This is a genomic window from Pseudomonas sp. MEJ108, assembly GCF_030208985.1.
GTDB lineage: Bacteria > Pseudomonadota > Gammaproteobacteria > Pseudomonadales > Pseudomonadaceae > Aquipseudomonas > Aquipseudomonas fragariae.
Map to the genome: position 1 here is coordinate 1 of NZ_JARVSW010000077.1, position 52,782 is coordinate 52,782.

The following is a 52,782-nucleotide window of genomic DNA, read 5'->3' on the forward strand; positions in this document are numbered from 1 at the left end:
CCCCCCCCATGGCCCCCCCCATCCAATTGGGGAGGCCGGTGACAAAGGGTACGATTGTATTTACGTACCACTCCAGGTTGAATGCACATGCGGTGATAAAAGCCATTTTTGCAATTTCTTTCGCCACGTCTTCGAAAGCGACGTTCATGCCACGGTACAACCATTGAATGTTTCGAAGCGTGAAGTTGATCAACCACATGGTTCCGAATAGCGCTCCAAGTCCCAGCATCACCTTTGCCATGCCGGTGACCAAAGCGCTTTGCAGAGCGGCATCAACGAAATCAAACAACGTCTGGGCTATTTTTGTTACGTCCATGCCGCCTCCGTTATTTTGATCGGCTATACGTTGTGCCGTCGAAGTGAATAACCTTACCTTCCAAGCGCATGGTTGCAAGACCACCGGCCATGCTTAGCACACTGTCTGACTCTGCTTTTGCTTCAAGTCGCTGCAGGTCTTTTTTCATTTTCCCATACCCCACAATATCAGCTGTGGTTTCAAGGTTAATGTGGAAGACTTCTCCATCCTTTGATATATCCATCACATAGGTTGGCTTGCCCATTCTGGTTTTGTTTTCACCGGTCCATCGCCCAACAAATTCTTGCCCTTTATCATCACCGCACCCGGACAGTGCAAATGCAAACAGCACTAAACAAAACAAAGAACTCATTTTTTTAAGCATAGGTCATATTCCCTTGTGAACTTAGTAATCAATCGTAGCTAGGCCGTACGCTAGTTTTACCTTTCATGTAATCACTAAACGCTTGGGCCCGCTGTTCATTTTCCATTTTCTCTTGCTGCTGCTGGAGCATCTGCATGTTGGCCAGCCGCATCTGCTGGTTTTGCTGCTCGATCAGCTCCTGTTGGTAACGCAGCTGTAGATCTTCCTTCTGTTGTGGGGTCTGTACCTCGTTTAACCGGGCCCTTAGCAGCTCGGCGTTCTTGACCCGTTCAGTGCTGGCGTTGTAATTGCGCTCCAGCGCATCGGCAGCCGACATCATCTGATCGAATTTCGCCTGCACGCTGGCATTATCCGAAGTTAAGCCGTAGCGGTCACGCAAACTGGCGATATCCCGTCCCGTGCTATACACATCGGCCCAGTCCCCCAGAGGCATTACCTTGTTCAAGGCTGGGTCGTTCAGGAACCCACCCAACATGTCGTTGCCGGTGATGATGCTTTTGTAGTGGTTGTATTGCTGCGCGGTCTGTGTGATCGCGTCTTTGGCCGTGCTCAGCGCGTCCATCGCCTGCTTGGCCTGGGCCAACGCATTCGCCTTCAGCGCGAGCAGGTTAGACGGATCCAGGACCGGAACGCCTGGTACTGCCGCATGCGCAGCAGGCAGGACTGTGGTCAACATGAGCGCGCTAAGCGCGTAAGCCATCACGTGATTTTTCATGACGAAACCTCGATTTCATTCTGTTCCTGAAGGGCTTTCCAGGCTTTTTGAAAGGCCGGCATCCAGCGCTGTGCATCCCGCGTCTTCATGGACTGGCGCAGGCCCTCGGCATAGTCGAACGCGGGCAGCCATACAGCGGGATCGTCGGTGTTCAACCATTGGCGCACAGCCTCGGCCACCAGGAACGCATCGACCCAGACCATGGGATCGGTCGTGCCCAGGTGTTGCCGAATACGTTCAGCCACTGCCAGGTTCTTTTGAGTGGCGGATAACAGCGGCAACCAATACTTGAGCGGGCCGTCCAGCTCCATTTTCAGCTTCACCGTCTGGTGCCCCTGTTGCACCACCATTTCCCGGCTCAGCGGTCCCATATCACGCACTGCCTCAAACAACTTGCCGGTGACGCCGAACTTGGCGTAGCTCTCGGCCTGGGCTTTCTTGTTTGGGAGCCAGATAGGCGTTGTCACTTGCTGAATGACGGCTGCTGCGTAAGGCGTCGCCAGTGCTTGCTCGGGGTACTGGGTGTCCATGATCAGGATTTCCCCGCGCATGCGTCCGCTCTGCAGGACCTCTTTGATTGCGTCCGCCGTGCTTTTGAACGACAGCGGTGCCCAATACTCGGCCACCACGTTCAACAGCAGATTGCCGGGGCGGGCTTCGTGCATTTCGCGTTTCATGTAGAACAACGTGTTCAGAAACGCTTCCATGACTTCGGGGTGCTTCTCGGCGTAGTCGTTTTTGAGCAACTGCGTGCAGTCAAAGGCCAGACGCCGGTAGGTCTGCGCATTGAACTGGTTGATCGGCGAGTCCAGAACCCAGGCGTACTGACCTTCGCGGCCTTCACCGGCCAAACGGCACCATTTCGACAGCCGGGTATGCAGGCAATTGCCACCCCGATGGGGGATGTTTTGCAGCAGCAGCGACATGCCCCGAAGTCGCACATTGGTATGCGCCATGACCGCTTCGACCGAATCCTTGATCGTGCGCTGGTCGGCTTCATCGGTCTTCGCTGGACCACCGGCGCAGCACAGCACCAGATCATTCAGCATTTGCCGCAACCCAGGACGGTCGTGAAACTGAAACGGGTTGACGCCGGTGAAGTGCCCAGGCTGCACGGTGTAATACTCGGCACCCAACCCACACAGCAGATGTCTCAAAGACTCGTTGTAGTCGATGCTGAAAATCAGCGGATCGAAGCGGCTGAGAAAGGTCAGCAGGATGGCCTCAGCGGTGGTTTTACCCACCCCCGTTTGGCCTGTGTAAACCGCATGACCTGGCAGCATTTCACCGAGGTTGTTCTGGCCGGGTGGGCTGTCATGCACGTTGAGCACATATAAGGCCTTGTTGACCGTCAGCACCGGCATCACGCCCGTTCCATCACCGATGGGGTTGCCCTTGACCTTGCCCGTGGGAGTGGAGTGCAGGGAAAAGCTGCACGCCAGGTTCTCGGTCGACTTCATCATGGGGTACATGGCCTCGGTCACACCGGGGAACTGCGTGTACCAGGTGTCGATGTTGCTCATGGTCGAACGCACAAAGGTCGCGTCACGCACCGTGAACACCGACGCCATTTTCGTGCCGTTCTCGATGGCCTGGTCCGGGGTGTTGCCGTAGACGATCAGCGAGGCGTGATAACGACCAAACGCCTTGTCGCCCAGGGTGATGGCATCGATGGCATTTTCAAGCTCCTCGGTTTGCTTTGAATCGCGCTCGACCGAACCCAGATCCGCCACGTGCTTTTTGAATTTGTCCTTGGCCTTATTGCGGTCTTCGAACAGAAACGTTTGCACCAGGGTGAACTCGAACTGCTGCTCGATGGCCTCGTCCCACATACCGGGGTAGGTCCCGCCACTGGGGTAGTCGCGCAGGTCAAAGGTAGTCGCGAAACGCTGGCCACCCCGATTGGGCCGGTTCTCGACAAAATCGTAGTTTTCGAAGTTGGTGACGCTATCAATGATCGCGTCACCCAAGCGGGTGTCGCTGACCAGCACGTCTTTTTCGTGCCCGTTAATCAACAGGCTGAAGTAGCGCCCGATCTGCGAGAACAATGCACCGTGTTCGCTTTCCTCAAGGCCCATGATGACCGGGTCATATTCGGCCAGCAACGTAGAGGAAAGTGACAACAGGTCGCTCATACGCTCGATCCCTTCATCAACCTCGCGGTACTTGAGGATCAGCGCAATGCTGTACCCGACCTGGAAGAAGGTGCCGTTGCGAAAGGGTGCCGTGTAAGCGTCCACGAAGTCCTGCAGCGCGGGCAGCGGCAAGGTGTATTGCGTGTCCAGCTCGATGCCTGTCTTGGTGATGTAGGTTTGCAGCATCAGGTGCTTGCCTTCCTTTTTGCCCAGGGCCAGGAAGTAGCGGTTGAGGTTGTGAAACAGTTGGATCAGTTCGTTATCACTGCGGGTTTCACTGGAAACCCCCTTTAACTGGATCAGGCTCACCAGGCGATTGCCGGGTAGGGTCACCATGTGTTCGTGGACCGGATAGCGCATCAATGGCACTTTCTTTTCCGGGGGCATAACGCTTGTGTGAAAATCGTGCGCCATAGAATTCGCTCCATTGCGGATTAAAAGGGGTCAGCAATAACGGTTTGCCGTACTTGAGATTCAGCCAGAGACGCCGCCGTGCAAAGCGGATACGGCGCAAATACTGAGGATCGATCAGGCCCACGACCCTCAAGGCAATGAGGGCAATCAGGAACGGGGAGGCAGCAACCAGGCCCCACACCCAGGACAGCAGGAACGTCGCGGCAACACCGAAGACCAAGCCGCCCATCAGCAACCCCACCATCGGCATGATGGGAATGTTCCAGAACATCGCAGGCCGACTCATGGCGTTGTAGCTTTCGAAGGTCAGTTTCTTGAGTACTTCGTTACTGGCCATAAGCGCTCCTGGTCAACCCGGCACGCCGGTGCCGAACACCTGCCAAGCCGCTGTGCCGAGGAGCACAGATCCACCAACGACCAGCAGCACACCTACCTGCTCCAGGTAGTCCATGAAGGTGTGCGAGCGGTCGCCCGTGGAGCGAGCAATCAGCCACTGGGCACCTGACCAGATCAGGCAAATCAGGCCCAGGGTGCCCGCCAGGGTGTAAAGGCCCAGGCGGATATTGCTGCCCCACTGGTTCAGCGTGGTGAGCCAGTCAGCGGAGGCGATACCGGGCAGATAGGCCAGAGCCACCAGCAGAATGCCCAGCTCGCCTTTGTTGGGCACAAGGGTACGTTTGATCATCATTGATCCTCTTTAGGGAGAGTTGAGGGTTCTTCAGGGGATACAGCTGGAGGAGCTGGCGCAGCCGGTGGAGCAGAAACAGACGGTGGTGCAGGTGGCAGATAGCGCGGGTACTGACGCAGCACGTCCCAGCTTTCATAGGTCGGCTCAACGGCGGATACCGGGGCCTGAGCGCGCTGGAGCTGGCTTGGCTCAGCGGAGCCGCCTTCCAGCGCAGGGACGGTCACGGTGGTACCGCCTGCGTTGGCCAGCACACGCTGCACATGGCTGCTGCCACCAAATTCGGCCTCGGCCTTAAAGCCACGTTTGGGGTTGCCGCTGTAGTAACAGGAAATGGCTTTGTGCAAAGCGCTTTGCACATCAGGATCGGCTTTACTGGCCTTTACATAGCAGGCCTGTAGCTCTCGCGCTGCCATGCGCAAGTTGGTGCAGGGTTCGAACACAGGTTCGGGTCGACTGACATCGAAATGCTGCCGGTTGATTTGGCCCAGGCCGATGCTGAAATTAGCGCCCTCCTCCACCAGCTGCTTCACCACTAATACAGCTTCATCCAGGCTTTGCGGTTGACGCGGCAAAACTTTGCCGACCACGCCAATGGCATAGGGATTGAAGGAAGATTCTGTCTTGACGATGGGGGTAAGCGTGGAAGGGTGTATCGAGGGAGCACATTGCATAGCCAGGGCCAGGAAGGCACTGGTGGTGAGCATTGCAAATTCCTTCTAGTCGGTAGTAGTGAGAGGCTTCCCAGAAGGCCGCCCTTGAGAATCTTCAATCAGCTTCTCGACGGCTTTTTCAAGAAAGTTATCGATCAGATACCGAGCGAGGTCAGAAGGCGAAATCTGCCTGGAGCTGTTGGTTTCATAACTCACCCGTATCGCGGCTTTATTCAGTGCTTCCACCCTGATCGGTCGGATATATACGCTTGATGTCTTGGTGGTTGCTTCATCTTCGGATGACGCCATGGGAACTCCTAAGGGCTGTGAGAACGCAAAAAAACACCGCCAAGCAAGACCTGGCGGTGAAATGGGAAATCGTGAAATCGTGAAATCGTGAAAATAGGTAATGCCTAGGCGGCGTTCACCGTCGAATAGAAAACGGTCCCAGAACGCCCGACAAGTCGCTCCAGCGCGGCGTTCTGCGATAGAAGCGCGAAGAAAGCCGCCCTGCGGGCAGCTTCAGATTTCATGTCTATGATCAGACGGAGCGTTTTTTCTAGCTCTGTCGGCACATTGCGAAACTCGATGCAATCGAGTGAACGGTTAGATCGAATCAGCGAAGCAGCCTTTAATTCCTCTACCGTAGAGTCCTGCAAAACACAGGTTCGACCGCCGAACTGAACGAACCCATGAGCACCATTCAACGCTGTGATGGTTGTGGTGTGTGTCACCTCGGGATCGAACCGTAGCAGCAGATAGCCAGGAAACAAACGAACCTCCTTTTCTATCGACGAAGGGCGATCCGTACGTTTGCGAGAGGTAATTCTGACGGGGGAATACACCTCAACGTCTAACCGTTCTATCAATGTCATAAGTGACTGATAAACGGCAGAATTATGCATCAAAACGTGCCAGTTTTTCATAATCAGAACCTTTTGATCAGGCGCTCTTTCGAATTCCGGAACCGCTGGGCCCAGGGGAGAATCATGAGCCATGGAGAGCCGGCTCTACCCGCTTCTGGATCGAAGGAGCTCAATCAGGAAACGGATTTCTAGGAAACAAAATAGATGGAACAGAAAAAAAAGTAAACACTTTTGTATCTAATAGACACATTTGTGACTTTGTGAAGGCGCAAGCAGATGAAATTATTGGTTTTTTTTGGAGACACTGTGGACACTCTCAGGAGCGTGGTAGGAGCAAAAATCAAAGCCCTTCGGAAGTCTTCTACGTTGAGCCAAGCGGACTTGGCAGAAAAGATTGGCTGCGACGCTCCGCTGATAGGACGTTACGAACGAGGCATAAACCTGCCTGGCATCGAGCAGTTGGTAAGAATCGCAACCGTTTTCAACGTCTCTCCAGGAGAGCTGCTACCTGGTGGCCAAGATGTTCTACGCACGCGATTGATATCGCTCCGACAAGAACTTTCAGAAAAAATCAACCAGGTCGATTCTCCTGAAAGTCTTGAGGAAATCATCCGTCTTACCGATAAATTCATCGCATACAATAACCCGTCCAAAAAGACACAGTCTGAATAGATGAAAACTCGTTAAATCAGGCCATATTTTTGAGATAACTCCTCTATACGGCTTTTTCTCTGGAAGTTATATATACTCGATTGCACATCTAGAGGTAAGAAACCGTCTGCAACCAACGCAGCATATTTCTCATCCATTCTAACGAGTTTCACCAGCTCTTTGATTTCATCCCGGTGTGGTTTTTCTAGTACAGCGACTGAGGTAGTCATAGCTGATTCCGTCCTCGAATCTATACCATCACTTGAGCGTTCTACTTAAACGAATCTACGCAAAACGCGCTCAATATTCACGGCAAAAATTTCCGGCTTAAATACCACTCTTCACTTTGACCCAAGCGCGTGTGCGAATTCGCTCTAGCTTCAACGGAAGGGGCTCTAAAGGGAAAAGCCTACTAATAGTATCTTTATCCAAATAAACCGAAGCGTTATTTCTAAGTTTTGGCTCTACAAACTGCTTTGCATCTTTATTAGCACTAGGGTAAAGGGTGTGATTTGAAGTTTTAGCAATAACTTCAGGGCGCAACATGTAGTTTATAAACGCCATGCCTTCTTGTGGATGAGGGGCATCCTTCAACAACACCATATTCTCTGACCATACCAAAGCGCCTTCGCGAGGGATGGAGTATGCTATCCGACGTCCAGTTTTGTTTTTCTCATTCAACTCTTGCGCTGCAAGCGCACCATTTGCCCATCCTACAACCATACAAATATTACCATCAGCCAGATCAGCATCAATTTTAGATGAGTCAAAATAGCGTACATAAGGACGAATCTTGAGCAATAAGGCTTGAGCTTTCTGATAGTCGTCTGGGTTTTTGCTGTTGTGAGGCAGACCAAGGTAGTGCAAGGCAATCGAAATAATTTCACTCGGAGAGTCGAGCATTGCTACACCGCACTGCTGGAGCTTACTAATATTTTCTTCCTTGAACACCAAATCCCAACTATCCACCGGAGCGTCATCACCTAGTGCGGACTTTATCTTATCGACATCATATCCGATTCCGGTAGTCCCCCAAAGGTAGGGCACTGCGTACTGGTTTCCAGGGTCATTAACAGAAACCTTAGCCAGTATTTCGGAATCAAGGTGCGACCAGTTGCCGAGCTGGCTACGATCCAGAGGTTGGAGCACTCCTGCAGTGATCAAGCTCGGCAACACGTTTGAGGTAGCTACTACTACGTCATACCCCGTGCGCCCAGCCATGACCTTGCTCTGCATGATCTCGGCGCTGTCAAAGGAGTCAATGAGCAGTTTGCTGCCGGTTTCGTGCTCGAATTCTTTAGGGGTATCTGGTGCAATGAAGGCATACCAGTTGTATAGATGCACGCTGGTTGGGCTCGCAATCGCAATATTTAGCCCAGCGCTGAACAAAGAGGCAGTAATGATGGTCAACATACGAACGCTTTTCATAGGCTTACTCCATGCCATTGGTCAGTCCCCATTGATAGGTACCGAATCCATGAGGGCGCAATATAAACGTATCAAGTCAGGTTTTAAATAACCCAATAGGGGTAGACGATGCCAAACCAGCTCCAGGGCCAAATTTGGCACAGATCGATAGCGAAACTAATCGAAAAGCTCAACCGGCCTGAGTTTTGGAATTCGCTAGTCAGATTGCTGAAGGAATATGCACCAGTCGACAACTGGGTTGTGCTGATGTTTGGCAGCGAAGGGGTACAGGCAATTTGCTATCCTGATACCGCTGACGAAGAAGAAATAGATGGGCTGCTCAACCGGTATGTCAAAGGGCTATACATGCTTGACCCCTTCTACATAGCTAATCGAGAAAATCAGCAAAGCGGTTTCTTTCATCTCTTGGATATTGCACCGACTCACTTTTTGGAAACAGAGTACTATCATCTTTATTTTGAACAATTCGTATCAGTAGATGAAGTTCAGTATAACGTTCAGCTTGACTCTGAAAGAACACTTTGTTTATCCATGGGTAGCAAAAGTCGGTTTACTCAGGAGCATATTGCTATATTTGACTTAATCAAACCTTGGGTATTGGCTTTGATGAAGCAACGTATAGCTTCTGATGTTGAAGAAAAAGAAAGCTCTCGACCCCAGCAATGGCAGGATAAGATTATAGAGCTTGCTCCACAACTCACGGGGCGTGAAATTGAAGTTTTAAAGCTGGCTTTGAGTGGTTTTTCAAATAGCGAAATTGCTGGAAAGCTATCAGTATCCCCAGAAACAGTGAAAGTACATCGAAGAAACTTTTACAGTAAGCTCAATATAAAATCTCAATCAGAACTTTTTGCTCACTTCTTCCAAAGCACTATAAGCTAACATAAAAAAGTCATCATAAAGGGAGTGCGACTTTCTCGCATTCCCTTTCATGATGTGACGCTGTCAGAGACTAGACTGGATGGGGTAGCACAAGCGTGTTTTGTCCATCCAGCCACTACATAGGCTGTAGCAGACAGTAGCGGATCAGTGCCTGTTCAACACTCTGTTTACTACCCAATACGAGCAATACGCTGATGTCGGTAATACCATCAGAATCCATCACCTCGTAAAAGATCCGGTATCCGTCAGTGTTCAACTCACGATAGTGCAGTACGCCCAGCTCACTCAATTGAGGACTGACCGGATAGCCCAACGGGGTGGACAGGAGCTTGTCCTGGATGGCATCGATAAGGGAATCTATGCGTTGAGCAGCTGATGAGAATCCCTGATAGACAGCCAGATGTTCAACCTGATCTTCGAGGCTTTGCTGGGCAACATCGGTAAAGCGTAGTGCAAACGTATTCATTTATGCTCCTATTTATTTTTGGGCAAACCTCCTGCTCAATCGGGCTTTGAGTTCGTCAGTGGAACAGTGCTTGCCTTGGGAGTACTCGCGCGAGCTGATTGCCAGGAGCTTCACCAAGGCAATTGACTCATCGCGGCGCTTACGATCAGCGTAAGACTCCACCACGTAGGCCGGGACACCGTTTTGCGTGACGACCAATGGCTCTTCAAGAGGCAGGTCGGCTGCGTTGCGTTTTAGATAACTTATTGTTTCAACTCGCATGAGTTGATATCTCCTTCATAGTGGCACCGAGAAACACATGCCTAACTTGGCTGCTTTGACTGCGCTTCTTGCCTAAGCTTCATACTACAGGTCTAAATATAGACCAAATACGATCCATTTGCAACCTTTATATTTTCATCAGTGTCAAGGCCCGTCATAGACTTGGCGCAATAAAATTCACCTCCTAACTTTTGACAGTGAAAGTGGTGATAAAATAGGTTATCACCAATTATTGCCGTTTATCGGCTTTAGGACCAGAGACGGCATTTGATGTTGTTTTTGTGACTATAGACGTGGCCAATGATCGCAGCCGAGTCAATCATGAGGACGACATGCAAGAACTGACGAAAGCCCAACATAATGATCAGCGTCGGCTCACTGCGGTCGAATTTCAGACGCTGGCCAAGGTTCCAGCCGCGGTCGAGTGGTTTGCCAACCTAGACAACCCTCGGACCCGACGTGCCTACCAAAATGACCTGGAAGACTTCTGCGGTTTTGTGGGATTGGCTTCGGCCGATGAATTTCGCGTGGTCACCCGATCACATGTTTTGGCCTGGCGCGCCCAGCTCGAGCATCGCGGTTTGGCAGGAGCGACGATCCGACGCAAATTGGCGGCGCTGGCCAGCCTCTTTGATCACCTCCTGGAGAACAATGCGATCGCCGGCGGCAATCCAGTGCATGGGGTAAAACGTCCCAGGATAGAAAGCAATGAAGGCAAGACGCCGGCGTTGGGTGACCACCAGGCGAAGGCGCTGCTCGAGGCGCCGGATGAAACAACACTTAAAGGGCAGCGCGACCGGGCGCTATTGGCTGTTCTTCTCTATCACGGACTGCGCCGTGAAGAAGCGGCGCTGCTGCAGGTGAGCGACATTCAGGAGCGCCGCGGTATTCAGCATCTGAAGGTTCACGGCAAGGGCGGCAAGGTGCGATACCTCCCGTTGCACCCGATCGCAGCCGGGCGTATTCATCAGTACCTGGAAAACTCAGAGCATCATCTGGCCGAACGGAAGGTGCCACTGTTCATGCCGCTGCGAGGTAAATTGACCGGCGCCGGTATCACGGCAAACGGCATCTATGCCGTCGTCACGGCCTACGCGAAAAAGGCCGGGATTGAGGTCGACGGCCTTGGGGTTCATGGACTCCGAGCAACGGCAGCCACCAACGCCTTGGAGCATGAAGCCGATATCGCCAAGGTCCAGGCCTGGCTGGGTCATGCCAACATCAGCACGACCAAGATCTACGATCGGCGGGAGAACCGGCCGGAGGATTCACCCACCTATAAAGTGAAGTATTAATTGAAGTGATCGAGGCCTAAGCGGCAGCTCACCCACGCGCACTGCCAAGGATGTGGTGCAACGCTGCCCATGGATGATGACCTTCCACATCGCTGGCTGGACAGGTGTCGGCATGTAGAAAGGGGCTTTCGCAGTCTTCCAGCGCTTGGCTTTCCATGCAGCCAGTGCATACAGCACGTCCGGCAACGATCGACCATCGACCGTTCCGTTCCTCAACACCTCGTTCAGTCTCCACTGTTTCGACTCCTCAGCGTACGTTTGTTAGATGCTGAAGGTAGCGCTGTGCGGGCCGATTTGATACGCCCAAAACCATACCCTTGTTTGAGTTGTAAGCCATGCGCACCAACCAACAAAGCGACGCCTGTTGGTCGGCTTATTAACGGCAGCTTTCGGCCATAAGCAGACCTTCGCCCGCATATTTACGATGCCCTACCGTTCTAATTGGCGTTGCCTCAGAATATCGGTCCACTAGCGGCTGGATGGAACCACCATGCGCATCGTCACAGACTCCCGGCCAAACGAAATCCTCAGGCTGGCGTTACGGGAATACGTCCAAGGTGTACCGTACCTCGGCCCCATTTTTCGTTGAAATGATCCATCAAAGATTTATGAGGCGCGGCGGCTGTATGTTGGCGAAAATATCAGGTGTGTATTCTTCTGGTTTGCGCCACTGACAAAGCCAGTGGCGTAAGCCAGCCTATTAATTATTTGACGTTACGGCTTGGCAACGTGCCAGACTTGGTTGACGCCGTCACCGGTTGTATCCCCTGGCTTGGTATCTTTGACCCAGCTGTAAAGTGGCATGCCTTTGTATGCCCATTGTTTTGTGCCATCGTCTCGAGTGATGACAGAGTAATCATGACCCGCTTTCGCGTCTGCGGATACCGGTAGAGGTGGCCAGTTTGAAGCGCATGGCCCATTGCAGACCGACTTGCCCGAGGTGTCCTTACCGAAGGTATAAAGAGTCATACCTTTTGCGTCTACGAGTACTTTTCCCTTGTCCGTTTCAGCAAGCTTGACTGGCGCATCGGCGAGCGCCAAACCCGACATGCAGCTGGCGGCAACAGCGACGGTGAGAATCATCTTTTTGAACATATGTATTTCCTTTGGTCATTTTTAATTTTTAGAAGACCCACCTGCCTCTGAAACGGCAAGCGATCAGACAATAGACGAGCCACAAACAGGTTAATTCGACTCCATAGAAAAAACGTCCCGATATCATTTTTTGCTGGAATGCTGGGCTCTCCCCCCCCCCCGGACCCTGTGCCTTCCTCAATTGAGCAAAGCGACGCTCACGGTCAAGCATCATTGGCTCATCTCAATGAGCGACGGCGATCCATCATCCAGGACTCATCATTTTCACTCATTATTATTCACTTGGTCGTGGAGTATCAGCAGGCCCCCATGAAGGCCTGCGCTGTTCAATCAGTCGGCCTTGAGCGTCGACACCACCTTGTTGCTGGCGAGATCGACTGTGGAGATACTCAAGTCCTCATTGAGGACATACGCCTTCGACTTGTCTTTGGTGAAGACAATGGCCTGGCGGGGTGCCTTCAAACCGGTCACAGTGGTGGTCACTTTCAGCGTTTTGGTGTCGATCACTGAAAGGCTGTTGTCACCGAGGTTACCCGAGTAGACGTGCAGCCCGTCTGGAGTGAGGGCTGCGCCGTAGGGGTCTTTGCCAACAATGACGGTGGTTGTGATGGCGCGTTTTTGAGTGTCGACAACTGCGATGCTGTTACTGCCGCTGTTAGCCGCGTACAGCGTATTGCCGTCCGCCGATATGGAGATGGCGCGCAACTTGTTGAAGCCAGTGATCTCACCTTCAATCGTATTGGTCTTGCTGTCGACCAAGGTAATTTTGTCCCCAAGAAAGTTGGTGACATAGACGGTTTTGCCGTCAGGACTTACTCGGATGCCCTGGCGCGGTTGGGAGAAGCCAGGTACCACAGCTACTGGCCGCTGGTGATCAAGGTCAATGACCGACAGCGTGCTGGCCGCTTCATTGTTGACGTAGAGCAGGCTTCCGTCCTTGCTGAGTGTGGTACCAAAAGCACCTGCGCCCAACGGAATATCTGCGATCACTTTTAAAGTCTTGGTGTCAATCTTGCGCACGACCCCCAAACTGCTGTCGGAGAGGTAGAACACATCGCCAGTTGGCGAAAACACAATATTTCGCGGCGTGACGTAGCCGGTGAGAACCTGGCGAACCTTACCGGTTTTCAAATCATAAACCACTACATCTGGACGCTGACTGTAAGAGACCACCGCCGTCGTTTCATCAGGGCTGACGGCCAGCGAGTTGTTGTGAATATCGCCGTCAAACGTCCAGCGATCTTGCGCGGCCCACGCGCTCATCGATGCGGCCAACGCAACACCCAACGTCAGGGCTGTGACGGTTTTCTTTATCACATTCATCAGAATTTCCTCATAGGGTAAGCAAGGCACCCAGTCGCGCCTTGGCATATACAACTCGTTCATCGCTGCAGGGCAATGAGTTGACTTTATGCGTCGTTGATAAATTCCGGAAACAACTTGTTTTGGTAGCTCTTACCTGTTTTATAAATAGGTCTAGCTACTCCTGGCTCACGAATTGACTGCATTTTTCCCAGAATCGCTCAAGCCCAGGCGAGATGTATTTGTCCCGGTGACGGATCAGAAAAAAACGTCGGGTCAGTGCAGGCAACGCGTGCGGCAGTTCAACCAAGACTTCAGAGGCCAGTAGATCCCGAACGACCCAGCGGGACAGGCAACTGATGCCGATGCCTTGTGCGAGGGTATGCTTGATGGCCTCTGAACTGCCGATCTGGCGCGTTTCGGCGAGATCGTGCAAATGACGCAGCAGCAATTGTTCGACTTCTTCACGGGTACCAGAACCTGGCTCGCGCAGTAGCCATTCAGCGGTACGAAGATCATCAAGTGTGACCTGCTGCTTTAGTGCCAAGGGGTGCCGTTGGCCTGCGGCAATAAGCAACTCATCAATTAGCCAAGGCTCGGCACTGAGTTCGGGCAGGTGGCAAGGCCCCTCGATCAGGCCCATATCAATCTCGAAATCAGCGACTCTTCTTGCGATAGCCATGCTGTTGGCCATGTCGACATCGACCCTCAAATGTGGTGTTGATTGACGTAGCTCACCGAGAATCAATGGCAGAACATAATTGCCTATCGTGGTACTGCATCCTACCCGCAAGCGTGTCTTCAGCCCGGCATGGCCGGGTAAGAAACTGGCCTCTATCAGTTGTGCATTCTCAAGCATCCTTCTGGCTTGAGGCAGTAAGGCATGGCCGTTATCGTTCAGCACTAAACGCTTGCCTACACGGTCGAACAGCCTGGTATCCAAGGCGCTTTCCAACTCGTTCAGTGCGGCGCTGGTTGCAGATTGGGACAGTGACACCGAAATGGCGGCGCTGGTGGTGCTACCGTGCTGCGCGACGGCGCAGAAAATTTGTAGCTGGCGTAGGCTTAGCTTCATGTAATCTACCTTCTTTATAGGTCATATAAACCTATACTATCCGTTTTTACCGCTATTCCCATCAAGCTATACTTCAACCATGTCATATCGAAGGCACACTGAAGCGGGAGCGCGAAAATGAGTGAGACACGACTCGCAGCTATAATGGGCGGCAGCCATCCACTGGCGGCTTTGTCCAATCCACGAGAAGCGATCCGGCAGTTCACACCCAACTGGTTCGCCGCCACGATGGGCACCGGGATTCTGGCGCTGGCTCTGGGCCAACTGCCCTTTGTTGCGCAGTGGCCCAAAGCGTTAGGGGAAGCCTTGTGGTTTTTTAATATCGTGCTGTTTTGCCTGTTTACGCTGATGTACGCGAGCCGTTGGGTATTGTTCTTCGATGAGGCCAAACAGATCTTCGGCCACTCCACTGTATCGATGTTTTTTGGAACTATCCCCATGGGATTGGCGACCATCATCAACGGTTTTCTCCTTTATGGTTTGCCACGCTGGGGGGGTGGGGTAGTCGCTTTAGCCGAAGTGTTGTGGTGGATCGATGTCACCATGGCATTGGCCTGCGGGGTGCTGATCCCGTATATGATGTTTACTCGCCAGCAGCACAGCATTGATCAGATGACAGCGGTATGGCTGCTGCCAGTAGTTGCGGCTGAGGTGGCTGCCGCCAGTGGCGGTCTATTGGCTCCGCACCTCGCTGATGCGAGCGCACAGTTCACCATGCTCATCACCAGCTACGTGCTGTGGGCCTACTCGGTGCCCGTCGCCTTGAGCATACTGGTGATCCTGTTACTGCGCATGGCTCTGCACAAACTACCTCATGAAAGCATGGCAGCATCGAGCTGGCTGTCTTTAGGGCCGATCGGTACCGGGGCTTTGGGGATGTTGCTGCTGGGCAACGATGCTCCAGCAATCTTTGCTGCCCATGGAATGGCAAGCATCGGCGGCGTAGCCGAGGGCATTGGCTTGATCGGTGGTGTGCTGTTCTGGGGGCTGGGATTGTGGTGGATGGTATTGGCGCTGCTAATTACCGGGCGCTACTTCAGGGAGGGCATTCCCTTCAACCTCGGCTGGTGGGGCTTCACCTTTCCGCTGGGAGTGTACGCCGTAACAACCCTCAAATTGGGCTCTATGCTGCACCTCACGTTCTTTAGCTTCTTTGGCGTGGTGCTGGTGTTGATGCTGACTGTCATGTGGATGATCGTCGCGGCTAAAACCCTGGCTGGTGCCTATCGCGGCAACTTGTTCGTCTCGCCGTGTATCCACTCGCTGAGCAAGGCGAGCAAAACCTGAGCCTTTGGCTACTTGATCGACTGTTTGGCGTGACGCAGTGTGGACAAAATGCGCTGCCTAACATTCGGGTGAGTGCAAACGGAAAGGGGGCTTGGGTGTGGCATTTCCAGCAATGAAAAATTAGGGAAGGCGAGCCGAACACGCGGTATGGCTTTCTGGGCAACACGTCCGGCAAACACGATAGTGACGAGATCAGGGAAAAGCGTCAGTAGCGTGATCAGCATCTCGATACCTTCCTCAATTTGCGCTCTGCGGAGCGGACCCTTGGGCTTATCGAGATCTGGTAACCAAGGGTACAAATTCCAAAGGACGGTTTTGTGACGTGCCAGTCCAACCTGCTCAATGAAACCTTTCAGGTTGCGTTGTGCAGGCCCCGGATTGTCTCTTGAGACATACCGTGGAAGACTGACCGTTCGAGCGGGCGATTCCAACAAGATCAATACCCTTGCGAAGACGCCGCCATCCAGTGGATCGAAATACGGTAATGTTCTTTCGCCCGTGGACTGGGCCATTACCCAGCGCGTCAATTCAGCAGTTTTCGGCAGCAGCAAAAAGTCTTCTCTTACCTTAAGAGAAATTTCCTGCTCTGCGCTTTTCTGATTGAGTAACACTACTTGGAAGCCTCCTTCTTCAGGTTATAGGCCGCTACCGATTTACGAATATCTTCCCGCGCTTCGTCTGCGCTCCCCCAGCGGCCCATTTTCACCCACTTACCCGGCTCTAACGCTTTGTAGTTTTCGAAGAAGTGCTGAATCTGTGCGAGGAGTAACGCAGGGAGGTCAGAGCATTCCTTTACATTGCTGTACATAGAGCTGAGTTTTTCATGAGGCACTGCGATTACCTTGGCATCCGCACCAGCTTCGTCCGTCATGTACATCACACCTACTGGGCGACTGCGGATGACAACGCCAGGTGATACCGGGTAAGGGCAAATCACGAGGACGTCCAAAGGATCGCCGTCATCGCTCAAGGTATTTGGAATGAACCCGTAGTTAGCCGGGTAGAACATCGGCGTGCTGAGGAAGCGATCAACGAAGATCTGTCCACTTGGCTTGTCCACCTCGTACTTGATCGGCGAGTGGTTTGCAGGAATCTCGATAACGGTGAAGAAGTCATCGGGGATCGCGTTACCAGCTGGAATATCCGTGTAGCTCATGCTCATATCTCCAAGCGTCTAGGAAAGGCCAATGCCACTGACGTTTTTGCCAACAGCTATACGTGGTTCGTTTTTTTACGGTAACCAGTCCAACAGGTTTACCGGCGATAGGCCGTCAGCGCACGAATGCATCATGTCCTGCATAAAACGCACGGCTGCCAAGATCCTCTTCTATTCGCAGAAACTGATTGTATTTCTCGACCCGCTCCCCCCGGCATGGAGCTCCTGTCTTGAGATGGCCAGTCCCCATCGCGACAGTCAGATCAGCGATGGAGCTGTCCACCGTCTCCCCGCTACGATGAGAAACCATCGCCCCCCAATTTGCCCCATAGGCCATTTCGATGGCGGCTTTGGTCTCAGTCAGCGTTCCGATTTGATTAGGTTTGATCAATACGGCATTGGCGACGTTTTCTGTGATGCCTCGCTGAATCCGTTCGACATTGGTGACAAATAGGTCATCTCCAACCAACTCGATCCGGTCACCCAGAGCTGCATTCAATAGCTTCCAGCCTGACCAATCGTCTTCCGCGAGTCCATCTTCCAGTACCGCAATCGGATACTTGTCGACCCAGGAGGAATAGAGATTAATCAGCTCTTGAGCATCGACCTTACGACCCTCAGAGCGCAGATGGTAAAGGCCGTTTTCATAGAAGCCGCTGGATGCTGGATCGATAGCGATCTCGATCTGAGATCCAGGGGTGTAACCAGCCCTCTCGATTGCCTTGATGATCAGCTCAATGGCGTCTGAGTTTTTCTTGAGTGCCGGCGCAAAGCCGCCCTCATCTCCGACCGCTGTTGAATAGCCGGCGTCCTTAAGCACCGCTTTCAGCTCGTGGTACACCTCGGAGCCCCATCGCAAGGCTTCCTTGAAACTGCCAGCCCCTGTAGGTGCAATCATGAATTCCTGAAAGTCAGGGCCTTGCCAGTTGGCGTGAACACCGCCATTGAGAATATTGAACATCGGGACGGGCATTCTTGCTGCTTGCTCGCCGCCCAGATATTGGAACAAGGGCAAGTTCAGCGCAGAAGCCGCCGCTCTGGCAACGGCGAGGCTCACGCCCAAGATCGCGTTTCCTCCAAGCCTGGATTTATCAGAGGTTCCATCCAGCTTAATCATCAAATGATCAATTTGTTCCTGGTCAATCGCATTCATGCCCCTCAGAGACTCAAGTATTTCGGTATTCACATTGCTAACGGCCTTTAACACTCCCTTGCCGGAGTACCGCTGTGTATCTTTGTCACGCAACTCAACTGCTTCGTGAGCGCCTGTAGAGGCACCGGACGGTACTGAAGCCCGGCCCATGGCGCCGCACTCCAAGGTGACGTCGACTTCAACGGTAGGGTTACCGCGTGAATCGAGAATTTCACGTGCATGAATGGCCTGGATTTGCGTTTTCATTGATCTTCTCCAAGTAACGATTCGGGAGCGTCATTAACCATTTGAATCCGTTGAGAGGCCTCTATGTCGGACGTCAGCTCTCCATGAGTATCCTGAACAGCTGCACTGCCGACACCGCAATTGCGGGAACCAAGAAGCCTCCAATAATTAGTTCAGGAATCTCTCCCACCAAGGGCATGAACTGCCCTCTTTTTGCCATCTGGAAAAGCTCCATCATTTGGTTTGAAGCAACCATTACAGAGCAGCAATACGCCGTCTGGGCTTGTAGCCTGACGCGCCTTTGATTTAGCAGATGAAAGGTCAGCAAGGACACTCCAACGCTTACGATGAAAAGCGCGGCGAACTCATAGACGGATCCTGTGAAAAACCTGCCCATCACAAGCCCGAATACGATGCTCAGCGTCACTGCGCTCATGTGGTCTCCCAATTCTCTAAAATGATTTTGATGAGCCGACGTCGGTGAGCTCCATTTCGCGATCTCATCTTTGGATTGCCAACCGCCATCGCGCTCAATGTTGCTGTGCTCTCAGCTCGTAGCCCGGTACGCAGGTCTGGGCTACGTCGGCCTTGCAGGACTTTTCACTGGGCATACGCATCGTGACTAATGCGCCTTCGAGCGGGGTGACGACGTACCACCCCTCGCTCGAAATCTTTTGATTGTCTGCGATGCCCGCCAGAAAAAGCGACCAAAAAACCAGTCCTACGAGGAGCTGCCTGTTGTCATGAGCCCAGTTAGCGGGGGCTGGCTGTGGACGTAGGTTATAAACTCGGTACATGGCGTTTATCCTTTTTATCGGTTGTCCAACAAGGTGCGTTTTTTAGTTTTTCGCCTGGCCCACTCGACCGTATTCGATGGGCAATTTGATATAGCTCAGTGAAAACGACTCCTTGGCCAATGCCTCCAGCAACCTGTCGCACCCAATTTCATCAGTGGATATAGTCACCGTGACGGGATGGTCGGCACCGCCGAGGAAATGCGCCGTATGCAAATGCCCCAAATGATCTAGCCCCTCTGTACCGCTCACCAACGTCGCACCCAACGCGCCTTCTCGCTTGGCGAACTCGACCAACCACTCTCCCAGTGGAAGGTGCTGGTAGTTGGTACTCTGTTCGGTGAAAAACGTCAGTTGAAAGCCGTTCATAGCTACATCCTCTAATGTCGCGAGTGACCGACGCTTCGGTCGGCCTTACCTCTTCATTTCCGAGCTGTTTTCAAACTGAATTACGACGCGTCAGTGAGCGGTAACTCACATAAGAGAAGAACTGCTCGCACCTTGCGTAACTCGTCAGCGTGGTCGCGCAGGTATGCGCGCAGCTTGTCCTCTGTATCTAGCAATTCCAGACACTGGGGATGACGCATATCGCCAAGCTCCGGGTGATGATGGGAGATGCGATGGCCTGGCAAATAACCTGCAGAAATCGTCTTGAGCATGACCTGCTCAATTCTTGCTTTTTGAGCAACTTTAAGGAGGTGCTGGGCTAGTGCAGGTGCGCTTAGGTGGTGCCAGAAGCTGGTCACGCGAGCCCGGCTAGCGCCAGGAAAATAGAGTTGCAAAGCTGTCAGGCGATCTTGGTGATGTTCAATCATTTCTCTTCCCCCGCAAGAGTCACTTTCCGCTCGCTGGCGGATTCACTTTGAGCATGAAATTGCTTGATATCAGAGAGCCGGATTTCCTCCGGAAGAGGACGGTGATGCTTGCTGTGGCCGACGCGCTGGGCGTGATAGATCCCGGTGTGTCCGGATACGAGGTAACTTGCGATACAGGCAATGGCTGCAAGCGGAGCAATTTCGGGCCCGAAGAGCTCCATGGCCATAACGATGGTTGCCAGTGGCGTATTAGCTGCACCGGCAAAGACGGCGACAAAGCCGATACCAGCCAGCATGCCGAAGGGAAGGTGCAAGAGGGGAGCCAGCGCATTCCCCAAGGTGGCACCGATGTAAAACAGCGGTGTGACTTCGCCGCCCTTGAATCCAGTCCCCAGGGAGACAACGGTGAACACCATCTTTCCAAGCCAGTCCCAAGGGGCCATTGGCATTTGAAAGGATTGGACGATGCTCGGAATGCCTAGCCCGATGTACTTATCAACGTCGATGTAATGGTTACTACCGAGCGCCCACACTGCGACTGCGATCAGCAGGCCGCCGGCGAAGGGTCTTAATGGTGAATAGGTGATAAGCCGCTTAACGAAGGCTCCGAGCTTGTGGGTCGCAGTCGCGAATAGCAGGCCGGTAAGGCCAAAGACAATCCCAGCTGCCACCACAGCCATGACGCTCCACAGCTGCACCGGAACCACTTCGCCAATGACGTAATGCGTGTGAACCACGCCCCAGGCTTGCCCCACCTGGTCAGCAACGATTGCCGCAACCACGCAAGGGAAAAGCGCGTCGTAACGCATACGTCCAATGGCCAATACTTCAAGTCCGAATAAAGCCCCGGCAAGAGGGGTGCCGAAGACGGACGCAAAGCCAGCACTGATACCGGCCATGAGAATCACCCGACGGTCTTCGCGGCGCAGACGGAAGACATGCGTCAGTTGATCGGCAAGGGCACCGCCCATTTGCACCGCCGTCCCCTCACGTCCCACAGATGCACCAAAAAGGTGGGAAACCACGGTTCCGATCAGCACCATCGGCACCATGCGCAAAGGCACGATCTTCTTAGGATCATGGATCTCATCGATGATCAGGTTGTTTCCGGCATCAACGGGTTTGCCTATCAAGTGATATGCAAGTCCCACAGCAAAGCCAGCCACTGGCAGGAGCCAGATCACCAAAGGATGGTTTTCTCGCCACTGGGTGGCATGATCCAAGGAAAGGAGGAATAACGCAGAAGCAGAGCCTGCCAAAAGAGCTACAAGACCTGCAAGCGCAAGCCATTTCGCTATATAGGGCAGTAAGTCGAGTTGTTCAGGTCGTCGAAATTTAGACATTTGGCCAGCCACAAAAAAGTAAGTGGGCCTGACCAAAAAGGGAATCTGAGCGCGAACGCCTACAGACCTGATTGATCAGGTTTCTGTAGGCATCATCAGCTGCTACGGGCGCAGCGGTTGGTTAATGGAGGAATGCCATCTCCAATGCGCCGATCTTAGCTAGGTCTGTCCAAAATGTAAAATCGTGTTTCGGAGTACGAGGCAAGCGAAGGCATCTTCGAGTCAACGCTTATGAAAGAGGGCCAAACTAGGTGACCTCTGTTCCGACGAAGCCCAGCTCAACTGGGGTTTTTATGTAAAACAACGAGATATCTTCAAGCTCCAATCGCTTGAATAACTGTTCAGATTCGTCCTCGGTAATGGCCATACGAATTTCGGTAGGCTGATCCGCTAGTTCAAAAAAATGCGAGGAATGCAGCCGGCCGGTATGCCCAAAGCCTTCGATACCTGTGGACAGGGTCGCACCCCGCAGTCCCATTTCTTTCGCCAAATCAACGACCCAGTCGCCGAGCATCTTTCCCTGATAGCGACGATTCTGTTGAGTAAAGAAAGTCACCAGAAAACCTTTCATATTCCTCTCCTCAGCGCGTGCTGATTATTTGATAGGACAGAAGCCCGGCAGCCGTCATTACCACCGAGCCCACGACGTGTAGTGAAACTGAGCCTAGCGCCCGGAGCAGCCTACCTTCCTGAATCAGGGCAATTGTTTCTGCGCAAAACGTAGAAAAGGCAGTTCGCCCTCCACAAAATCCCATGATGATCAGCAGGCGCCACTCAGGACTCATTGTGGGGGAAGCGGCCAAAAATGCGATAGCCAGGCCGATGATGTAGCCACCAACCATGTTCGCCACCACAGTGCTTGGGTGATGGCGCTGCCCAAGGCGTATGTATCGAAATTAGCGAGTCTATGCAGAAGACATAAGCTTGCTAATTTCGATATATATCGGCCTCATAAACCATACGACGTCAATCTCCGGGCGCCCCCACAAAAACCAGCTAAAGAACCCAATGCGCTATAATTGGTTCTTAAAGCTGCCGCTCCAGCCCCTGAGGACGTTCCTCGCTGATGGAGCGCAGAAGCCTTCAGAAGCTAATCGCAATTGGTGGTCCCTCCCGCGCAGACCTTGTGTGATCAGGTTCGCCAACTGCGTCGATCATGGGTTTATGGCGAGGGGTTTTACGAACTCACGCAATCTGACTACCCAGTCTGTGCACCGAACGATATTCCATCCGCTCAAAGCCACATATCAATCCCCATTATCACAGCTGACAGGCAGTTCTTCGGTACGTTATGCGCACTGGATACAGCCTCGGTCGTACTGAACGAGCAGAATGTCGTCAATATGCTTGAGCTGTTTGCTCAACTGATTGCTTCAAATTTGGACCTTCACGATCGCCTTCGGCGCAGTGAATCGCAGTTGGGCGAGTCCGTCGAACTTGGGCGGCTGCGTGAGCAGTTCGTCGCGGTACTCAGCCATGACCTTCGCACCCCGCTAAATGCCGTCAGACTTAGCGCAGACGCCTTGCACGGTGATGTCTCCGAGAACCGTCCCGAGTATTGGCTGACGCCATCCGAACGAGCGCTGTACGCATGTCGGCATTGATCGAAGACGTTTTAGACTTTACGCGCTGTCAGTTGGGAGGGGATGTCAGCATTAGACTTCGCCGGGTTGTAGACATTTTTGGAGCGCTTGAGCCTGTGGTGCAGGAAGAGCTCTTGGCCAATCCACAAGCAAACATTGTCTTTCACCACACTGGTGCGGCGGCCCTGCTATGTGATCCAGGCCGGATCAAGCAACTGATGTCCAATCTGATTGCCAATGCTGTGGCCCACGGCCTAAAGGGTGGGCCTATCCTGATCAAGGGACAGGTCAACCAGAGCACGCTGCAGTTAACGTGCACAAATGTTGGACAGCCTATTCTCGAAGCGCTGCTTGGCTCACTTTTCGAACCCTTCACTCGGACAAAACGCGACAGCCCCTCCGAAGGATTGGGACTGTACATCTGCTCGCAGATCGCTAAGGAGCCTGTGTATCGGCTTTGCGATCTGGGCCCTACTGTCGCTCACCGATCTGGCTCTGCCGCTTTCGTACTGCCTGGTGTTCGGCGCGCTGATTTCGCCGACAGACCCCATCGCGGTCATGGGCGTTCTGAAATCCGCCGGCGCGCCCGCCAGTATCGAACTGGTGATCTCGGGCGAATCCCTGTTCAACGACGGCGTCAGCGTTGTTCTGTTTTCGCTCATCCTGGCGATGATTGTCAGTGGTGACCCTCAGTGCTAGGCGCCTCACAACTACTGGTAGAGGAGGCAGGCGGCGGCGCATTGGTTGACGCGGTGTTGGGCTACATCACCTATCGAATGCTCAAAAGCATCGACAGCTATCAGGAAGAAGTACTCATCACCTTGGCCGCAGTACTTGCCGGCTACGCTTTAGCGAGTCATCTGCACGTCTCGGGCCCGCTGGCGATGGTGGTAATGGGCCTCATCGTTGGCAATCAAGGCCGCTCCCATGCCATGTCGGAAGAAACCGAGAAGAACCTTGATATGTTCTGGGAGTTGACTGACGAGATTCTCAACGCGGTTCTATTTGTGTTAATTGGCCTGGAGATAGTGCTGATCCACTTCTCAGGTACGCTTGCTGTCACGGGACTGGCCGTTATCGTGCTGACATTGCTGGCCAGGCTGCTGACGTGTCGGCGCTCCCGTTGCAGTGCTGGGCAAACGGCTCCTTACCAACGTAAGAAATACGTTATCACCACTTTATGAAAGGATTCCATCATGGCGCCTCGCCTCCCTCAGCGCACTCCCACTCTCCCCACTGATATGGACACACGCTATGCCTGTGTCAATTCAGACTGCCCTTGCAGCGAGCTCGAAGAACTCGACTTGGATGATCACGTCAATCGATCGACATGGACGTGTATCGAATGCAACTGCCCTGTGTCCGTCGACATGGCCAACGACTGGGGAGAGAAATGCACGGTATATCGCTATCAGGCCCAGCAACTGAAAAAAAGGGATTACATCTACAAGGGCAAAAACCTTGTTGCCGTGGAGGTAACGGGTTCCAGCGCTACGGATGTTGAGGGCAGATGGTACTTTGCTCTGGCGGGTCACAAATACGAATTCGTTGAACCCGATCGCTACTACAACTGCATGCCGACAGGTCATCATGTGCGGTAATTGGCCAAGTCGTGATGGCAAGATTCAAGGCTTAACCTATTCGGAGCCTCCTATGCACGACCCAAACCTTTGCTTGTCCTGTGCCCTGCCCTTTGCCTCTGTTGAATGGACCGAAGACCTCTCCGGCATCGGTGATGACTCCACCGAATGGATGACTTTTGTAGACGATGAAGTGTGCCTTTGCACAGACGAGGACCGCAATGAATGACCTAATCGATAGGGCAGCCGGAGAGCTAAGTGGCAAGCGCGAGCGGCGCCTAACGGCAGCAGAGTTCCAGCAGCTCGCACACGTGCCGGCAGCGGCAGAATGGTTCGCCAATATCGACAATCCACGCACGCGTCGTGCGTACCAGAATGACCTGCAGGACTTCTGCAGCTTTGTCGGTCTCGCTGGCGCAGAGGAATTTCGTGCTGTAACCCGTTCTCACGTTTTAGCCTGGCGCGCCGATTTGGAAAAACGCGGCTTGGCCGGGGCCACCATCCGACGCAAGCTTGCAGCACTGGCTAGCCTCTTCGATCACCTCCTGGAGAACAACGCGGTCGCGGGAGGTAATCCAGTTCATGGCGTTAAACGGCCTAGGATTGAGAGTAATGAAGGTAAGACACCGGCCCTTGGTGATCTCCAGGCTAAACAGCTGCTCGATGCGCCGGACCCTGAAACGCTCAAAGGACTGCGTGACAGGGCTATTTTAGCGGTGCTGCTCTACCACGGCTTGCGTCGAGAGGAAGCTGCGCAACTGAAGACCGGAGACCTGCAGGAACGACGTGGTATCAAACACCTGCGTGTACATGGCAAAGGGAGCAAGATTCGCTTTTTGCCCCTCCATCCAGTGGCCGCCGAGCGCATCTATGCGTACCTGGAGCAGGATGTTGAACGAGACGCTGCGCCGGGTCCGCTGTTTCGCTCGATGCGTGGTACAACCACCGGCGCCGGTGTAACTGCTAATGGTCTTTACACCATCGTTGCACAGTGGGCACGCGTGGCGGGCATTCAGGTCGAGCGGTTGGGTGTGCATGGCTTGCGAGCAACGGCGGCTACCAACGCGTTGGAGCATGATGCCGATATAGCTAAAGTGCAGATGTGGCTGGGCCATGCCAACATCAGTACCACGCGCCTTTATGATCGGCGCGGCCATCGGCCAGAGGATTCACCAACTTTCAAAGTAAAATACTGAAATCTGTCTGCTTAGCAAGCCCTCAAAATTCGGAAGCTAACTTTACGTTGTTGGAAATAGTCCTTGATGTTTTGATCCTGTAACTAGGTTGTGCAGGGCCAGGCTTGCTTTATGAATGAGTACTGACACATCTTTCAAATTCTCCACTGTGGTAGGGACAAACGTGACTTTGAAGCTTCCTCGGGCGCTCACCGAAGACAGCAAAAGGGTTGCCGTGTCAGGGTCATAGTGGAGCGAACCATGCACATACCTGTTGCGTGCCTTAGACGCTTTATTCATGGCGGTCATTACCGCATCAAAATTTTTTAATCCTGGATGTGAATCTTGTAGAACATCACATAGAGTACCAAAGGCATCCTGCTTTTGCTTGAAGTTCATATGTGTAGTAATTATTTGTGGTCTAGCGTCGTCAGGGTCATTGATCCCTAATAACTTTTTTATATATAAATTCAAGCTACCTTCAAGGACTGCCCAGGTAGCCGCTATGCGGCCAAGCTCAAGGAGATAGTGGTCTGGCAAAGGCCAATCCTTGGGCATTTCTACAAACGATCTTTTTCGGCTATCGGTCATTTTCTTATCCAATCACATGGCCACAGTCAGACGACCTGCCGGGCTTACAGAAACTCAGTAGGCCCCGTTCCACGCGGCCTGAGTGGTTTGATCAATCAAAATATAGGCCGTTGCCCATCGCCTAGAACTTTGCGGATTACGGTGACACTCAAATCGTGATTCATCTGTTGTTGAAGCGCTGGAATCAGTGTATCAACCAGTTTCATTGCTTTCTCGTACATATCTTCTGATGAAAGATCATCGCACTCATACACTCGTCCAATGATGGCAAACGCCAGATTCTTGCAGCCTTCACCTTTGTAGCCCCAGCTATAGCCGCCTTCATATTGAAACAGATCACGCCGGGTCGGCAGCAATTCAGCTTGGCCCGCTGGTGATGAGCGCCAAAGTGCTACACCTGCGCCTTCGACAACTCGCAACAAAATGTGTGCTGGATCTTGCGTTGGCCTGGTTGGATTGACCTTAACCTTGCTGAAGTCGTAGTCATCAAGGGTCATTCGTTTTTCATCGTTCACAATAGAATCCTCATTGTCTCTACTTTGCGGGCAGCACAGACACCAATTCGACGTACTTGTACTTCTTGCGTGCGATCTTCATCGCTTCCACTTCAGCCTGAAGGTGGCTGAGCGTGTCGGCTTCGTGCGTGATCAATTCCATTGCTCCTTCAAACTCGTTACCCACGCTCAACGTAACTACAAGCTTTGGCACGAAATTCCTGGTGCCGTTCCTCTTGGCAGCGGTTTGGACTGCAGGTGGTAGGGCGTGTTGGACCGCTGAGCCAATGCCAGACTCACCTGAGCCAAACAATGCCCGGCGCATGTCTTCTTCGGTCATGTTCATTCATCATTCCTTGTACAACTCCCAACGTATTCTGGTCGTTTTTTCCCTAGGATCAATTCATTTTCGATAAACTTTGTTCGTCACTGACCGTTAATTTTTAGAGGCAGGTATGCAAACCGATAGACACTATCCGAAAAATCCTCCTACCGTTGGTACAGTTCTGCTGACTTCCTATGACTCATTCGCGCATGAAAACGAGATACCTAAATCTCGTGCTGCCGACGCGTTAAGAATGGGCAAAGAGCTCGCCGATGGCTTTGATGATGAGGCGCATCATTTAGGCGCTCTGATGCTGATGATTTCTGACGTTCCAGCAGATCCGCTGCTGAAAGCATCTGCTGCTCAGAAAGGTTCTGTGCTAGGACTTGCTTCGCTTGGCTACCTGTTATCGTATGGATCTACTGGTAAAAAAGCTAAGCGCATCATCGAATCAGGTGGTGGTGTTTTTCTCATCAGACTGAGTGGTGATATTGAAAACCCTAAAGCAGATATCAAGGTTTTTAGCTCCTGGTCTGAGTACCAGAAATTCCTTGGACCCATTTTGAAGACCGGTGACTTTTATCCAGGGAAAACCTCGTCGTTTTCCTAGATCATTCCGCAAGGTCATCCAGGCGAGACCGCGCGCCCTTGGGGTCATCAGTGCCGATGGCAAACATCACTTCAGTGGCACCCTTGATCAGACTGGCAGCGTAGTTCATCGGCCACATACCAGGGGCGCACTTGTTGATCGGGGTATAGGTCACAGGCATGGCGGATTCCCTTCGGGTGGTTAATCGCGTGCTTCTTCGCTACCGGCGAAAGCCCTGTCGCGCTCAACACGTAGCTGCTCAAGCACATGCAGGCTCACCAGCCCGTGTTCCTGCAGCGACATCAGATAGCCGTTGATGTACATCGCGTCTGCCACGCGTTTCAGTTCATCGGTGTTGTCACGAATCATCGCGGCAGAACTGGCAATCTCTTCGCGTGCCCGCTGGATCGTTACGCCGCTGTCGACCTCGATATTGAGCATGACCGTGTCGCCAGGCGTAGCAGCTGACTGCTGATCTGCGAGCACAGCCTGCGCAACAATGCCCTGTACGAAGCCGAACAACCCGACGCACGCCTGATGGTAGGCCAGTCGGGCCGAATCTACGGCTTCGATAGCGCCCTCATGATCAGCCGCCCCCGCCTTGAGAATCCGTAGTGCCTCGTTCAGGGCTCGTTCCGCAGGCTCCACCAGGCTTAGGCCATGCTGGAGCGTAGATACTTCAACCGTTGTCATCGTTCTTTTCCTATACCACTGGAGTGCCGAACAGCAGCTGCGTCAACACGACTACTGCCCAGCAGACCATTGCTGCCCCTACTAGGGCGTATTGCTTTGACCTGAATCGATGCCAGCGACGACCCAGTTGCCGCGACCACCGTAGGTGGTTGCAGCAACCGTAAGGGTTGTCTATCAAGATTTTCCAGTCGGTTGCACGAGGACAAGGCTTCGTTACCGTCGCCCGGCTTTAAGCTCGGCCAAACGCTCCTTTTTCGCGACACTAGCTTCATCATCCAGCATGGCTTTCTCAGCTTGGGTGATCAGATCAAAGTCCCCGAGAGCAAGCTGATAACCCCATGCGGTGTTATGAGCACCCTCAGTGCTCTCGATGTCCACCGCTGTTTTGATTGATTTGATGTACCGGCGAGCCTTTTCTAGTGCATTCGGCATGTGTCATCCCTTTTTTTGAGAGCGCGAAAACCGCATCCCTAAACCGCCGAAGCCCATAAGGCGGGCTTGTAGGCGCAGTTATTTTTCCTAGTAAATTACTTCTTAAGCTCATCGGCAATCTTTCTTAATTCCTCTTGTGCTTTTTCTATTATCGCGGGCGCGCACACCATACATATATTCAGACGCTGTCCAGGTATCTTTTCATAAGCAAAGTGCTTTTCGCCTTTGGATATTGTATGGCTGCTTTTTGCATCGCACTTGCGGGTACCCGCGCTAATTTCATACCTGAAGCTGCTAACAATGTTTCTAACATTCGACATGCTCTTCTCCCTGAACGTCGCACAAAACCTTCTATAAAGGCTTTGTGCAAGCATGCCACAGGTCTGTATTAGGTGCATAGGCTACTGAATCAAGGCCACGACCTCCAGCAGGGCCAGTTCAATGACGCGCACGCCAGTGGTATGTGTGAGCCACAAAAGCATCACGTCGGGCTCTGGCGGACGACCAGTCACGGAAGCGACACGGATCAGGTGCTTGAATTGGCTTGGGCGAAGGGAAGTTGCGCGGCGGATAGATGCAGTCATTGGGGGGGCTGTCAGGATTGATGACGAATCGCGAACGATCCTGAGAGAGTTTGCAGCGGTCTCCTGAAAAGCATACAGGCACGCGTGCCTTGGTGTTCACGGAAAATGCTACCGCGCCTACGGCTTGGTGGCCGGTGACAGCCAGCGCGACACGTCACCCTGTCCGTCACCGGCTCCAGGTAAGGCTCATCACATGGCCACGGCCAGCCGATCTGCCGGGTACCGGTTCATAAACGCCGCGCTCTGCTCTGGCCGCGCAGTCAACCAGTCCGCATACGAGCCCTTGGGCAAAATCACGACCATGCGCTTCTCATCCTGGGGCTTGTGATACGCCTTCATGAAGTCGTGATCATCTGCATTCACGGTCAGCATGGTGTAGCTGTGCAGGATCTGGTCGGTGGACGGATCGCGCCACTGCTCCCATAGTCCCGCAATGCCCAGCAGCTCGGCGTCCTCACGGACTATGCGTGTGGCAACGGCCTTGCCCGAACGCCAGTCCGGCTCGTAGATGGCCACCGCTGGGATGATGCAATGTTGCGCATGGCGCCATGCATGCCGGAATGACGGTTTCTCGGCCACTGTCTCTGATCGAGCATTGTACGTGCGCCTGGCAATTTTACTGTCCTTGCTCCAGGACGGGATCAGCCCAAAGGAGCCAGTCAGCACCTCCATAGCTGCAGGAGATTCTTCGTCTTCGGCACGTCCGTCAGGGCTACGCAGGAATGGGCCTATGTAACCAGGCCACAAATCAAGTCTGCCTTGCTCGAACGGTGCTACTCCGAATGCCTCGGCGACCAGATGCGGTGACGGTGCTTCGTAATGGCTGCACATAGAGCCTCACATGGAACATGTTGATGTCCTACTGAGAGACGCCGCCCTGCCCTGCCGTTCCATTTAATCGACTGGTTACATCCTACTGCGACAATGCGCAAAGGGAAAAACAAAAAAGGGCGCCCTTGGCACCCTCTTCGTATTAGACCCGGAAGCCTCTCGGCTTTCGCCTCGGTTGGCCTTGCGCGAGCAATCTTTAGTAATTCATATTTAACAATTATTAATTGATAAATTTAGGTTAATCCAGCTTGTACCCTTGAGCTTCCAACGCATGCCTGACAATAGCGCTGACCGTCCTGTGTGCTTTCCCGGAGCGCTTGTTTTCACGCACATCGTCCTCAATTTTTTCCAGTATGCCTGGGGGCAAGCTGATCGATACGGGAACTGGCTTCCGCTTATCCGGTGCCTTTGCCAACGGGGTGGAGTCATAAGGCTTGTCAGCAAGCTCTCGGGCCAGGCGTTCAGATGCTTCCTCGCTGACCTGCCCCCTCCTATTTGCAGTCTCACTCGCCTTTTTAACTGCCATGGAACACCTCTTTCAACAGACTCTTTATCTCGTTGGCTGCTTCACGGTTTTTCCCTTCTAAAACTGACATGCCCGAAGGAATGGAGTCTTTGTATGCTTTCCGATAGAAGCCGACTGAATCCAAAGGCTTGATCTCAGGATATTCGGAAAGAAATTCCAGGAATTCGCGCCTCTCAGTGATACGAACTGCAGGGTTTGGGGAAGCCATAGATTGATAGGCATACGCCTGCAGGTTTGGGTTTAGATCTCTGCAGCGCAGGACTTGCTCTTGCAGCTCCCCAAGGGTGTCCAGATCGAGCTGGCTGCATTGGTTTGGAGCAATGATGATGTCTGCCACTACTGCTCCGGTGATCAATTCACGCGAGTTTCTACCAGCGACGTCGACAATCACATAATCAAATTTCTCGCTCAGTGTTCGCAGCGTAACCGTGATGTTGTCGCGTTTTTCAACCAGAGTGATCTTCGGTTCCAGTTGCGCCGCCTCACGCTCTGCGTACCATTTCGAGGCGCTGCGTTGCGCATCCGCATCTACCAGGCAGACATCGTAGCCTTCCATTGCCAACCCAGTTGATACGTTTACGGCAGTGGTAGTTTTGCCTACGCCGCCTTTGTTCCCGCCAACGACCACGATTGTGCCCATGGGGGCCTCCTAAATTAATTCGCAATTAATAATTCGCAAATAACAATTAATAATCAGCTTAGCGGGGCTTCTAGTCAAGCCCGATCCAGTGCAGATCGGTCCATCCCCCTTCTCAACGATCTAAAACGAACCGTCGCTTGGCTTTGATACCGTCGATGTCTGTCGTTATAAGGATCAACGTGCCGGTAAAGCTGTTGCCTGTGTAGAAGCGGATCCACTCAGCTGCACGTGCTGCACTGGTGGTGAATTCGTTGATGATCGTAGTAACACCTTCGTCATCGATAACCGCTCCAGTAAGCGCATAAGAGGTCATATGCCATTCCCTTAGCCCACGATTGGACGGCACAGCACCCTGCGTATCCGAGCGGACACGCAGAGGCCATTCGCTGCAGCTAAAAACAGCTTTCAGGTGATGAGGGAATGCTTACTAAGGAACGACATGAGCGACTCGGCTACGCAGGGCGCTGCAACCTCACCGGCAAACTGTTTTATCCAATAGCGATATTTAGGGTCTGCAAGGTCACGTAACAGCAAAGGACGAGCTGTGATACATTTCATGTTGAGCATGATTTTCCACCAGGTTGATTGTGTTCACGCTGGGGGTGGTTGCACCCATCCCCAGCACCTTCTTTAACTATCTTCTCCTTCTATTAGCCCATGAATGCCAGAATCGGCACGATATCCTGTGGCACTCGACCTGTAAGGATTAGAAAATTTCGCCAGATCTCGTAAGGCACGTCTTGGCTCCCCTCCTTGAACTTCCTAATCCGTCTGTCTGATGCGATGCGAAGCAATCCCGCCAGCTTTTTATCCGTCGCATACGCGTCGAAATGGTCCTGGAAGTGCCGGAAATAGGACCTGACTATTTCAGCGTGAGGTGCTTCCCATCCTTCGTGCTTACGCAACAGGTGAGTACGCGGAAACAAGGCCTCGTCCAGATCCTTCGGACCAGGAATGCTTGGGGCGTGCAGGTTTGCTTCGAGCTGCTTTATCGCCTCGCGAGTAGCCATCTCGAAAATCAATCTCTGCTGTTCAGGGATATCAGGTAGCTCAATCTTCATTGTCAGCCCACTAATTAATAAATCATAATTATTAATTGCCAATTAATAAATAAAACTGCGGAACGTAAAGACTGGGGCCTTGCGGCCCCTTCTTTACCGTGGTGACAGTTCGATACGCTGAACGTCTGAAACACGGATGTTGACCAGGTTCAGCGTCCCTGTTGCCAACCTTTCCCAGTAGCCTTGCTGATGCACATGCATCAACGCGTAGAAAAGATAGTCAGGTAGAACGATGTCTGTTCGGTTCACTAGGACCCCTATGTGTTCAGTATTGAACACTCGCCCTGGTGCGCCGCATCGTTCAGCTGAACCCCGACGAATTATCCAAAAATGAGCCTCTGGAAAATTCGTCCGGATAGTCGCTACATCTGAAAGTCTCATCTCGTTCCTCGTAGGTGGCAACGACTAGCCCCCTCAGGTTCGAGTGGCTCTCTGCGTGCCACCAACAAGGACATAATAGGCCCAAATGGGCCTAAATTCAAGAATTATTAATTGCTAATTAATAATTAATATTAAGAGCAGCAACGTGTGCTGGGAATAGATCACTTAGCCTTTACAACCCACAGCTGATCAAGCCTTGTTGTGTAGCTCTGGCTCATCTGATCGCGCCGCATGCCCCAATCTGGAACGACCGGCACTGATCCTGTACGCAGCGTTCCGCGCCCCCACTTGCCGTTGATCATGTCCAAAGCCGCCATCAGCCGATCTGAACTCACCGGCTGGTTGGCTGCGAACAGGTCATCTGTAAACTCGCCTGGCTGACAAATATCCATCAGCAGCACTTCCGCTTTGCTGTACCTGAAGCCTGGTCGAAATATCCGCGAAACCGCCTCGGTCGCGAACTGAGTCATCAGCCGCACATCGTTGGTGGGGTAGGGGAGCTGCACCAACGCGCCGTTCGCATACTTAGCCTCATCAGGGTTGAACATCCCTGTGCGGATGCTGACCCTGATCTTTTTGCACACGGAACCCTGGGCTCTCAACTTCTCGGAGGCGCGCATCATGTACGTGGCCACCGCCTCTTTGATCGGCCCCAGCTCGGTAAGTCGCTTACCGAACATTCTGCTGCAGCAAATCTCCTGCCGTGGCGGTTCGACTTCGTCCAGCTCCAGGCACGCAGTACCCGCCAGCTCGCGTGCCGTTTTCTCGATCACGACGCTAAACGTTTTGCGCAACATCCAGGGATCGGCCATGGCCAAGTCCTTTGCCGACAGGATCTGCATGCCCTCCAGGTGCGCTTTCATTTTTCGACCGATGCCCCAGACCTCTCCGACTGAGGTATTGCGCAGTACCCAATCGCGCTTTTCAGGGTCACAGATGTCCACGACGCCACCCGTGTGTGCTTGCAGTCGTTTGGCGGTGTGATTGGCCAGCTTGGCCAGCGTTTTGGTCGGTGCAATCCCCACACCCACCGGGATACCGGTGCAGCGGTAGACTTTTGATCGAATCGATCTTCCCAGTTCGGTCAAATTGCCAGGAATGCCGGTGAGGTCTGCGAACGCCTCATCGATGCTGTAAACCTCAACGGCAGGGACCATGGATTCGATGATGGCCATCACGCGCTGGCTTAAGTCGCCATAAAGCGCAAAATTGCTACTGAACGACTGGATTCCGTGCCGACGCAAAACATCCTTGATTTGGAAATAAGGCGCGCCCATTTTCACGTAGGGTTTTGCATCGTAGCTGCGGGCAATCACGCAGCCATCGTTGTTGCTGAGCACAACGATAGGAACCTTGGCAAGGTCAGGTCTGAACACACGCTCACAGCTGGCATAGAACGAATTGCAATCGACCAGGCCAAACACCTGCGTTGGCTTGTTACTCAAAGCTCGTTACGCCATGTCGCACAACGCCCCATATCGACAGTTCATCGCCTTCCAGGATATGCCGAGCCGGATAAGCGGGGTTTGCTGACTTCAACACGACATGGTCACCCTGCAGGATGAGAATTTTGCACAGCGGCTCATTGTTGAGCGCCGCAATCACGATGCTGCCACTAGACGGCGTTCGAGAGCGGTCTACAACCACCAGGCTGTCATGAAAAATCTTGGCGCCCTCCATGCTGTCGCCATCGATCTTGGCCACGTAGATATGCGGCGCTCGCAGATCCATCAACCGGTCAAAGGAGAAATCCTGTTCGATGTGATCTGCTGCAGGGTTTGGAAAACCGGCAGGGATTTTGAACGAGTAGAAGGGGATGACCTTTCCGGACTCCGACAATCGGCCGAGAATTTTTACGTTCATGATGCGGACCTGGCTGGAGCTTCTTGAGCTGTATGGACATACAGTAGACGATTCGCTTAACCCCGCGTCAACTCAGACCGACGAGCAGTCCAAATCGCATGCATTCATGTGCCGGCAGCCATCATGACCGCAGCCACTCCCATACTTCGCGAAGGGCCAGCTTGAAGGCGGCTCGGATGAGTTGTTGCATAAGCCAGAGCAGAACAAGTTTTAGAATGCGCATGATCGTTGTCGCCTCGATTGGAATGCTTTTAGCTTGCGATCACGACGTTTGCGGTTCCACTTGGGGTTTTTCCGCGTAAAGTCACGACAGTGCTGGCGTCCAGTTTGAAGCGACTAATAGCCTTACTTTTTGTCACGTTACCGAAACACTTGTAACTTAGCCCCCCCGGCCGTGCCCATGAGAGACGGCCATCTGCAGGAATAAGGAGAAGCTATGCAGTTGTATGAGGTAGATGAAATCAAAGAACTGTTTGCTACGGGAGAGGTCAACGACGCGCTGACCTCTGGATGGCGAATCGTGGCGGTCGTGTCCTCGGTGGCACCAGGAGGTGATTTGCCGGTGGCTTGCTATGTCATGGGCCGCTACTTACCAAAGGAAGATAGGTTGTAAGACTTCGCGTTTGGCAGGAACGTCGCGGAGGAGTAAGCCAGTGCGAATAGCGGGGGCTATGTCGATTTCCCCCTCCAGCCACCCGTGCTTTTAGAATGGAGTACCTACCATGAGCCCGTCCGATATTGCCGGAAATGAGAGCTATAGCAGTGAGCAAGCAGCCTTTGACATGCTTAGCCCGCAGCAGCGCGACACCTTTGCAATACTTCTGGCAGATATCGGCAAGGCCATGGCGTTAGACAGGTTGTGTGAGCGACGCGGCAAGGCGATGGGGTATGCCTTGGGACTGCTAAGTTGCCAGGCTATCGATGGCAATCAGTTGGCTGGCATGGAGCGCGAAGCGAATACCGCGTTTAAGCTCCGATTTGAAGCGGTACAACCGCTCTAAAGCTGTAACAGAGCGCAGACAAAAACCGCCCTAAGGAGACGGTTTTTGTCGCAAAGCCATGTATCTTCAGGTTGAGGCCATAGAGGTGGACGCAGATACGTCAGAAAATTCATAAACCAGCCCTAATCTGACACGGTGCCCGCTAGCAAAATGACGGCAGATTAAGGTGTACTTCACACGGTCCAGACGAAGCGAGAGTCTATTTCACGTCGGGGCTGCTTACCGTACTATTTTGCCGAATTTTGCGTGCTACAGATTTATGCCTTTTCCTCAGTATGCTCAGGCGGCACGTCATTTACCGCTAATGCGGAAGAGGCCGCAGCTTTTCTACCCTGGAGAGCAGAAGATGCCAACGCAGTGACCTTTTCTGCGAATCCTGGAACAGTTTTCACAGCATCTTTAACAAGGTCAGATGCTAAAAGCTCATGCCAAGGGCTACCAAAACTATTGGTCTCCACCAGACGGAGCGGTTGCTCATCCAGCCGAGCCAAAGCAGAGCTAAGCAACTGCCGTTCTAGACCATCGTCAAACCGAGCGGCCTCTCGTCGATAACCCTCATACGCACGAGATATTGACGCCTTGAATGCATAATCTTCCGAAAGACGAAAACGTTGGCCAATCTGCTTTGTTGAAAGCCAAGCGAACCAGACTGGACCGCCAACTGAAAGGATCGACAAAACAAGGTTCACGCCAATGCCCAAGCTATTTGCATCGGCCTTAGTCAATTCGAATGCAAGGTTACGCAACTGAATCGATCCGGCAAAACCGCCAACTATAAGGGAGATCATCAGGCCTCCTACCCAACCCCACATCGACCAATCCAAGGCCTTTGACCGTTCAGAAAAAGCGGCTGCCAAACCCAAACTGGTAGCTGACGAGTAAGCAGATACACACTTTTCCAACACTTCATCTGCTTCTTTTGATTTCGCCCTCAAACCCTGTTCATGATCCGAAATCGCTTCGAGCAATTCTTCGATTGAGCTTTTGTCAGTCTTAGCAAAATTAAGCAATTCGCTGACGCTTTCTTGAGCCTCTGCAAGGGTCTCTAGATCTGTTGGCAGCTGGTCTGCAGCGTCATAAGCTTTTTCGATTCTACTAACCATATCCTCAAGAGACTTGGTCCTAGGTGTTAGCTCCCGAAGCCTCGTTTCAATCGAACGGACTTGGACAGTGGTTTTTTTAACAGCTTGGGAATTTTTCAACGCTAACGCTTTTGTATCCTGCAGTAACGCAGACAACCCTCTCTCGACCGCATCTAACGTGATCAGAAATGAGGGGACAGCAACGCCGGCATTAGAAGCAAGCTGTGGGACCGTGTGATCAATGAGAAATATCAGTCGCTCCACAATACTGGTTATGTATTTCTCCGATTCGGCAGTGGGTTGATGGGCATTGGCAACGAGTTCACGTAGATATGTTACGCGTTCTATGAGTTCCCCCCTTGTAATGCCTGGGAACGACCAGTTACCACTACTGACATTCAAAGGGGCTGCGGTACTGATTGCAATCTTCAACGCCGAGCCGAGAGTATCAAGTTTTTCTAGTATAGGATCGAGAAGCTCACTCACACACACCATCCTTGTTGGCGATCGCACAACGCAGCGCACCCGCAGCAAAAAAAGTGAACCGGACAAAACGACCTAAGATATTGATTTTATTGGTATCCCAGACAGGATTCGAAACGGAAATCTTCCTTTAGGGAGAAAGACATTCTACATCATCTTGGGGAGCATAAAGAGTGGACAGACGTAAACCGTAAAAGATCGACGCCATGACATCACAGGTAAAAATGAGCTGTAGCTGAGATCTCATACGTACACTATCGATCATGAATCATCCTCATGTTGTATTTCTCGGGCAGAACCAGCTTGCGCCCCCCGAGGGACCGCAGATATCTGATGTACACCGGATTGCACACCCGAGACGCTTCCATCAGCAGGCTGGCCAACGGCGGGTTGAACGGGTGGGGTAGAGGGTGAACGATCTTGCGGAGGTAGTACGGACACTGCCTTACGGTTGCCCCTGAGAACACTCACAGTGGCCGGCTGGGATACTTCAGTGAGGATATGTGTGTAGCTGGCCACCGTTCTCACCGAAACGCCGGCGAGTGTCGCAATTGCAGAACGTACCAATGCCTTGCCCTGGTCTTGAAGCTGCCTGCACGCGGCACGGATCTTCGATTCTGTGGCTTTGTGCCGCAGCTCATTGGTGCGCTTCGCAGCCAGGCTCTGCCGCTCGGTGAGCGACAAGCTGCCATCGAGCTGCATTGCGCCTCGATGGCAACGACGATCACCGGTGTACCGATCCCACGTCCAGCGACCTACGGATTTGACCGTGGCGCGTATCGAAGACAGCGGCAGGTTTTCCGAAAAGCCCTGTTTTAGAAAGCTGTTGTGGTTGTACGCATACGCATCGAGCGAGCGCATGAAAGACTCAAACGACCCCAGCTCGCGCTCGCGATTGACGATGCTGTACGCAAAATAACGCAGCTGCTCGAACAGGATGCAGTGCCGCGAATGGCTGACCTGGTCAAGCTTGGGACCAGTGGCCCATGGCTTGACGGTCAGCTCTACCGCGCTCGCCAGTTCGCCCAGTTCATAGACGTGGCTGTGGAATTCAGTCGTCTCCCACCAGGGGTGACCAGGTGTTTTGGCCACTGGGCCACCGTGGTAGTCCACGTCCGCGTCGAGGCGAGCGGCAAACGCGGCATAGACCGCTTTCATGTACTGAATCGGCTTGGCTCGTGCGTTCTCGGTGGTGCACACGGACGGCACGGCATAGAACAATTGGGAATGGCCGCTTTTTCGGTTACGCACCATCAGGTTCGGCGCGGGCAACCCGGCATCATCCCAGGCCAGGGCATTGGCGTGGTCCAGGTCGAACACCAGCCAGGACACCATGCCGGGGCGATTGACCTGCATATAGGGATAACGAAGCGCGTACTCACGAGGGCGAACGCGGGTGGCGGTTTTGTCATCGCTGCATCGCGCCATGTACGGCGCTTCCAGCAATAACCGATTGAGCGCGGTGCCGTCTTCGAAAAACCGCGCTGGCGGAAGGTGAGTGCTGCTGGCCAGCGGATCGGCGTTGGCAATGAGTGAGGTCGCGAGGGAAAGGATGAGCGCATTGTCGTGGCTCATGCTTCACCGCCTTGGCCAGCAGGTTGGCCAACGGCGTGAAAGTGTGTGACACAAAGAGTCAACCGGGGGGGCAGGGTGCGGTCATCGAGAACGCACAGCCGCTGAAGAATCTTTTCCATAAGTCCACCGTTCAGCGGTGAACTGATGGCTTCACTTTTGACGACTTGCACAAAGCCGCAGTGAACGCCATAATCAGCTCACGTTATGTGTGTTGGACAGGTCTCCTTCTCTCGAAAAAAGCAAGGCCTGTTCAAGTTTTTCCAAAAAGCCCCGCCGGCAAGCGGGGCTTTTTGGTTTCTGCTATTTGGCTAAATCGTTAGAAATTTTCCCGTCTACGCTCATTCGAGCATGAAAAATATGGCATCCCAGCAACGGTGGGCAGGCAAAGTGCGTGAACACTATCACCCGGATTCCCCATCCGCAATGAAAATGCCATTTTTTTAACCTTATATTCCATCAAGTTTTCAGTCTAGTGCGCATGGCCATAACCCTTGCGTGACGGGGCTTTCAACGAAATTTCTGATGTAATTTATGCAACGGCAATAACTTACGTAAGTTATAGCACTTACTCGTCTTCCATAGAATCGGTTATGGGTTCAGCATTAGATGCATTCTCAAGCAGCGCAATGAGGTCAGCCTTATCAAGCTCTTGGAGGGCCATGATTCCAGCCCGAATCACATCGGATCTAGATATGCGGAAGGTCCGTGGCAAAAGAGAAATCTTATCTATCTGCCTGTTAACGTCCTTGGAGAGGGAAAACGTTGTACGCACGAATGTAGAAGCTTTCTTACGCTTGCGCTTAGGCTCGGGCGTGGCACTAACGGGCGCTGCAGATATGAAAGCCAGCGCTGCTTCGTCGTTGGCCTCCAAAGACGGGGAGACCTGCTCAGGCTTACGAATCAAATCTTTCAATCCCATTTTGCAGCCCCCCAAAGCTCTGCTGCCAACGTCTCTATCTCTTCTTTAGCACGTGCGTCAGAGTTGCTCTCCAAGACCGAACATCCGTCTTCATCCGCATCGTCGTAGACATTGCGAGCTGTAGTAATCGCGTCAAGAGGTTGAATGCCGAAGGAGCGGCATGCTTCTTTGGCATCCAATATCCGCTGTATCTGGCTAGGAAGGGCAGGGCATTGGGTGATCACTGCACGCACGTTCAATGCTGGGTTCACTGCAGTAGCCAGTCGTGCCAGGTTATCGACCTTTGGAAGGGTCTTGAGATCTCGTCGCTTGGGCCGGAAAGGGATCAACATATGAGTTGCTACCGTCATAGCTGACCGCAGTGCCTCCGAATCAGATCCTCCAGCATCGACCACAATTTGCCTGTACCGGCCCCGAAGGTCTGTCAGCGTTTGACGAATATTGCCGTGTGCTTGCACAACAGGAATCGCAGGGAGGTCTCCCTGTGCAGAGCGTTCAGCAGCCCAGTCTGCGGTTGTGCCCTGAGGGTCGGCATCTAGAAGCAGGACGTCACCTCCGCGAGCCTGCAGCCAGACGGCCAGGTTTTGAGCCAGACAGCTTTTACCGCTGCCGCCTTTTTCACCACCTAAAAGTAAGATCATGAACTGCCCTTGATACTGATTATTGAAGTGACATAACTTACATAAGTTACGGAAAATTTGCTACGAGGAATCTACTGAGTCTCCTGGAAGGGACCCACCTCCATACAAGGAGGAGGGTTCTCACTCGGTTCAATCCACACTCATACCATCATCTTCATCCGGGGATGAAAGCTCCGGTGTGCCTGCTGCTGCGGCCTGTCCCTTGGGCGTGGTCTCGGCCACTTCCCGTTCAGGCGCGACCGGCTGCGCTGACCATTCGCGGCGGTTGACCGTTTTGTCCGTGACAGTGCCGTCCTCTTCGATGACCTGCACCACGACAGGCTGGGTGCCCAGGTCTTGCAAACGTACCTGGTCGCCTTGCTTCAGATCTGCGTCGCTCATAGCCTCTTCCAGCCCTACGCCCCACACCGTGCGGGGCTTACCGCCCTCGGGCTTGAGCGTCACGAAGTAGCTCATCTGGTTGTCGTCATTGTGCTGATACGGTGCTTCCCCATGCTCGATAAGCGTGCCCTCGATGACTTTGCTCCTGGACGGAGCTGTCTGGCCCGTTGCTGCTTGAGGTGTCGGAAACAGACGCTCTTCCACCTCATTGACTATCTGGGCAGCCATCGCCGTGAGGTGGTCTAGGTCATCGACCAACTTAGGCGAGTTTTCGACTTGCTTGTAAGCGGCGACGATGCTGGCTTTGAACGCTTCACGGTAGCTGTCGTTTTCCATGTAAGCCGTCAGCAGGGCAGCCGCTTCCGGGGTCTTGTCATTCGTCGCAATGATCCAGACGGCATGGTCTTCACCTCGCAAGCCCATGACCGTATCAGAGGCCCTGACCTCCGCTTCGGACATCGGGAAATCACGACGCCATTGCGCTTCAAGCCGGACCAGCTCGCTTGGGCTCTGCAGGTCTGGGTCGTTGGCCAGCGCAGGCTTCGCGGCTTCTGGGCTCACCGGTTCAGACACGGCGTCTGAAGGCGTCGGCACATTGGCCTGCGCTTCAGACGTTGCTGATGCTGCGGAATTCGCAGCCGGTTGCGCACGCTGCGCCTGCCACTGTGCAAATGCCTGGTCGCCCTTGGGCTGGCCGCGTTCTGGAATGCCCAGGGTGATGGCCACCGTCTCCACGAACGCAATGCGCTCCGGCTCGGGAACCGTGTCGAGCTGGGTGGCCAGCGCCTGGCTAACCTGGTCAGCCGTTTTTCCTTGGCCATACAGCGCTTCGATAGGCACGGTAACGCCTAGGCGATCCGCCTGGTCCCGCACGTCCCGTGTGGCGTCATCAACGTGCCGAGGCAAGTCGGTGGCAGGACCAATGCTCTGGCCATGACGTTCGATGTCCAGCTCTGCACGGCGGTCAGCCAGGCTTTGATTCATGGCCTTGTCGGTGAAATGCACGTCCAGGCCATTCTTGGCCACCGCCTCGATCACCAGCTTTTTGAATTCGGCAGTGCCGTTGATCGTCAGTGTGCTGCCAAACCTTTCCCGGGCCAGCTGGAGGGCTACGGACACCCCGGCTTCGGTGATGCCCGTGCGGCGCATGGAAATGGTGGTACCCGTGTCGACAAACAAAGTCTTGTCGGTCTGTTTGTCCAGGTAATGCACGTTCTGACTGAACTTGGCCTTGCGCGTGTAAAGATCCTTGGCGCTGAGGTCGCGGGCCCGCTCACTGGCGGCGACTGGATCAACCTGTTTGGCGAAGCGATCCATGACCCGCTTCACCCGCTCACGCACGCCTTCGGGGCCAGGTCCCCTCGCGCCGCTGATGCTGAAGCCTGGGTCTTCTTTTTCATCGTCTAAGAGATTGCGTATAGCTGCACTGCCCATGAGATTTACCTCGATGTTGGGTTTCGGGTTGTGGAACTGTTCACGCGCTTTGAGCCGCTCGAACGTCAGCACGGAAACCAGCTGCGCCTTGTCCTGGCGGGTTAAGCGTTGATCGGAGAACACGGCGCGCCTGAGCGCGAAATACTGCTGATCGATCCGGCGTATGGCCCGGCGGTGGGCCGGAGCGATCTGGTTGTGCTGCGCCTGCCGCGTGAAATACGCGGCCACCGTGGAGGCGTGTTTGTTAACGGTCAGGGCCTTGATGGAAGCCCGCTTGAACACCAGCGCCTTGTCTGCAGGTCGCTTGAGCGGATCGAACAGCATCCGGGCGCGCTGCTCGATGTCAGCCACCGTCGCGACCCGGTGCGGGTTCTTGGCGTAAGGCGGGACAGCACCAGGACGCCATTGACGGGGAGGGCGGGGCTTGCCCGAACTCCGGGGCCTGCGTCCGGCAGTAGATTGGACAGGCGTTGTCGTCGCAGCCCTCGCCTGGGGCAACTGGCCGGCCACCCGTGGGTGGCTGGATGATCGATAGAACACCAGCGCGTTGTCAGAAGGCCGCTTGAGCGGGTCAAACAGGCGTCGGCCCCGCTCCTCGATGTCAGCGATGGTGGCGACACGGTGGGGGTTCTGGGCATAAGGCGGGACTACACGTCCAGCTCGTACTCGGGTGTTTCGGGGTTTTCCAGCTCCGGCTCGTCGTCGGCCTGTTTCGCCTGCAGGCGTTGCTGTTCCCTTTGTTTCCTGAGAAACGGCGGCAGGTTGGCTTCCTCCTCTTCCTCGCTCAGTTGTGGACCCGGCCCGCCTTCCTCGTCCTCCTGCTGGTACAGATGATCGCAATCCAGAATCTCCTCCTGGTTGCGACTGTCCCACGTGAACGTGTGCATCACTGGGCAGTAACAACGCACCGTCACGGCTTCGGGTCGGTCCGGCTTGCCGGTGATCTGCCACATCGCTGACGGACAGGTCTTGCAAGCCATCGGCAGGTGCCGCAGTGCGTCGCCCTGCAGTTTCAGCAGGACTTCGCTGGTTATCTCTCTGTCGTTGCCAGGTGTGTACGGATTCATAATCATCTCCATGTGCTCGGTAGAAATTGTTTTCGCGCTCGGCCAGTAGCCGAACACGCTCTTCAGGGGAAGCTTGGGAATACTGTTTGCGAAACTTTGGAGTGGCCTTGTTGACGTACTTGATTTCCCTTGCGCGCTGCGGCCAGGCAAGCAAGCGTTCCTGGATCACACTGGCTTCAAGCGGCGGCTTTTTCAGTTCACGCCGGACAATGAAGGCATCCTGAAAGATGGTGTCTTTCAGGTTCGTGCCCTTTGCGTCACCCGGCAATTTGACCGAAATGTATTCGTTGCCCTTGCCTTCGTTACGGATGCGCGTTTCACCGTGCTCAGCTACCAGGGCATAAAAATCGGCGCGTGAAGTTACGCCGCGCTCAATGACCTGCTTAACCAGCTGCTGTTTGAACTGGCGGTTCTTGCCGTAAAAGTCGTCGCCCTTGTAACGTGACAAAACACTGGCCGCATCGGTAATGTCCGCACGCACATTCTCACGCGGTGAAGACAGACCGTACTTCTGGTTAATGTGCTCCTGAAAAGCTTCAAAATACTTCTCATGATTCTTATAAACATCGACCGGATTGGCCTCGTTGCCGCTCAGCAGGTTGATACGTGGAATGATGATATGAATGTGAGGCTTGCGGTCAATCACCTCGCCGGTTTTCCTATCAGTGACCGTCTTCATTTTTGGCAAGTGCGCTTCGGCATACAGATTGAACTCTTCAGGCTTGTACGCATGCATAAAGAAGTTCTTGAAGTCGGTCGTCACTGCCTTGAGCAATTCAGGTGACACTGTGTCCTCTTTGAAGCTTAGCGTGAACGTAAGGTAGCGATCTTGGCCATGGTCCGGGATACTTTCGTAGATAGCTCTAGTAACACTGAGCTGCCCCTCAATGATCAAACGATGGTCCAATTCATCACGTGTAAACTCTCGGCCCGACTTGTTACCTTGTTCTAAATACTCCTGCGCCCCGGTGTTATAGCCACTGACTCTAATCAGCATATTCAATACCTGCTAATAAAATCGTTTCGATGACCACCAGCGCTTCATACCATTTGTCTCTCACACTGTCGGTAATGAGGCCCCTGTCACTGGCTGATTTAGCGATATAAGCCAACTGCGAAATATTATTACCGGCTTTATTGACGATGAATACTATTCTTCTCCTAAACCCGGTAAACTCTCTGAATACTGGAGTTGGATTTAAAATCAGCTCTCTAAAAAAGGTTGATGCAGAACAGCCCGCCCGTTTGATCATGTCATCGAACTGGGTCATTTCGTCTTGGGTGAGTCGAAACCGGATGATATGAACTTTTTTGCCAGATACGTTAGGTGAACCACGGTTGCCGTTATGGACTGGCCTTGCCGGTTTTGGCGGGTCAGTCTCGGACAACACGGTGAGCAACAGTTGTTGAATAGCATTCAGCTTATTAAGCCAGTGGAGATACTGCTTTTGATAAACGGTGCCGTTGTAAGGTGCCGAGTTTGCGGAATAGGCAACTCGGTTTAGAGCATGTCCGGACTTTTCGAATACCTGCTGCATCCGCTTTTTATCGATTGCGGACCGCTCGAAGGTAGGCGAACGGCTGATCACCAGGTCACGAAAGAATCGGGCTGGCTTCAGGCCGGATTGCGCTATGTCCTCGGCAAACCGAGCGAACTGTTCATCCGTGAAACGGCATGACACGGGGCACGACTTGTTCACTTTTACAGCCACAAGATCACCTCCTGAGGGCACCTGGATGACAACAACCAACAACGACAACGACAACGCTTTCCCGCTCTGCGGGGTTTCAAAGGGGTATCCCCTTTGGCACGTCGATTGGATACGAAAAAGGCGAAGCTCTTTTTTGTAGACAATCGGTAACGTGCCTGTTTAGCAATTTCGAGATAGGGGGTCAGCAGGGTGAACCCACGGGTTACATCAGAATTGCATCTGAAGTGCTCTGGATTACGTCAAGATTGCTTGGCATTGCGTTTTTCTACATCAGTGTTACGCTCGAATACGACAGATTTACATCAGAATTACATCACTTTGTGCGCAGCAAGGGGCAAATCGTGGCTCAAGAAACCGAAAACCGGCGTGAGGCGTTGGCAGAACTGGCTCAGGACAGCAAAGCCAGGTCGTACACTGCGCAAATCCGCGATCTGTATGACGTGATCGAAAACGCCCTGGATTCTGGGGTAAGCAGAACGGTAATCCACCAAAAACTGGTGGATACCGGACTCGCGATCAGCCTTCGTCACTTTGACCAGGCGCTGTACAGAATCCGTAAAAGCCATAAACGAGCCGGACAGGTTGAACACCCCCTACCTGAAAAAAGCGATAGCGCAGCGGTCGGAAAACCCGCATTGCTGGATGGCGAAAAAACCACGCCAAGAGCCAACATCAGGCAAAGCATGAAGCAGATCAGGAAGGAGGTGGAAAACACGAATTGGGCTGAAGTCATCAGTGAGGCGAATAGAACGGCCAAATCATGACGTGTGCATTGTTGTTGGCTAAGTGATTACTGCGCAAACTGCTTTTTTACGGCAGGAGGCAGCGTATCGATAACAGCCTGCTGTTTTTTGTATTCGTGATAGAACCATCGATTGGTTTCATTAACGTCCTGAGCCTTTATCGCTACCCACCCCATTGCGCACACCACCGCTATGCTCACCGCCACAAATCCCGCGAGAACAATGTAGTTGAACCGTGAGGCCTGGGTATCGCGGAAGTTACCGGATAAAGCGCTAACTCGCTTTTCCAAGCCATCTATTTTGATCGCTGCACGCTGCAAAGCAGGTTCGAACACTCGCTCTAAACTCTGGTGAATAGCCGTGGACATTTCCAGAGCAACGTCCACACCCGCTTTGGCGGCCGTCGCTTGGATGACTTCCTTTGTCGTTTTTTGCAAAAGCAACGCGGTGTCTTCAGCATCCTCTACAGCGTCGGCCACAATATCGAGAGAATCCCTCATAGACAGCTCAAGCAACTGCGGGATGCGTTTTACATCATCGTGCAAACGGCCTACGTCGCTCAAAAGCTCGATAATCAGAGCATCACGCGCAGTAGACGGAATAGTTTCATGTTCACTCATTTGATCACCTCAAGGTCAAACAGCGCTGCAAAAACCCCATCAAGCTTGCGATTGACGCCTTTACACAAGAGCTTCAGTCCGTACATATCAGACCAACGATCACGCTCTTGTGCGCTAGCCTCTTTGTCCTTGAGAAGTTCTTTGTAGTCTGTGTCATCGTCCATGACGCTTTGCATTGAAATACGGTGAATAGACAAAGCATCAAAGAGTTCTGACTCGAACACGGCACATTCAGTATTCAACGTGAAGGCGCTGGCGCGCTGGTGAAAAGCAAAAATAATCGGGAACTCTGTTTTTACGTCCTTTTTGACACGATTGAACAATACAAGGATCTTCTCAGGGGGTACGCCAAGTGAGGCCAGGCTACTAATCATACTGACCGTTTCTTTTTGCTCCTTGGTGCCTGAAGTGACCGGGATCACGAAATAGTCGACTTCCTCATGTGCTTCATCAAACTCCTCCAGGTTGGCCATAAAATCTTCAACGTTGGACGCTCCAACATCGATGATTGCCTGATCCTCAAGCATGAGTCGTTTGAACAGCTCGCGGAAAGCATTGCCGCGCAGCTTCTCAACATCCAAGCCAAGGTTCTCAGCCGTTTCGTTGATTGACTCAATGGCATAGAGCGGCGCGCCGCCCATACGTGGCCACAACAGGTTTGCCGCGATGGTAGTTTTGCCAACGGTGCCGGTGTAATTGATGACAACGATTTTCTTTTTGATGAATTTCATCTGGGTAATCCTTGAATAGGGGGGTTCGCACCGGGTAAACACCACCCGGTGTGCTTGATCTGAAATTGTTGATGCCGGGCGGTTTGAACACCAAGGGCGCGGCCCTTGTCATCTCGCAACGGCCGCGTTGACCTCGGGAGCGCGGGGTGGTGAAGCTACCCCACACTCCCAAGGTGAGCCTTTTCTGAAAGAGGTAGCGTCAAGTGTGCGCTGCGCCCGTGCTTCCGTTCGCCGCGACGATAGAGCGCGTCACGACGAGCCGGGAGCGCGGCACCTGACGTGGGCTAGATCGCTGTGTGGGTGGGTCAGACCAGCATCCAGTTGAACCGGTAGGGGTCCATGAACGGGATATTGTCGTCACCGCCGTCAAAATCCCCAGCGGGTTGCGGTGCAGGCGCTTTGGCCTGAGCCTGCTTGCCTGATGCACGTGGCGGTTTTGGTGCGGCTTTGCCTTTGCCGGATGGTTTTTCCGGTGCCGCCTGCTGGGGAGCTTGCTGCCGAGGGGGTTCCTGGTGATCGCTGTCACCGCTGCCCTGGCCGTTCTGGCTGTGTTGGGAGTCGCCCTGTGGACGGCCACCGAGCAGCTGCATGGTGCCTTGCATGTCCACGACGATTTCCGTGGTGTAGCGCTTGATACCGTCCTTTTCCCATTCGCGGGTTTGCAGCTTGCCCTCGATGTAGACCTGCGAACCCTTGCGCAGATATTCGCCGGCAATTTCGGCCACCTTGCCAAACAGCGACACGCGGTGCCATTCGGTCTTTTCGACCTTCTGCCCGCTCTGCTTGTCAGTCCACTGCTCGCTGGTGGCCAGGCTCAGGTTGGTTACCGCAGTGCCGTTGGGCAGGTAACGACAGTCAGGGTCTTGTCCGCATGTGCCTACCAGGATCGCTTTATTGATTCCACGCGCCATGAGTGCGCTCCTTCTTCAATGAGTTCGTTAAGGGGTGTCTTCGTTTGGGTCAAACACGAATATCGTGCTCAGAAGCTCTCGGCCTCGGGCTGTAGACTGCTCAGCTGGGCCCAGCAGCAATGCCGTTGAACCGTCTGCCGACAACTCAAACTCTGCAAAGCAGTTGTCGCAATCCACTGGACGCCAGATCATTTCCCACGCTTTGACGTTGACGATATCCACGGTTGCGGGGGTTTCGCAGTTGGGGCAGTGCGCCGTCATCGTTTCACCGGCTGGCCACTGCGCCCCCTTGGGCTGTTGTTCCTCTGGCATAGCTAAAGCCTTCTTTGGAGAGAGGGGGTCACGCGCGCGTGGGTTTGCGGCTGAATACGAATTCCAGCTTGGCTTCGTGATTGAGCTTCAGGGCCGCTTCAAAGGACTTACCGGTTTTCTTGCTGTGAAAACCTTTCAGCACGCCGGTCTTGCCATTCGTCAGCAGCGCCTCGATCTGGCCGGGCGACAGCATCTTGCCGCTGACTTCCGGATGGAACTTGAAAGCGCATGCGCGACATCCGATCACTCGCGGGGTGACGGCCAGTTCACCGCCGCACATGGGGCACTGAGCGTTCAGGCTGTCCAATACCGGCTTACCATCGCCTTGCACGTTGCCCAGGTCGATGTTCTGCACCTGGTCTGCAATGAAGGACTCCAGCTCGTCCAGGAACGCGTCGACGGTCAGTTCACCGGCCTCGATCATCTGTTGCTGTTCATGCCAGAGCGCGGTCATGTCCGGCGTGGTCGCAATCGCTGGCAACGCGGCAATGAACTCCAGCCCCAACGCGGTGGGGATCAGTTTTTTCTTCTCTACCGCGTAGAAACCACGCTCCTGCAACTTGGCCAGTACCGCACCACGGGTCGCCGGGGTGCCGATGCCGCCGTTCTCGCCTTTCTTGCCCTGGTCACGGTCGATCAGTAGCTGCTTGATGCGCGGGTCTTTCACATACTTGGCCACGCGCTGCAGATCCTTGAGCAACGTGGCTTCGGTATAAAGCGGCAGGGGCTTGGTCTTTTCCTTGGCCACCGTAATGCCATCGCATACCCCGGCGTCACCGACTTTCATATCCGCCAGAGCATCGAAGGGGCTCGCGACCTCGGCGGCGTCCGACGCGTCTTCGTCTTGCTCGTTTTCTTCAGTGACCTGCGCCGTCCACCCTGGCTGCGTCACTTTGGTGGAGCGCGCAACGAAGGTGTGTCCGTTCACGCCAAAACGCACCTCGGCACTGAGGTAGCGTTTCTCGGGCAAGAACTGCGCGACGTAGCGTTTGACGATGGCCAGGTACACGGCGCGTTCATCGTCACTTAGCTGGGCAATGTCGATCTTCACTGCCGTTGGGATGATCGCGGTGTGCGCCGAGACCTTGCTGTCGTCAAACGCCCGGCTTTTACGTTCCGAATTCACCTCGGTGAACATCCCGGCCAAATCCGGCAGGGCCTGACTTAGCAGGCTCAAGGTCTCCGGAGCCTCGGCAAATTGTTCGTCGGACAGGTAGCTGCAATCGGAACGGTTGTAGGTGATGGCCTTGTACTTCTCGCGCAGCGCCTGGGTCAGGGCTAGGGTTTTCTCGGCATCGATGCTGTGGGTCTTGCTCATGTAGACCTGCAGGTCGAGCAACGCGAACGGCAAGGGTGCCGGGGTTTGCTTCTCCTCCACACGGGCCTCGATCACGTCCGCAGGCTTCATTCGGCACGCGTCGGCTACCTGCGTGGCATACGCCTCGTCGATGATGCGGTTCTTGTCATCGATGGGGGCATCCGCGGCCACCACGAGGCGGGCCTGGGGACGACTGCTACCAAAGGCCAGGCTTGCCGCAACCGTGTAGTAAAACGCACTGGCGTGACCCTTGTTGGCCAGGTAGCGATTCACGATCAGCCCCAGGATCGGGGTCTGCACGCGTCCCACTGACAACACGCTTTTGACGCCCTTGGCCCTACCGGCCAGGGTGCAGGCGCGAGTCATATTGAATCCATACAACTGATCACCGATGCTGCGGGCCAGTGCCTTCTGGAACAGGCCGTAAAACTCGGTGTTGTCGCGCAGGCCGTCCAACGCTTTGCGGGCGGCATTGGCGTTCATGTCGTTGATCAAGATACGTTTGACCGGCGCGGTGTTGCCGAAATGCACCAGGACCTCGTCGACCAGCAACTGGCCTTCGTCGTCCGGGTCACCGGCGTGGACGATTTCCGAGGCGCGACCGATCAGCTGCTGGACCACTTTGAGCTGGTCGCGAGTGCGCGCAATGGGCTGGTACTTGGCCGGGCGCAGCTTCAGGGGCAAGTCGGCCTGAACCCAGTTTTTATAATCGGGGTTGTGAACCTCGGGCGGGGCTAGTTCAAGCAGGTGGCCCACGCACCAGGTGACGATATCGTTGCTGCCGCACTCGAAATAGCCGTCCTTGCGTATAACGGTGCCCAGCGCCTCGGCAATGACCTGGCCCAAGGCGGGCTTTTCCGCAATGAATACTCGCATGGTGTTCTCCTTGTCAGGATCTGGGGCTTAGCCCTGGACCTTGCCGAACTTGTCGTTGATTTTTTGGGTGTAGCTCTGATCAGCATCGGGGCAGCTGTTGAGGTAGTCCTGGCGCGCCGAAGCGGTTTCGCTCCATTTGATATTCCCGTGCTTCTTGACCAGGATGCTGAAGTAGTCCTGCTCAGCGCTTCGGCACTCGCTGCTACCACTATTGCCGGCGAACTTGCCGTAGAGGCAAAGCACGGACTTGCACGGGTCACCGGCGAAGGCTGAGCCACTGCCCAGCAGGCACACTGCGAACAGTGCGCAGACCCGCGTTTTGCCGCGACCGGGCACGGCGTTGCCAGCGGCATGACCCTGGCGGTCAGCCGTTTTGCTGTAGGTATTCATGTTTTGCTCCTGCAGGCGCTTGGGTGCGCCGGTGGGGGGACTACATCGGTTCCGAGGTGTCGTCAGCCTGCACAGGCTCTGGATCAGGCTCGACCTCAACTGGCTGTGCCTTATCCGCTTCGGCCTGAGCCACTTCGGACGCTTTGTCTTTGGGATTCCAGCGCTGTCGCTGTTCGGCCTGCATGGGCTTGGTGTCTGCCACTGCGACCTTGGATTCGATGGTGCGCACCGGCACGGTTAACGCGTCGATCTTGGAGGCGTCACCCACGGGCAAGGGCGGCGGCGGCAGCTTTTCTCGTGACTTGAACACCTCTTCCTCGTAGTAATAAATCTTGCGAGCCAAAATCTTCAGGGCCGGGGTGGTTTGGGTCCCCTGTACGAAGATCAACTGTTTGTCATAAGGCAGCTCGTTGACCTCTTGGGGCAGCATTAAGGGCCGGGGTTGTTCGCTGTAACTATCTGTTTGGCCTCGAGCACCTATCTCGTGCTTCTGCCTGTTCAATGACTGGTTATGGACGCGCACGGTGGTGTTGCCCAAGCGCCTGCTGTACTCCTCGGCCAGCTTGATATCACCAGGGGCGAACACGATTTCGTTGTGAATCGCCTTCATGATGCCGTTGGCAGCTTCCTCGCCATAAATAGCGCGCAGCTGATCCTTGCCCTGGAAGATGAAGAAAAACCTCAGCCCCGCGCCTCGGGTCAATGCGGGCGCGGTCTCTAAGATTTCAATACGGCCCATGATGGCCAGCTCATCCATTAATAGGGCAAGCTGGTACTTGTACCGAAGCGTGCCGTCTGCACAGTGTCCGCCTTGCTCCGGTATGACTTTGGAATTGAGCCGTATGGCCTGAGTGAAGAACAGGTTCATCAGCGGGCCGTACTTCTTCAGCGAACCCTCGGTGACGCTAAAGTACGCGGTCATCTTTTCTTCCCGGGCCTTAGACAGGTCGATGTCATCCCCTGACACTGCCCAGGCCACCGTCTTCTCGGCATACACCGACAACACGTCGCGCACGATGTCCACGGTGGTGGACCAACCGCTGCTCTTGTTTTTCGAGGCCTCGAATACACCATTAAGCTCGCGAAGGGCTTCAAAGGAGAGCGCATTAGGGCCGGTGCTGCGCAGCTCGATGATCTGCTGAGCCCACGTCCCCATCCCTGTCCCCAATGAGCCAATTTCGTAAGCCTGGGGCAACGTGAAGGGCATGTCCGGCGTTTCCATCAAGTACAGCAGCATGGCGGTGAAGACGTTGCCCGCCTTGTTGTACCACTCCTGGTTCTTGGGGTTGTCGGAGACAAACAGCACCCTGGCGATCGTGCGAATCTCCCCCAGCCGGTAGAGCGGATCGCGGTTGATTGCGCTCAGGGGGTTCCAGCGGTGCGTCTCCAGACGCTCAGGTGAAAAGCGGTAGACCTTGTGACCAGCTGATGCACGAAACCCCGAGGTGATTTCCCAGTTTTCAAATTTCGGATCGTTGACCACCATGGAATCGGGGTAGCTGAGCAGGTTGGGGATCACAGCCCCGACCCCTTTCCCGGTGCCAGGTGGTGCGGCCAGCATCACGAACTGTTGCCCGTAGCTGGCCAGAAACGAATCCTCCGTGGGGTGCTTGCCCAAGAGGAAAGCGGGATGCTCATCGATCCGTTTTTGAGGGTTGGTGGGGCTGATTGGTTTGGATTTAGCTCTGGCCATCAGCGGACACCTGCTTGACGCTCAATCGTCTGGGCTTCGTTGCTTTGGACCTGGAGGCTTTGTTGCAGGGCTATGGCCACCTGCTGATTGGCCTGGATCTGCCTGAGCGATGCACTGATCTCATCGAGCTTTGCGAGTGCGATATAAATTCCCCAAGCAGCAATGACGA

The 52,782-nt window shown here is 53.7% G+C and carries 68 protein-coding genes, 2 pseudogenes and 1 riboswitch (1 of these 71 only partly in view); of the genes and pseudogenes, 16 read left to right on the top strand and 54 right to left on the bottom strand.

Annotated features, from left to right (window positions below):
- From QRN50_RS24350 to QRN50_RS24390, 9 genes are all read right to left on the bottom strand, one after another.
- Positions 1-316 (bottom strand): type IV secretion system protein (locus tag QRN50_RS24350; protein ID WP_285427641.1); only part of this gene is annotated, 316 nt, incomplete at its 3' end.
- A gap of 10 nt (positions 317-326) precedes the next feature.
- Complete coding sequence (locus tag QRN50_RS24355; protein WP_025391080.1) at positions 327-680, bottom strand: hypothetical protein; 354 nt, start codon at positions 678-680, stop codon at positions 327-329.
- A gap of 28 nt (positions 681-708) precedes the next feature.
- A complete protein-coding gene (virB5, locus tag QRN50_RS24360; RefSeq protein WP_025391079.1) occupies positions 709-1,395 on the bottom strand; it encodes a P-type DNA transfer protein VirB5 in 687 nt (228 codons plus the stop codon).
- Complete coding sequence (locus QRN50_RS24365) at positions 1,392-3,890, bottom strand: VirB4 family type IV secretion system protein (RefSeq protein ID WP_239986799.1); 2,499 nt, start codon at positions 3,888-3,890, stop codon at positions 1,392-1,394. The genes virB5 and QRN50_RS24365 overlap by 4 nt, the downstream gene beginning before the upstream one ends.
- Positions 3,805-4,281 carry a VirB3 family type IV secretion system protein gene (locus QRN50_RS24370; protein ID WP_040118647.1) on the bottom strand — a complete coding sequence of 159 codons (477 nt, stop codon included), beginning with the start codon at positions 4,279-4,281 and terminating at the stop codon, positions 3,805-3,807. Before QRN50_RS24370 ends, QRN50_RS24365 begins: the two co-directional genes overlap by 86 nt.
- A 12-nt stretch (positions 4,282-4,293) precedes the next feature.
- The gene (locus QRN50_RS24375) at positions 4,294-4,629 is read right to left on the bottom strand and encodes a hypothetical protein (RefSeq protein ID WP_025391077.1); all 336 of its coding nucleotides are present in this window, start codon (positions 4,627-4,629) and stop codon (positions 4,294-4,296) included.
- Positions 4,629-5,336 carry a lytic transglycosylase domain-containing protein gene (locus QRN50_RS24380; protein ID WP_025391076.1) on the bottom strand — a complete coding sequence of 236 codons (708 nt, stop codon included), beginning with the start codon at positions 5,334-5,336 and terminating at the stop codon, positions 4,629-4,631. The genes QRN50_RS24375 and QRN50_RS24380 overlap by 1 nt, the downstream gene beginning before the upstream one ends.
- 12 nt (positions 5,337-5,348) lie before the next feature.
- A complete protein-coding gene (locus QRN50_RS24385) occupies positions 5,349-5,591 on the bottom strand; it encodes a hypothetical protein (RefSeq protein ID WP_017279420.1) in 243 nt (80 codons plus the stop codon).
- A 104-nt stretch (positions 5,592-5,695) separates the two neighbouring features.
- Positions 5,696-6,208, bottom strand: coding sequence for a transcription termination/antitermination NusG family protein (locus tag QRN50_RS24390; RefSeq protein ID WP_055005870.1), 513 nt, complete (start codon positions 6,206-6,208; stop codon positions 5,696-5,698).
- A gap of 216 nt (positions 6,209-6,424) precedes the next feature.
- On the opposite strand from QRN50_RS24390, the gene QRN50_RS24395 reads away from it, so the two are divergent.
- Positions 6,425-6,820 carry a helix-turn-helix domain-containing protein gene (locus tag QRN50_RS24395; RefSeq protein WP_046235773.1) on the top strand — a complete coding sequence of 132 codons (396 nt, stop codon included), beginning with the start codon at positions 6,425-6,427 and terminating at the stop codon, positions 6,818-6,820.
- A gap of 11 nt (positions 6,821-6,831) precedes the next feature.
- On the opposite strand, the gene QRN50_RS24400 is transcribed toward QRN50_RS24395, so the two are convergent.
- Both QRN50_RS24400 and QRN50_RS24405 read right to left on the bottom strand, forming a co-directional pair.
- Positions 6,832-7,029: a hypothetical protein gene (locus QRN50_RS24400; protein ID WP_020304272.1), complete on the bottom strand. Its 198-nt coding sequence runs from the start codon at positions 7,027-7,029 to the stop codon at positions 6,832-6,834.
- 97 nt (positions 7,030-7,126) lie between these two features.
- A complete protein-coding gene (locus QRN50_RS24405) occupies positions 7,127-8,227 on the bottom strand; it encodes a polyamine ABC transporter substrate-binding protein (protein ID WP_057445130.1) in 1,101 nt (366 codons plus the stop codon).
- A gap of 108 nt (positions 8,228-8,335) precedes the next feature.
- Here QRN50_RS24405 and QRN50_RS24410 point away from each other — a divergent pair, with 108 nt between their 5' ends.
- Entirely contained in the window at positions 8,336-9,109 is a 774-nt protein-coding gene (locus QRN50_RS24410) for a helix-turn-helix transcriptional regulator (protein WP_020304270.1), read from the top strand.
- Between the two features lie 115 nt (positions 9,110-9,224).
- Here QRN50_RS24410 and QRN50_RS24415 read toward each other — a convergent pair whose 3' ends face one another.
- Together QRN50_RS24415 and QRN50_RS24420 are read right to left on the bottom strand one after the other, a co-directional pair.
- Positions 9,225-9,575, bottom strand: coding sequence for a type II toxin-antitoxin system RelE/ParE family toxin (locus QRN50_RS24415; RefSeq protein ID WP_020304269.1), 351 nt, complete (start codon positions 9,573-9,575; stop codon positions 9,225-9,227).
- A 12-nt stretch (positions 9,576-9,587) separates the two neighbouring features.
- A complete protein-coding gene (locus tag QRN50_RS24420; protein ID WP_020304268.1) occupies positions 9,588-9,836 on the bottom strand; it encodes a type II toxin-antitoxin system prevent-host-death family antitoxin in 249 nt (82 codons plus the stop codon).
- 332 nt (positions 9,837-10,168) lie between these two features.
- On the opposite strand from QRN50_RS24420, the gene QRN50_RS24425 reads away from it, so the two are divergent.
- A complete protein-coding gene (locus tag QRN50_RS24425; protein WP_096126573.1) occupies positions 10,169-11,131 on the top strand; it encodes a tyrosine-type recombinase/integrase in 963 nt (320 codons plus the stop codon).
- Between the two features lie 714 nt (positions 11,132-11,845).
- On the opposite strand, the gene QRN50_RS24430 is transcribed toward QRN50_RS24425, so the two are convergent.
- The 3 genes from QRN50_RS24430 to QRN50_RS24440 form a co-directional block, all read right to left on the bottom strand.
- Complete coding sequence (locus QRN50_RS24430) at positions 11,846-12,226, bottom strand: COG4315 family predicted lipoprotein (RefSeq protein WP_003317528.1); 381 nt, start codon at positions 12,224-12,226, stop codon at positions 11,846-11,848.
- Between the two features lie 330 nt (positions 12,227-12,556).
- Positions 12,557-13,549, bottom strand: a complete 993-nt coding sequence (locus QRN50_RS24435) for a beta-propeller fold lactonase family protein (protein ID WP_003317529.1) — start codon at positions 13,547-13,549, stop codon at positions 12,557-12,559.
- Between the two features lie 157 nt (positions 13,550-13,706).
- A complete protein-coding gene (locus QRN50_RS24440) occupies positions 13,707-14,603 on the bottom strand; it encodes a LysR family transcriptional regulator (protein WP_096126572.1) in 897 nt (298 codons plus the stop codon).
- Between the two features lie 117 nt (positions 14,604-14,720).
- Here QRN50_RS24440 and QRN50_RS24445 point away from each other — a divergent pair, with 117 nt between their 5' ends.
- The gene (locus tag QRN50_RS24445) at positions 14,721-15,890 is read left to right on the top strand and encodes a TDT family transporter (RefSeq protein ID WP_010428856.1); all 1,170 of its coding nucleotides are present in this window, start codon (positions 14,721-14,723) and stop codon (positions 15,888-15,890) included.
- An 8-nt stretch (positions 15,891-15,898) separates the two neighbouring features.
- On the opposite strand, the gene QRN50_RS24450 is transcribed toward QRN50_RS24445, so the two are convergent.
- From QRN50_RS24450 to QRN50_RS24495, 10 genes and pseudogenes are all read right to left on the bottom strand, one after another.
- Complete coding sequence (locus QRN50_RS24450; protein WP_003317532.1) at positions 15,899-16,501, bottom strand: uracil-DNA glycosylase; 603 nt, start codon at positions 16,499-16,501, stop codon at positions 15,899-15,901.
- Positions 16,501-17,046 carry an inorganic diphosphatase gene (ppa, locus tag QRN50_RS24455; protein ID WP_003317533.1) on the bottom strand — a complete coding sequence of 182 codons (546 nt, stop codon included), beginning with the start codon at positions 17,044-17,046 and terminating at the stop codon, positions 16,501-16,503. The genes QRN50_RS24450 and ppa overlap by 1 nt, the downstream gene beginning before the upstream one ends.
- A 115-nt stretch (positions 17,047-17,161) precedes the next feature.
- Positions 17,162-18,445: a phosphopyruvate hydratase gene (gene eno / locus QRN50_RS24460; protein WP_003317534.1), complete on the bottom strand. Its 1,284-nt coding sequence runs from the start codon at positions 18,443-18,445 to the stop codon at positions 17,162-17,164.
- A gap of 73 nt (positions 18,446-18,518) precedes the next feature.
- Complete coding sequence (locus QRN50_RS24465) at positions 18,519-18,860, bottom strand: hypothetical protein (RefSeq protein WP_003317535.1); 342 nt, start codon at positions 18,858-18,860, stop codon at positions 18,519-18,521.
- Between the two features lie 94 nt (positions 18,861-18,954).
- Positions 18,955-19,221, bottom strand: a complete 267-nt coding sequence (locus tag QRN50_RS24470; protein WP_003317536.1) for a hypothetical protein — start codon at positions 19,219-19,221, stop codon at positions 18,955-18,957.
- A gap of 42 nt (positions 19,222-19,263) precedes the next feature.
- Entirely contained in the window at positions 19,264-19,587 is a 324-nt protein-coding gene (locus QRN50_RS24475; protein WP_003425060.1) for a DUF190 domain-containing protein, read from the bottom strand.
- Positions 19,588-19,667: 80 nt separating this feature from the next.
- A complete protein-coding gene (locus QRN50_RS24480) occupies positions 19,668-20,033 on the bottom strand; it encodes a hypothetical protein (protein WP_003317538.1) in 366 nt (121 codons plus the stop codon).
- Complete coding sequence (locus QRN50_RS24485) at positions 20,030-21,376, bottom strand: voltage-gated chloride channel family protein (protein ID WP_057445133.1); 1,347 nt, start codon at positions 21,374-21,376, stop codon at positions 20,030-20,032. The genes QRN50_RS24480 and QRN50_RS24485 overlap by 4 nt, the downstream gene beginning before the upstream one ends.
- A gap of 79 nt (positions 21,377-21,455) precedes the next feature.
- Positions 21,456-21,528: riboswitch (Fluoride riboswitch) on the bottom strand.
- Positions 21,529-21,623: 95 nt separating this feature from the next.
- Positions 21,624-21,947 carry a DUF190 domain-containing protein gene (locus tag QRN50_RS24490; RefSeq protein WP_005895494.1) on the bottom strand — a complete coding sequence of 108 codons (324 nt, stop codon included), beginning with the start codon at positions 21,945-21,947 and terminating at the stop codon, positions 21,624-21,626.
- A gap of 10 nt (positions 21,948-21,957) precedes the next feature.
- A pseudogene (locus QRN50_RS24495) lies at positions 21,958-22,239 on the bottom strand (fluoride efflux transporter CrcB); the annotation flags it as partial.
- Between the two features lie 582 nt (positions 22,240-22,821).
- Between QRN50_RS24495 and QRN50_RS24500 the strand changes: the two are divergent.
- The 6 genes and pseudogenes from QRN50_RS24500 to QRN50_RS24520 all read left to right on the top strand — a co-directional run bounded on the left by QRN50_RS24500 (position 22,822) and on the right by QRN50_RS24520 (position 25,735).
- Complete coding sequence (locus QRN50_RS24500; protein ID WP_235815235.1) at positions 22,822-22,980, top strand: histidine kinase dimerization/phospho-acceptor domain-containing protein; 159 nt, start codon at positions 22,822-22,824, stop codon at positions 22,978-22,980.
- A gap of 197 nt (positions 22,981-23,177) precedes the next feature.
- Positions 23,178-23,339 (top strand): annotated as a pseudogene (locus QRN50_RS25760) (sensor histidine kinase); the annotation flags it as partial.
- Positions 23,281-23,658, top strand: a complete 378-nt coding sequence (locus tag QRN50_RS24505) for a cation:proton antiporter domain-containing protein (RefSeq protein ID WP_258042052.1) — start codon at positions 23,281-23,283, stop codon at positions 23,656-23,658. The pseudogene QRN50_RS25760 and the gene QRN50_RS24505, both read left to right, overlap by 59 nt.
- The gene (locus QRN50_RS24510; RefSeq protein ID WP_258042053.1) at positions 23,652-24,143 is read left to right on the top strand and encodes a cation:proton antiporter domain-containing protein; all 492 of its coding nucleotides are present in this window, start codon (positions 23,652-23,654) and stop codon (positions 24,141-24,143) included. Before QRN50_RS24505 ends, QRN50_RS24510 begins: the two co-directional genes overlap by 7 nt.
- 12 nt (positions 24,144-24,155) lie before the next feature.
- Positions 24,156-24,560 carry a hypothetical protein gene (locus tag QRN50_RS24515; RefSeq protein WP_181016487.1) on the top strand — a complete coding sequence of 135 codons (405 nt, stop codon included), beginning with the start codon at positions 24,156-24,158 and terminating at the stop codon, positions 24,558-24,560.
- Positions 24,561-24,760: 200 nt separating this feature from the next.
- Complete coding sequence (locus QRN50_RS24520) at positions 24,761-25,735, top strand: tyrosine-type recombinase/integrase (protein WP_096126571.1); 975 nt, start codon at positions 24,761-24,763, stop codon at positions 25,733-25,735.
- 42 nt (positions 25,736-25,777) lie between these two features.
- Here the strand turns inward: QRN50_RS24520 and QRN50_RS24525 are convergent, their stop codons facing one another.
- The 3 genes from QRN50_RS24525 to QRN50_RS24535 form a co-directional block, all read right to left on the bottom strand.
- Positions 25,778-26,305, bottom strand: a complete 528-nt coding sequence (locus QRN50_RS24525) for a hypothetical protein (RefSeq protein ID WP_080393152.1) — start codon at positions 26,303-26,305, stop codon at positions 25,778-25,780.
- Between the two features lie 95 nt (positions 26,306-26,400).
- On the bottom strand, positions 26,401-26,820 hold the full coding sequence (locus QRN50_RS24530) for a DUF6166 domain-containing protein (RefSeq protein WP_235815233.1): 420 nt from the start codon (positions 26,818-26,820) through the stop codon (positions 26,401-26,403).
- A 19-nt stretch (positions 26,821-26,839) separates the two neighbouring features.
- On the bottom strand, positions 26,840-27,145 hold the full coding sequence (locus tag QRN50_RS24535; RefSeq protein WP_080393154.1) for a hypothetical protein: 306 nt from the start codon (positions 27,143-27,145) through the stop codon (positions 26,840-26,842).
- A 109-nt stretch (positions 27,146-27,254) separates the two neighbouring features.
- Here QRN50_RS24535 and QRN50_RS24540 point away from each other — a divergent pair, with 109 nt between their 5' ends.
- Positions 27,255-27,734 carry a hypothetical protein gene (locus tag QRN50_RS24540; protein ID WP_096126570.1) on the top strand — a complete coding sequence of 160 codons (480 nt, stop codon included), beginning with the start codon at positions 27,255-27,257 and terminating at the stop codon, positions 27,732-27,734.
- A gap of 1 nt (position 27,735) precedes the next feature.
- Here QRN50_RS24540 and QRN50_RS24545 read toward each other — a convergent pair whose 3' ends face one another.
- The 11 genes from QRN50_RS24545 to QRN50_RS24595 form a co-directional block, all read right to left on the bottom strand.
- Entirely contained in the window at positions 27,736-27,894 is a 159-nt protein-coding gene (locus QRN50_RS24545; RefSeq protein ID WP_158227014.1) for a hypothetical protein, read from the bottom strand.
- Between the two features lie 20 nt (positions 27,895-27,914).
- Entirely contained in the window at positions 27,915-28,406 is a 492-nt protein-coding gene (locus QRN50_RS24550) for a hypothetical protein (RefSeq protein ID WP_057445139.1), read from the bottom strand.
- A gap of 213 nt (positions 28,407-28,619) precedes the next feature.
- Entirely contained in the window at positions 28,620-28,838 is a 219-nt protein-coding gene (locus QRN50_RS24555; protein WP_057445141.1) for a hypothetical protein, read from the bottom strand.
- Positions 28,839-28,933: 95 nt separating this feature from the next.
- Positions 28,934-29,158: a hypothetical protein gene (locus QRN50_RS24560; protein ID WP_143520149.1), complete on the bottom strand. Its 225-nt coding sequence runs from the start codon at positions 29,156-29,158 to the stop codon at positions 28,934-28,936.
- 453 nt (positions 29,159-29,611) lie between these two features.
- Positions 29,612-30,253 (bottom strand): SOS response-associated peptidase, encoded by a 642-nt coding sequence (locus QRN50_RS24565; protein ID WP_057445145.1) that lies wholly within the window; start codon positions 30,251-30,253, stop codon positions 29,612-29,614.
- A 238-nt stretch (positions 30,254-30,491) separates the two neighbouring features.
- Positions 30,492-30,779 (bottom strand): hypothetical protein, encoded by a 288-nt coding sequence (locus QRN50_RS24570; protein WP_020304261.1) that lies wholly within the window; start codon positions 30,777-30,779, stop codon positions 30,492-30,494.
- Positions 30,769-31,419 (bottom strand): AAA family ATPase, encoded by a 651-nt coding sequence (locus tag QRN50_RS24575; protein WP_020304260.1) that lies wholly within the window; start codon positions 31,417-31,419, stop codon positions 30,769-30,771. The genes QRN50_RS24570 and QRN50_RS24575 overlap by 11 nt, the downstream gene beginning before the upstream one ends.
- A gap of 112 nt (positions 31,420-31,531) precedes the next feature.
- Positions 31,532-31,732 (bottom strand): hypothetical protein, encoded by a 201-nt coding sequence (locus QRN50_RS24580; RefSeq protein WP_057445147.1) that lies wholly within the window; start codon positions 31,730-31,732, stop codon positions 31,532-31,534.
- Between the two features lie 337 nt (positions 31,733-32,069).
- Positions 32,070-32,480: a hypothetical protein gene (locus tag QRN50_RS24585; protein ID WP_020303935.1), complete on the bottom strand. Its 411-nt coding sequence runs from the start codon at positions 32,478-32,480 to the stop codon at positions 32,070-32,072.
- 542 nt (positions 32,481-33,022) lie between these two features.
- Positions 33,023-34,306 (bottom strand): Y-family DNA polymerase, encoded by a 1,284-nt coding sequence (locus QRN50_RS24590; RefSeq protein ID WP_032635020.1) that lies wholly within the window; start codon positions 34,304-34,306, stop codon positions 33,023-33,025.
- Positions 34,299-34,724 carry a LexA family protein gene (locus tag QRN50_RS24595; RefSeq protein WP_016569385.1) on the bottom strand — a complete coding sequence of 142 codons (426 nt, stop codon included), beginning with the start codon at positions 34,722-34,724 and terminating at the stop codon, positions 34,299-34,301. Before QRN50_RS24595 ends, QRN50_RS24590 begins: the two co-directional genes overlap by 8 nt.
- A gap of 436 nt (positions 34,725-35,160) precedes the next feature.
- On the opposite strand from QRN50_RS24595, the gene QRN50_RS24600 reads away from it, so the two are divergent.
- Both QRN50_RS24600 and QRN50_RS24605 read left to right on the top strand, forming a co-directional pair.
- Positions 35,161-35,337 (top strand): hypothetical protein, encoded by a 177-nt coding sequence (locus QRN50_RS24600; protein WP_181016485.1) that lies wholly within the window; start codon positions 35,161-35,163, stop codon positions 35,335-35,337.
- 109 nt (positions 35,338-35,446) lie between these two features.
- Positions 35,447-35,725 (top strand): hypothetical protein, encoded by a 279-nt coding sequence (locus QRN50_RS24605; protein WP_057445151.1) that lies wholly within the window; start codon positions 35,447-35,449, stop codon positions 35,723-35,725.
- 257 nt (positions 35,726-35,982) lie between these two features.
- Here QRN50_RS24605 and QRN50_RS24610 read toward each other — a convergent pair whose 3' ends face one another.
- From QRN50_RS24610 to QRN50_RS24635, 6 genes are all read right to left on the bottom strand, one after another.
- Positions 35,983-37,293, bottom strand: a complete 1,311-nt coding sequence (locus tag QRN50_RS24610) for a hypothetical protein (RefSeq protein WP_057445153.1) — start codon at positions 37,291-37,293, stop codon at positions 35,983-35,985.
- Between the two features lie 258 nt (positions 37,294-37,551).
- Positions 37,552-38,865: a replication initiation protein gene (locus QRN50_RS24615; protein WP_057445155.1), complete on the bottom strand. Its 1,314-nt coding sequence runs from the start codon at positions 38,863-38,865 to the stop codon at positions 37,552-37,554.
- Between the two features lie 565 nt (positions 38,866-39,430).
- Positions 39,431-39,784, bottom strand: coding sequence for a hypothetical protein (locus tag QRN50_RS24620; protein ID WP_057445157.1), 354 nt, complete (start codon positions 39,782-39,784; stop codon positions 39,431-39,433).
- A complete protein-coding gene (locus QRN50_RS24625) occupies positions 39,775-40,425 on the bottom strand; it encodes an AAA family ATPase (protein WP_003407061.1) in 651 nt (216 codons plus the stop codon). The genes QRN50_RS24620 and QRN50_RS24625 overlap by 10 nt, the downstream gene beginning before the upstream one ends.
- Before the next feature lie 129 nt (positions 40,426-40,554).
- Complete coding sequence (locus QRN50_RS24630) at positions 40,555-42,564, bottom strand: LPD7 domain-containing protein (RefSeq protein WP_057445176.1); 2,010 nt, start codon at positions 42,562-42,564, stop codon at positions 40,555-40,557.
- A gap of 323 nt (positions 42,565-42,887) precedes the next feature.
- Complete coding sequence (locus QRN50_RS24635) at positions 42,888-43,307, bottom strand: hypothetical protein (RefSeq protein WP_032635027.1); 420 nt, start codon at positions 43,305-43,307, stop codon at positions 42,888-42,890.
- Between the two features lie 73 nt (positions 43,308-43,380).
- Between QRN50_RS24635 and QRN50_RS26110 the strand changes: the two genes are divergently transcribed.
- Both QRN50_RS26110 and QRN50_RS26115 read left to right on the top strand, forming a co-directional pair.
- Positions 43,381-43,665 carry a hypothetical protein gene (locus tag QRN50_RS26110; RefSeq protein WP_057445160.1) on the top strand — a complete coding sequence of 95 codons (285 nt, stop codon included), beginning with the start codon at positions 43,381-43,383 and terminating at the stop codon, positions 43,663-43,665.
- Positions 43,666-43,857: 192 nt separating this feature from the next.
- Positions 43,858-44,091 carry a hypothetical protein gene (locus QRN50_RS26115; protein WP_040118650.1) on the top strand — a complete coding sequence of 78 codons (234 nt, stop codon included), beginning with the start codon at positions 43,858-43,860 and terminating at the stop codon, positions 44,089-44,091.
- Between the two features lie 202 nt (positions 44,092-44,293).
- Here the strand turns inward: QRN50_RS26115 and QRN50_RS24645 are convergent, their stop codons facing one another.
- The gene (locus QRN50_RS24645) at positions 44,294-45,019 is read right to left on the bottom strand and encodes a plasmid mobilization protein (protein WP_017279385.1); all 726 of its coding nucleotides are present in this window, start codon (positions 45,017-45,019) and stop codon (positions 44,294-44,296) included.
- A 224-nt stretch (positions 45,020-45,243) separates the two neighbouring features.
- Here QRN50_RS24645 and QRN50_RS24650 point away from each other — a divergent pair, with 224 nt between their 5' ends.
- Complete coding sequence (locus QRN50_RS24650) at positions 45,244-45,783, top strand: hypothetical protein (RefSeq protein ID WP_057445161.1); 540 nt, start codon at positions 45,244-45,246, stop codon at positions 45,781-45,783.
- 26 nt (positions 45,784-45,809) lie between these two features.
- Here the strand turns inward: QRN50_RS24650 and QRN50_RS24655 are convergent, their stop codons facing one another.
- From QRN50_RS24655 to QRN50_RS24685, 7 genes are all read right to left on the bottom strand, one after another.
- A complete protein-coding gene (locus QRN50_RS24655; protein WP_016569425.1) occupies positions 45,810-46,382 on the bottom strand; it encodes a hypothetical protein in 573 nt (190 codons plus the stop codon).
- Entirely contained in the window at positions 46,379-47,113 is a 735-nt protein-coding gene (gene stbB, locus QRN50_RS24660) for a StbB family protein (protein WP_057445162.1), read from the bottom strand. Before stbB ends, QRN50_RS24655 begins: the two co-directional genes overlap by 4 nt.
- Before the next feature lie 305 nt (positions 47,114-47,418).
- Positions 47,419-48,024 carry a single-stranded DNA-binding protein gene (locus QRN50_RS24665; RefSeq protein WP_025391092.1) on the bottom strand — a complete coding sequence of 202 codons (606 nt, stop codon included), beginning with the start codon at positions 48,022-48,024 and terminating at the stop codon, positions 47,419-47,421.
- Between the two features lie 340 nt (positions 48,025-48,364).
- Positions 48,365-50,530, bottom strand: coding sequence for a type IA DNA topoisomerase (locus tag QRN50_RS24670; protein WP_096126569.1), 2,166 nt, complete (start codon positions 50,528-50,530; stop codon positions 48,365-48,367).
- A gap of 27 nt (positions 50,531-50,557) precedes the next feature.
- Positions 50,558-50,920, bottom strand: a complete 363-nt coding sequence (locus QRN50_RS24675) for a TrbM/KikA/MpfK family conjugal transfer protein (RefSeq protein WP_046720417.1) — start codon at positions 50,918-50,920, stop codon at positions 50,558-50,560.
- Between the two features lie 40 nt (positions 50,921-50,960).
- Positions 50,961-52,613 carry a type IV secretory system conjugative DNA transfer family protein gene (locus QRN50_RS24680; RefSeq protein WP_057445167.1) on the bottom strand — a complete coding sequence of 551 codons (1,653 nt, stop codon included), beginning with the start codon at positions 52,611-52,613 and terminating at the stop codon, positions 50,961-50,963.
- Positions 52,613-52,782 carry the 3' portion of a hypothetical protein gene (locus tag QRN50_RS24685; protein WP_020303952.1) on the bottom strand. The gene runs 73 nt beyond the window's last position, so the window shows 170 of its 243 coding nt (coding positions 74-243); its start codon lies off the right edge, out of view — the gene reads right to left on this strand; it ends in the stop codon at positions 52,613-52,615. Before QRN50_RS24685 ends, QRN50_RS24680 begins: the two co-directional genes overlap by 1 nt.

What these genes read in the sequence shown, in the direction of transcription:
- QRN50_RS24445 (WP_010428856.1), top strand. Translation starts at nt 14,721, where the DNA reads ATGAGTGAGACACGACTCGCAGCTATAATGGGCGGCAGCCATCCACTG.
- QRN50_RS24635 (WP_032635027.1), bottom strand. Translation starts at nt 43,307, where the DNA reads ATGAATCCGTACACACCTGGCAACGACAGAGAGATAACCAGCGAAGTC.
- QRN50_RS24440 (WP_096126572.1), bottom strand. Translation starts at nt 14,603, where the DNA reads ATGAAGCTAAGCCTACGCCAGCTACAAATTTTCTGCGCCGTCGCGCAG.
- QRN50_RS24535 (WP_080393154.1), bottom strand. Translation starts at nt 27,145, where the DNA reads ATGAACATGACCGAAGAAGACATGCGCCGGGCATTGTTTGGCTCAGGT.
- QRN50_RS24550 (WP_057445139.1), bottom strand. Translation starts at nt 28,406, where the DNA reads ATGACAACGGTTGAAGTATCTACGCTCCAGCATGGCCTAAGCCTGGTG.
- QRN50_RS24380 (WP_025391076.1), bottom strand. Translation starts at nt 5,336, where the DNA reads ATGCTCACCACCAGTGCCTTCCTGGCCCTGGCTATGCAATGTGCTCCC.
- eno (WP_003317534.1), bottom strand. Translation starts at nt 18,445, where the DNA reads ATGAAAACGCAAATCCAGGCCATTCATGCACGTGAAATTCTCGATTCA.
- QRN50_RS24420 (WP_020304268.1), bottom strand. Translation starts at nt 9,836, where the DNA reads ATGCGAGTTGAAACAATAAGTTATCTAAAACGCAACGCAGCCGACCTG.
- QRN50_RS24565 (WP_057445145.1), bottom strand. Translation starts at nt 30,253, where the DNA reads ATGTGCAGCCATTACGAAGCACCGTCACCGCATCTGGTCGCCGAGGCA.
- QRN50_RS24585 (WP_020303935.1), bottom strand. Translation starts at nt 32,480, where the DNA reads ATGAAGATTGAGCTACCTGATATCCCTGAACAGCAGAGATTGATTTTC.
- QRN50_RS24505 (WP_258042052.1), top strand. Translation starts at nt 23,281, where the DNA reads ATGTTGGACAGCCTATTCTCGAAGCGCTGCTTGGCTCACTTTTCGAAC.
- QRN50_RS24485 (WP_057445133.1), bottom strand. Translation starts at nt 21,376, where the DNA reads ATGTCTAAATTTCGACGACCTGAACAACTCGACTTACTGCCCTATATA.
- QRN50_RS24395 (WP_046235773.1), top strand. Translation starts at nt 6,425, where the DNA reads ATGAAATTATTGGTTTTTTTTGGAGACACTGTGGACACTCTCAGGAGC.
- QRN50_RS24515 (WP_181016487.1), top strand. Translation starts at nt 24,156, where the DNA reads ATGGCGCCTCGCCTCCCTCAGCGCACTCCCACTCTCCCCACTGATATG.
- QRN50_RS24400 (WP_020304272.1), bottom strand. Translation starts at nt 7,029, where the DNA reads ATGACTACCTCAGTCGCTGTACTAGAAAAACCACACCGGGATGAAATC.
- QRN50_RS24615 (WP_057445155.1), bottom strand. Translation starts at nt 38,865, where the DNA reads ATGAGCCACGACAATGCGCTCATCCTTTCCCTCGCGACCTCACTCATT.
- QRN50_RS24435 (WP_003317529.1), bottom strand. Translation starts at nt 13,549, where the DNA reads ATGAATGTGATAAAGAAAACCGTCACAGCCCTGACGTTGGGTGTTGCG.
- QRN50_RS24540 (WP_096126570.1), top strand. Translation starts at nt 27,255, where the DNA reads ATGCAAACCGATAGACACTATCCGAAAAATCCTCCTACCGTTGGTACA.
- QRN50_RS24625 (WP_003407061.1), bottom strand. Translation starts at nt 40,425, where the DNA reads ATGATCTTACTTTTAGGTGGTGAAAAAGGCGGCAGCGGTAAAAGCTGT.
- QRN50_RS24680 (WP_057445167.1), bottom strand. Translation starts at nt 52,613, where the DNA reads ATGGCCAGAGCTAAATCCAAACCAATCAGCCCCACCAACCCTCAAAAA.
- QRN50_RS24620 (WP_057445157.1), bottom strand. Translation starts at nt 39,784, where the DNA reads ATGGGATTGAAAGATTTGATTCGTAAGCCTGAGCAGGTCTCCCCGTCT.
- QRN50_RS24425 (WP_096126573.1), top strand. Translation starts at nt 10,169, where the DNA reads ATGCAAGAACTGACGAAAGCCCAACATAATGATCAGCGTCGGCTCACT.
- QRN50_RS24670 (WP_096126569.1), bottom strand. Translation starts at nt 50,530, where the DNA reads ATGCGAGTATTCATTGCGGAAAAGCCCGCCTTGGGCCAGGTCATTGCC.
- QRN50_RS24430 (WP_003317528.1), bottom strand. Translation starts at nt 12,226, where the DNA reads ATGTTCAAAAAGATGATTCTCACCGTCGCTGTTGCCGCCAGCTGCATG.
- QRN50_RS24545 (WP_158227014.1), bottom strand. Translation starts at nt 27,894, where the DNA reads ATGCCTGTGACCTATACCCCGATCAACAAGTGCGCCCCTGGTATGTGG.
- QRN50_RS24390 (WP_055005870.1), bottom strand. Translation starts at nt 6,208, where the DNA reads ATGAAAAACTGGCACGTTTTGATGCATAATTCTGCCGTTTATCAGTCA.
- QRN50_RS24520 (WP_096126571.1), top strand. Translation starts at nt 24,761, where the DNA reads ATGAATGACCTAATCGATAGGGCAGCCGGAGAGCTAAGTGGCAAGCGC.
- QRN50_RS24365 (WP_239986799.1), bottom strand. Translation starts at nt 3,890, where the DNA reads ATGCGCTATCCGGTCCACGAACACATGGTGACCCTACCCGGCAATCGC.
- virB5 (WP_025391079.1), bottom strand. Translation starts at nt 1,395, where the DNA reads ATGAAAAATCACGTGATGGCTTACGCGCTTAGCGCGCTCATGTTGACC.
- QRN50_RS24470 (WP_003317536.1), bottom strand. Translation starts at nt 19,221, where the DNA reads ATGTACCGAGTTTATAACCTACGTCCACAGCCAGCCCCCGCTAACTGG.
- QRN50_RS24475 (WP_003425060.1), bottom strand. Translation starts at nt 19,587, where the DNA reads ATGAACGGCTTTCAACTGACGTTTTTCACCGAACAGAGTACCAACTAC.
- QRN50_RS24560 (WP_143520149.1), bottom strand. Translation starts at nt 29,158, where the DNA reads ATGTCGAATGTTAGAAACATTGTTAGCAGCTTCAGGTATGAAATTAGC.
- QRN50_RS24490 (WP_005895494.1), bottom strand. Translation starts at nt 21,947, where the DNA reads ATGAAAGGTTTTCTGGTGACTTTCTTTACTCAACAGAATCGTCGCTAT.
- QRN50_RS24595 (WP_016569385.1), bottom strand. Translation starts at nt 34,724, where the DNA reads ATGAACGTAAAAATTCTCGGCCGATTGTCGGAGTCCGGAAAGGTCATC.
- QRN50_RS24385 (WP_017279420.1), bottom strand. Translation starts at nt 5,591, where the DNA reads ATGGCGTCATCCGAAGATGAAGCAACCACCAAGACATCAAGCGTATAT.
- QRN50_RS24405 (WP_057445130.1), bottom strand. Translation starts at nt 8,227, where the DNA reads ATGAAAAGCGTTCGTATGTTGACCATCATTACTGCCTCTTTGTTCAGC.
- QRN50_RS24370 (WP_040118647.1), bottom strand. Translation starts at nt 4,281, where the DNA reads ATGGCCAGTAACGAAGTACTCAAGAAACTGACCTTCGAAAGCTACAAC.
- QRN50_RS24375 (WP_025391077.1), bottom strand. Translation starts at nt 4,629, where the DNA reads ATGATCAAACGTACCCTTGTGCCCAACAAAGGCGAGCTGGGCATTCTG.
- QRN50_RS24675 (WP_046720417.1), bottom strand. Translation starts at nt 50,920, where the DNA reads ATGAATACCTACAGCAAAACGGCTGACCGCCAGGGTCATGCCGCTGGC.
- QRN50_RS24630 (WP_057445176.1), bottom strand. Translation starts at nt 42,564, where the DNA reads ATGCTGTTCGATCCGCTCAAGCGACCTGCAGACAAGGCGCTGGTGTTC.
- QRN50_RS24465 (WP_003317535.1), bottom strand. Translation starts at nt 18,860, where the DNA reads ATGAGCGCAGTGACGCTGAGCATCGTATTCGGGCTTGTGATGGGCAGG.
- QRN50_RS24415 (WP_020304269.1), bottom strand. Translation starts at nt 9,575, where the DNA reads ATGAATACGTTTGCACTACGCTTTACCGATGTTGCCCAGCAAAGCCTC.
- QRN50_RS24600 (WP_181016485.1), top strand. Translation starts at nt 35,161, where the DNA reads ATGCAGTTGTATGAGGTAGATGAAATCAAAGAACTGTTTGCTACGGGA.
- QRN50_RS24410 (WP_020304270.1), top strand. Translation starts at nt 8,336, where the DNA reads ATGCCAAACCAGCTCCAGGGCCAAATTTGGCACAGATCGATAGCGAAA.
- QRN50_RS24555 (WP_057445141.1), bottom strand. Translation starts at nt 28,838, where the DNA reads ATGCCGAATGCACTAGAAAAGGCTCGCCGGTACATCAAATCAATCAAA.
- QRN50_RS24605 (WP_057445151.1), top strand. Translation starts at nt 35,447, where the DNA reads ATGAGCCCGTCCGATATTGCCGGAAATGAGAGCTATAGCAGTGAGCAA.
- QRN50_RS24525 (WP_080393152.1), bottom strand. Translation starts at nt 26,305, where the DNA reads ATGACCGATAGCCGAAAAAGATCGTTTGTAGAAATGCCCAAGGATTGG.
- QRN50_RS24665 (WP_025391092.1), bottom strand. Translation starts at nt 48,024, where the DNA reads ATGGCGCGTGGAATCAATAAAGCGATCCTGGTAGGCACATGCGGACAA.
- QRN50_RS24480 (WP_003317538.1), bottom strand. Translation starts at nt 20,033, where the DNA reads ATGATTGAACATCACCAAGATCGCCTGACAGCTTTGCAACTCTATTTT.
- QRN50_RS24580 (WP_057445147.1), bottom strand. Translation starts at nt 31,732, where the DNA reads ATGACCTCTTATGCGCTTACTGGAGCGGTTATCGATGACGAAGGTGTT.
- QRN50_RS26115 (WP_040118650.1), top strand. Translation starts at nt 43,858, where the DNA reads ATGATTCTTATAAACATCGACCGGATTGGCCTCGTTGCCGCTCAGCAG.
- stbB (WP_057445162.1), bottom strand. Translation starts at nt 47,113, where the DNA reads ATGAAATTCATCAAAAAGAAAATCGTTGTCATCAATTACACCGGCACC.
- QRN50_RS24575 (WP_020304260.1), bottom strand. Translation starts at nt 31,419, where the DNA reads ATGGGCACAATCGTGGTCGTTGGCGGGAACAAAGGCGGCGTAGGCAAA.
- QRN50_RS24570 (WP_020304261.1), bottom strand. Translation starts at nt 30,779, where the DNA reads ATGGCAGTTAAAAAGGCGAGTGAGACTGCAAATAGGAGGGGGCAGGTC.
- ppa (WP_003317533.1), bottom strand. Translation starts at nt 17,046, where the DNA reads ATGAGCTACACGGATATTCCAGCTGGTAACGCGATCCCCGATGACTTC.
- QRN50_RS24355 (WP_025391080.1), bottom strand. Translation starts at nt 680, where the DNA reads ATGCTTAAAAAAATGAGTTCTTTGTTTTGTTTAGTGCTGTTTGCATTT.
- QRN50_RS24655 (WP_016569425.1), bottom strand. Translation starts at nt 46,382, where the DNA reads ATGAGTGAACATGAAACTATTCCGTCTACTGCGCGTGATGCTCTGATT.